General features: G+C 67.5%; 52 protein-coding genes and 1 riboswitch (2 of these 53 only partly in view). Of the genes, 28 read left to right on the top strand and 24 right to left on the bottom strand.

What is annotated here, in order from left to right; genetic code table 11:
- Both FHT98_RS15010 and FHT98_RS15005 read left to right on the top strand, forming a co-directional pair.
- On the top strand, positions 1–600 hold the 3' portion of the coding sequence (locus FHT98_RS15010; RefSeq protein WP_142114522.1) for an OB-fold-containig protein. Its footprint begins 51 nt before the window's first position; the window shows 600 of its 651 coding nt (coding positions 52–651); the start codon falls outside the window, past its left edge; the stop codon is at positions 598–600.
- Between the two features lie 3 nt (positions 601–603).
- Positions 604–2,298: a flotillin family protein gene (locus FHT98_RS15005; protein ID WP_142114521.1), complete on the top strand. Its 1,695-nt coding sequence runs from the start codon at positions 604–606 to the stop codon at positions 2,296–2,298.
- A gap of 75 nt (positions 2,299–2,373) precedes the next feature.
- Here the strand turns inward: FHT98_RS15005 and FHT98_RS15000 are convergent, their stop codons facing one another.
- The 7 genes from FHT98_RS15000 to FHT98_RS14970 all read right to left on the bottom strand — a co-directional run bounded on the left by FHT98_RS15000 (position 2,374) and on the right by FHT98_RS14970 (position 10,361).
- On the bottom strand, positions 2,374–3,189 hold the full coding sequence (locus FHT98_RS15000; RefSeq protein WP_142114520.1) for an ABC transporter permease: 816 nt from the start codon (positions 3,187–3,189) through the stop codon (positions 2,374–2,376).
- Between the two features lies 1 nt (position 3,190).
- Positions 3,191–4,105 (bottom strand): ABC transporter permease, encoded by a 915-nt coding sequence (locus FHT98_RS14995; protein ID WP_248309230.1) that lies wholly within the window; start codon positions 4,103–4,105, stop codon positions 3,191–3,193.
- The gene (locus FHT98_RS14990) at positions 4,102–5,241 is read right to left on the bottom strand and encodes an ABC transporter ATP-binding protein (protein WP_142114519.1); all 1,140 of its coding nucleotides are present in this window, start codon (positions 5,239–5,241) and stop codon (positions 4,102–4,104) included. The genes FHT98_RS14995 and FHT98_RS14990 overlap by 4 nt, the downstream gene beginning before the upstream one ends.
- Entirely contained in the window at positions 5,238–6,299 is a 1,062-nt protein-coding gene (locus FHT98_RS14985; RefSeq protein WP_210244380.1) for an ABC transporter substrate-binding protein, read from the bottom strand. The genes FHT98_RS14990 and FHT98_RS14985 overlap by 4 nt, the downstream gene beginning before the upstream one ends.
- Positions 6,300–6,445: 146 nt before the next feature.
- Entirely contained in the window at positions 6,446–7,744 is a 1,299-nt protein-coding gene (locus tag FHT98_RS14980) for an NAD(P)/FAD-dependent oxidoreductase (protein WP_142114518.1), read from the bottom strand.
- A 20-nt stretch (positions 7,745–7,764) separates the two neighbouring features.
- Entirely contained in the window at positions 7,765–9,258 is a 1,494-nt protein-coding gene (locus FHT98_RS14975) for an aldehyde dehydrogenase family protein (RefSeq protein ID WP_210244379.1), read from the bottom strand.
- Positions 9,255–10,361 carry a mandelate racemase/muconate lactonizing enzyme family protein gene (locus FHT98_RS14970; RefSeq protein WP_142114517.1) on the bottom strand — a complete coding sequence of 369 codons (1,107 nt, stop codon included), beginning with the start codon at positions 10,359–10,361 and terminating at the stop codon, positions 9,255–9,257. The genes FHT98_RS14975 and FHT98_RS14970 overlap by 4 nt, the downstream gene beginning before the upstream one ends.
- A gap of 133 nt (positions 10,362–10,494) precedes the next feature.
- On the opposite strand from FHT98_RS14970, the gene pdxR reads away from it, so the two are divergent.
- From pdxR to FHT98_RS14945, 5 genes are all read left to right on the top strand, one after another.
- Positions 10,495–12,036: a MocR-like pyridoxine biosynthesis transcription factor PdxR gene (gene pdxR / locus FHT98_RS14965; protein WP_142114516.1), complete on the top strand. Its 1,542-nt coding sequence runs from the start codon at positions 10,495–10,497 to the stop codon at positions 12,034–12,036.
- Positions 12,037–12,068: 32 nt separating this feature from the next.
- The gene (locus tag FHT98_RS14960; RefSeq protein WP_142114515.1) at positions 12,069–13,679 is read left to right on the top strand and encodes a GMC family oxidoreductase; all 1,611 of its coding nucleotides are present in this window, start codon (positions 12,069–12,071) and stop codon (positions 13,677–13,679) included.
- Positions 13,680–13,779: 100 nt separating this feature from the next.
- Positions 13,780–15,147, top strand: coding sequence for a glutamine synthetase family protein (locus tag FHT98_RS14955; RefSeq protein ID WP_142114514.1), 1,368 nt, complete (start codon positions 13,780–13,782; stop codon positions 15,145–15,147).
- Positions 15,148–15,193: 46 nt separating this feature from the next.
- Positions 15,194–16,576, top strand: a complete 1,383-nt coding sequence (locus FHT98_RS14950) for an aldehyde dehydrogenase family protein (protein ID WP_142114513.1) — start codon at positions 15,194–15,196, stop codon at positions 16,574–16,576.
- Positions 16,576–17,721, top strand: coding sequence for an iron-containing alcohol dehydrogenase (locus FHT98_RS14945; protein WP_142114512.1), 1,146 nt, complete (start codon positions 16,576–16,578; stop codon positions 17,719–17,721). Before FHT98_RS14950 ends, FHT98_RS14945 begins: the two co-directional genes overlap by 1 nt.
- 15 nt (positions 17,722–17,736) lie before the next feature.
- Here the strand turns inward: FHT98_RS14945 and FHT98_RS14940 are convergent, their stop codons facing one another.
- From FHT98_RS14940 to FHT98_RS14900, 9 genes are all read right to left on the bottom strand, one after another.
- Complete coding sequence (locus FHT98_RS14940; protein ID WP_142114511.1) at positions 17,737–18,378, bottom strand: CDP-alcohol phosphatidyltransferase family protein; 642 nt, start codon at positions 18,376–18,378, stop codon at positions 17,737–17,739.
- Positions 18,379–18,381: 3 nt separating this feature from the next.
- On the bottom strand, positions 18,382–18,771 hold the full coding sequence (locus FHT98_RS14935) for a hypothetical protein (RefSeq protein ID WP_142114510.1): 390 nt from the start codon (positions 18,769–18,771) through the stop codon (positions 18,382–18,384).
- Positions 18,768–19,718, bottom strand: coding sequence for a phosphatidate cytidylyltransferase (locus FHT98_RS14930; protein WP_142114509.1), 951 nt, complete (start codon positions 19,716–19,718; stop codon positions 18,768–18,770). Before FHT98_RS14930 ends, FHT98_RS14935 begins: the two co-directional genes overlap by 4 nt.
- Complete coding sequence (locus FHT98_RS14925; protein WP_142114508.1) at positions 19,715–20,359, bottom strand: lysophospholipid acyltransferase family protein; 645 nt, start codon at positions 20,357–20,359, stop codon at positions 19,715–19,717. Before FHT98_RS14925 ends, FHT98_RS14930 begins: the two co-directional genes overlap by 4 nt.
- A 73-nt stretch (positions 20,360–20,432) precedes the next feature.
- Positions 20,433–21,221: an ABC transporter ATP-binding protein gene (locus FHT98_RS14920; RefSeq protein WP_142114507.1), complete on the bottom strand. Its 789-nt coding sequence runs from the start codon at positions 21,219–21,221 to the stop codon at positions 20,433–20,435.
- The gene (locus FHT98_RS14915) at positions 21,221–22,234 is read right to left on the bottom strand and encodes a FecCD family ABC transporter permease (RefSeq protein WP_142114506.1); all 1,014 of its coding nucleotides are present in this window, start codon (positions 22,232–22,234) and stop codon (positions 21,221–21,223) included. Before FHT98_RS14915 ends, FHT98_RS14920 begins: the two co-directional genes overlap by 1 nt.
- Positions 22,231–23,088, bottom strand: coding sequence for an ABC transporter substrate-binding protein (locus tag FHT98_RS14910; RefSeq protein ID WP_142114505.1), 858 nt, complete (start codon positions 23,086–23,088; stop codon positions 22,231–22,233). The genes FHT98_RS14915 and FHT98_RS14910 overlap by 4 nt, the downstream gene beginning before the upstream one ends.
- Positions 23,085–25,031, bottom strand: coding sequence for a TonB-dependent receptor plug domain-containing protein (locus FHT98_RS14905; RefSeq protein WP_248309229.1), 1,947 nt, complete (start codon positions 25,029–25,031; stop codon positions 23,085–23,087). Before FHT98_RS14905 ends, FHT98_RS14910 begins: the two co-directional genes overlap by 4 nt.
- 122 nt (positions 25,032–25,153) lie before the next feature.
- Positions 25,154–25,352, bottom strand: a riboswitch (cobalamin riboswitch).
- Positions 25,348–26,085: a 5-formyltetrahydrofolate cyclo-ligase gene (locus FHT98_RS14900; RefSeq protein WP_142114503.1), complete on the bottom strand. Its 738-nt coding sequence runs from the start codon at positions 26,083–26,085 to the stop codon at positions 25,348–25,350. It overlaps the preceding riboswitch by 5 nt.
- A gap of 263 nt (positions 26,086–26,348) precedes the next feature.
- On the opposite strand from FHT98_RS14900, the gene FHT98_RS14895 reads away from it, so the two are divergent.
- The gene (locus FHT98_RS14895; RefSeq protein WP_142114502.1) at positions 26,349–27,065 is read left to right on the top strand and encodes a GntR family transcriptional regulator; all 717 of its coding nucleotides are present in this window, start codon (positions 26,349–26,351) and stop codon (positions 27,063–27,065) included.
- Here FHT98_RS14895 and FHT98_RS14890 read toward each other — a convergent pair.
- From FHT98_RS14890 to FHT98_RS14870, 5 genes are all read right to left on the bottom strand, one after another.
- Positions 27,062–28,591, bottom strand: a complete 1,530-nt coding sequence (locus FHT98_RS14890; RefSeq protein ID WP_142114501.1) for a tripartite tricarboxylate transporter permease — start codon at positions 28,589–28,591, stop codon at positions 27,062–27,064. The genes FHT98_RS14895 and FHT98_RS14890 overlap by 4 nt on opposite strands.
- A 3-nt stretch (positions 28,592–28,594) precedes the next feature.
- On the bottom strand, positions 28,595–29,080 hold the full coding sequence (locus tag FHT98_RS14885; RefSeq protein WP_248309228.1) for a tripartite tricarboxylate transporter TctB family protein: 486 nt from the start codon (positions 29,078–29,080) through the stop codon (positions 28,595–28,597).
- An 81-nt stretch (positions 29,081–29,161) separates the two neighbouring features.
- On the bottom strand, positions 29,162–30,112 hold the full coding sequence (locus tag FHT98_RS14880) for a Bug family tripartite tricarboxylate transporter substrate binding protein (RefSeq protein ID WP_061966426.1): 951 nt from the start codon (positions 30,110–30,112) through the stop codon (positions 29,162–29,164).
- 104 nt (positions 30,113–30,216) lie between these two features.
- Positions 30,217–31,149 carry a methylisocitrate lyase gene (prpB, locus tag FHT98_RS14875; RefSeq protein ID WP_142114499.1) on the bottom strand — a complete coding sequence of 311 codons (933 nt, stop codon included), beginning with the start codon at positions 31,147–31,149 and terminating at the stop codon, positions 30,217–30,219.
- Positions 31,150–31,155: 6 nt separating this feature from the next.
- The gene (locus FHT98_RS14870; protein WP_142114498.1) at positions 31,156–32,607 is read right to left on the bottom strand and encodes a bifunctional 2-methylcitrate dehydratase/aconitate hydratase; all 1,452 of its coding nucleotides are present in this window, start codon (positions 32,605–32,607) and stop codon (positions 31,156–31,158) included.
- A 209-nt stretch (positions 32,608–32,816) separates the two neighbouring features.
- Between FHT98_RS14870 and FHT98_RS14865 the strand changes: the two genes are divergently transcribed.
- The 3 genes from FHT98_RS14865 to FHT98_RS14855 are packed head-to-tail and all read left to right on the top strand — an operon-like array spanning position 32,817 to position 35,775.
- Positions 32,817–33,788 carry a Bug family tripartite tricarboxylate transporter substrate binding protein gene (locus tag FHT98_RS14865; RefSeq protein ID WP_142114497.1) on the top strand — a complete coding sequence of 324 codons (972 nt, stop codon included), beginning with the start codon at positions 32,817–32,819 and terminating at the stop codon, positions 33,786–33,788.
- 42 nt (positions 33,789–33,830) lie between these two features.
- Positions 33,831–34,256, top strand: coding sequence for a tripartite tricarboxylate transporter TctB family protein (locus FHT98_RS14860; RefSeq protein ID WP_091862117.1), 426 nt, complete (start codon positions 33,831–33,833; stop codon positions 34,254–34,256).
- A 1-nt stretch (position 34,257) separates the two neighbouring features.
- A complete protein-coding gene (locus FHT98_RS14855; protein WP_142114496.1) occupies positions 34,258–35,775 on the top strand; it encodes a tripartite tricarboxylate transporter permease in 1,518 nt (505 codons plus the stop codon).
- Between the two features lie 20 nt (positions 35,776–35,795).
- On the opposite strand, the gene FHT98_RS14850 is transcribed toward FHT98_RS14855, so the two are convergent.
- Entirely contained in the window at positions 35,796–36,500 is a 705-nt protein-coding gene (locus tag FHT98_RS14850) for an SDR family oxidoreductase (protein ID WP_091862111.1), read from the bottom strand.
- A gap of 182 nt (positions 36,501–36,682) precedes the next feature.
- On the opposite strand from FHT98_RS14850, the gene FHT98_RS14845 reads away from it, so the two are divergent.
- Positions 36,683–37,846 carry a M20 aminoacylase family protein gene (locus FHT98_RS14845; protein ID WP_142114495.1) on the top strand — a complete coding sequence of 388 codons (1,164 nt, stop codon included), beginning with the start codon at positions 36,683–36,685 and terminating at the stop codon, positions 37,844–37,846.
- A 143-nt stretch (positions 37,847–37,989) separates the two neighbouring features.
- Here the strand turns inward: FHT98_RS14845 and FHT98_RS14840 are convergent, their stop codons facing one another.
- Positions 37,990–38,628, bottom strand: a complete 639-nt coding sequence (locus tag FHT98_RS14840; RefSeq protein ID WP_142114494.1) for a Vgb family protein — start codon at positions 38,626–38,628, stop codon at positions 37,990–37,992.
- Between the two features lie 34 nt (positions 38,629–38,662).
- Entirely contained in the window at positions 38,663–39,883 is a 1,221-nt protein-coding gene (locus FHT98_RS14835) for a helix-turn-helix domain-containing protein (RefSeq protein WP_142114493.1), read from the bottom strand.
- A 116-nt stretch (positions 39,884–39,999) separates the two neighbouring features.
- On the opposite strand from FHT98_RS14835, the gene FHT98_RS14830 reads away from it, so the two are divergent.
- The 16 genes from FHT98_RS14830 to FHT98_RS14755 form a co-directional block, all read left to right on the top strand.
- Positions 40,000–40,779 carry a DUF899 domain-containing protein gene (locus FHT98_RS14830; protein ID WP_142114492.1) on the top strand — a complete coding sequence of 260 codons (780 nt, stop codon included), beginning with the start codon at positions 40,000–40,002 and terminating at the stop codon, positions 40,777–40,779.
- Entirely contained in the window at positions 40,776–41,603 is an 828-nt protein-coding gene (locus FHT98_RS14825; RefSeq protein WP_142114491.1) for a DUF2182 domain-containing protein, read from the top strand. Before FHT98_RS14830 ends, FHT98_RS14825 begins: the two co-directional genes overlap by 4 nt.
- 124 nt (positions 41,604–41,727) lie before the next feature.
- A complete protein-coding gene (locus tag FHT98_RS14820) occupies positions 41,728–42,207 on the top strand; it encodes a hypothetical protein (RefSeq protein WP_142114490.1) in 480 nt (159 codons plus the stop codon).
- Positions 42,204–42,785, top strand: coding sequence for a peroxidase-related enzyme (locus FHT98_RS14815; RefSeq protein ID WP_142114489.1), 582 nt, complete (start codon positions 42,204–42,206; stop codon positions 42,783–42,785). Before FHT98_RS14820 ends, FHT98_RS14815 begins: the two co-directional genes overlap by 4 nt.
- A gap of 1 nt (position 42,786) precedes the next feature.
- A complete protein-coding gene (locus tag FHT98_RS14810; RefSeq protein WP_142114488.1) occupies positions 42,787–43,719 on the top strand; it encodes a LysR family transcriptional regulator in 933 nt (310 codons plus the stop codon).
- 19 nt (positions 43,720–43,738) lie between these two features.
- Positions 43,739–45,193, top strand: a complete 1,455-nt coding sequence (locus FHT98_RS14805) for a SidA/IucD/PvdA family monooxygenase (RefSeq protein ID WP_142114487.1) — start codon at positions 43,739–43,741, stop codon at positions 45,191–45,193.
- The gene (locus tag FHT98_RS14800; protein ID WP_142115771.1) at positions 45,193–46,167 is read left to right on the top strand and encodes an ABC transporter permease; all 975 of its coding nucleotides are present in this window, start codon (positions 45,193–45,195) and stop codon (positions 46,165–46,167) included. The genes FHT98_RS14805 and FHT98_RS14800 overlap by 1 nt, the downstream gene beginning before the upstream one ends.
- Complete coding sequence (locus tag FHT98_RS14795; RefSeq protein ID WP_082617301.1) at positions 46,164–47,066, top strand: ABC transporter permease; 903 nt, start codon at positions 46,164–46,166, stop codon at positions 47,064–47,066. Before FHT98_RS14800 ends, FHT98_RS14795 begins: the two co-directional genes overlap by 4 nt.
- Positions 47,063–48,052 (top strand): ABC transporter ATP-binding protein, encoded by a 990-nt coding sequence (locus FHT98_RS14790; RefSeq protein ID WP_142114486.1) that lies wholly within the window; start codon positions 47,063–47,065, stop codon positions 48,050–48,052. The genes FHT98_RS14795 and FHT98_RS14790 overlap by 4 nt, the downstream gene beginning before the upstream one ends.
- A complete protein-coding gene (locus FHT98_RS14785; RefSeq protein ID WP_142114485.1) occupies positions 48,049–49,071 on the top strand; it encodes an ABC transporter ATP-binding protein in 1,023 nt (340 codons plus the stop codon). Before FHT98_RS14790 ends, FHT98_RS14785 begins: the two co-directional genes overlap by 4 nt.
- Positions 49,068–50,639: an ABC transporter substrate-binding protein gene (locus tag FHT98_RS14780; RefSeq protein WP_142114484.1), complete on the top strand. Its 1,572-nt coding sequence runs from the start codon at positions 49,068–49,070 to the stop codon at positions 50,637–50,639. The genes FHT98_RS14785 and FHT98_RS14780 overlap by 4 nt, the downstream gene beginning before the upstream one ends.
- Before the next feature lie 22 nt (positions 50,640–50,661).
- Entirely contained in the window at positions 50,662–51,948 is a 1,287-nt protein-coding gene (locus FHT98_RS14775) for an acyl-CoA thioester hydrolase/BAAT C-terminal domain-containing protein (protein ID WP_142114483.1), read from the top strand.
- Positions 51,949–52,103: 155 nt separating this feature from the next.
- Entirely contained in the window at positions 52,104–53,141 is a 1,038-nt protein-coding gene (locus tag FHT98_RS14770) for an ABC transporter ATP-binding protein (RefSeq protein ID WP_061966406.1), read from the top strand.
- A 53-nt stretch (positions 53,142–53,194) separates the two neighbouring features.
- A complete protein-coding gene (locus tag FHT98_RS14765) occupies positions 53,195–54,484 on the top strand; it encodes an ABC transporter substrate-binding protein (protein WP_061966405.1) in 1,290 nt (429 codons plus the stop codon).
- Positions 54,485–54,494: 10 nt separating this feature from the next.
- Positions 54,495–55,373 (top strand): carbohydrate ABC transporter permease, encoded by an 879-nt coding sequence (locus tag FHT98_RS14760; protein WP_061966404.1) that lies wholly within the window; start codon positions 54,495–54,497, stop codon positions 55,371–55,373.
- Positions 55,370–55,960, top strand: partial view of a carbohydrate ABC transporter permease gene (locus FHT98_RS14755; RefSeq protein WP_091862062.1) — the 5' portion only. It continues 273 nt past the right edge of the window; 591 of the gene's 864 nt are visible here — the first part of the coding sequence; the start codon lies at positions 55,370–55,372; its stop codon lies beyond the right edge, outside the window. Before FHT98_RS14760 ends, FHT98_RS14755 begins: the two co-directional genes overlap by 4 nt.

Below are 55,960 nucleotides of genomic sequence, written 5' to 3'. Positions count from 1 at the left end.
GTCGTGGCCGGGCTCGGCCTGATCGAACTGGTCTCGGTCCTGATCGGCGCCTCGGCCTCTGGCCTGCTCGATGACGGGCTCGGCCATCACGGGCCGGGCGACCACGAGGCCGGCCTGCTCGGGGGCTGGATGTCCTGGCTCAATGCCGGCGGCGTGCCGATCCTCGTGCTGGCGGTGATCCTGCTCACCGCCTTCGCGGTTTTCGGCGTCGCGCTGCAAAGCCTGGCCGCGCAGATCCTGCGGCCGCTGCCGCTCCTGATCGCCGTGCCAGCCGCCGCGCTGGCGGCCGTGCCGGCGACGCGCTGGGCGAGCCGTGGCATCGCCCGCATCATCCCGCGCGACGAGACCAATGCGCTGAGCCAGGCCGAGTTCATCGGCCTGATCGGCACCGTCACGATCGGCCCGCTCGACCAGGGCCATCCCGGCTCGGTTCGCGTGAAGGACCGGTACGACAATGTTCACATCCTGCGCGCCAGGGCGGCGCCGGGACATCTGATGGCAACGGGCACGCTGGTGCTGATCGTCGATGGAGCGGATGGCCTGTTCGAGGCCATTCCCGCTCCGGACAGCGTCGCAAACAGCGCCTCAACGGGGGTCTGAGACATGGATTTCTTCTCGCTCGGCATCATCGCCGCCAGCATTCTCGTCGCCATCGTGGTGATCGGCATCATCATGACGTCGCTCTACACGCGGGCGACGCGCGACAAGGCCTATGTCCGCACCGGCCTCGGCGGCAAGAAGGTCGTGCTCGACGGCGGCTCGGTCATCCTGCCGATCTTCCACTCCTATTCCTGGGTCTCGCTCAGCACGCTGCGCCTCGAAGTGAAGCGCGCCGAGAACGAGTCCCTGATCACCAAGGACCGGATGCGGGCGGATATCACGGCCGAGTTCTATGTCCGGGTGAAGCCGGATGCCGAGAACATCGCGCTCGCCGCGCAGACGCTGGGCGACCGCACCAACGATGCCGACGCGCTCAAGGCACTCGTCGAGGCGAAGTTCGTCGACGGCCTGCGCTCGGTCGCCGCCACCATGTCGCTGCGCGATCTGCAGGAGCAACGCGCCGAATTCGTGAAATCGGTGCAGGCGGCGGTCGCGCATGACCTGCAATCGAACGGCCTCGAGCTGGAATCGGTCTCGCTGACGCGGCTCGACCAGACCGACATCAAGCATTTCAACCCGAACAACACCTTCGACGCCGAAGGCCTGACGGCGCTCACCAAGATCACCGAGGAGCGCAAGCGCGAGCGCAACCAGATCGTCCGCGACAACGAGGTCGAGATCGCGACCAAGGACCGCGAGGCCTCGCTGCGCCGCCTGACGATCGAGCGCGAGCAGCGCGACGCCGAGCTCAGCCAGGAACGCGACATCGCCAACAAGACGGCCGAAACCCGCGCAGAGGCGGCCAAGGCCGAGCAGCTCGCCCGTCTCAACGAGGAGACGGCGCGGCTCGAAGCCGAGCGCGGCATCGCCGAACGCGATTCCGAGACGCGCCAGGCCCGTGAATCCGCCCGCATCGCCGCCGAGCGCGGCATTGCCGAGCGTGAGGCGGAAGCCCGCAAGATCACCGAGACCGCGCGTATCGAGGCGGCGATCGCCGTTGCCCAGAAGACCGAGGAGGAGCAGGCCGCCCGCGCCCGCGCCGACGAGGCCAAGGCTTCCGCCATCACCGCCGAAGAGCAGGTGACGACGGCCCGCGAGGTCGAGATCGCCGAACGTGCCAAGCGCATCGCCGTGCTCGATGCGCGCCGCATCGCCGAGCAGGAGGCCACAGCGGTCACCGTCAAGGCCGAGGCCGAGCGTCAGGCTGCGGAGAACCTCGCTGCTGCGACCAAGATCGAAGCGGAGGCGGAAGCCGCCGCGGCCAAGATCCGCGCCGCCGGCGTGATCGAGCTCGGCGAGGCGCAGGCGCGTGCCGAGCGGGCCAAGAACGAGGCCCGCAACGCGCTCTCGCCGGCGATCATCGAATTCGAGCTCAACAAGGCCCGCGTCGACATCGTGCCGGCGGCCTTGGCACAGGCGATGAAGCCGATCGAGAAGATCTCCGACATCCGCATCTTCAGTGCCGGCAATCTCGTCGGCGCGATGAATGGCGGTGCGAGCGGCGAGCAGGCGGGCGCGGTCCGCGATCTGTCGAGCCAGTTGCTCAGCTTCACCGCGCAGAAGCCGATCCTCGACGAGATCCTGAAGCAGGCCGGATTCGAGGGCGCCGATCCGACGCAGGCGCTATTGGCCGCGTCCGTGGGCGGGGCGAGCAAGGCGCCCGCGCAGCCGGCGCCTGCGGCCGAGCCGAAGACGTAAGCCCAGGCTTCCCGCAGACCATCCACGACGCCGGCCGCTCCCACGGCCGGCGTCTTGTTGATGGCCTGTGACCCCTCAGGTCTCGCTTTTGCCGAAGAGCTGCGACACCGCCAGCAGCAGCGACGTCATCACGATCATGATCGTCGAGATCGCGGCGATGGTGGGATCGATCTGGTCGCGCAGCGCCAGGAACATCATCCGCGTCAGGGTCGCATTATCGCCGCCGGAGACGAAAAGCGCGATCACGACCTCGTCGAAGGAGGTCAGAAAGGACAGCACCGCCGAGGTGACGAGCGCGAAGCCGATCTGTGGCGCCGTCACCTGCAGGAAGGCCTGCGTTCGCGTCGCGCCGAGGCTGCGCGCCACCCGCTCCTGATCGAGGTCGAAGCTCTTCAGGGCCGAGCCGACGATCATCATCACGATCGGCACGGCCAGCATCGTATGCGCCAGCACGATGCCGAGGAAGGAATTGACCATCTTGAGCTGCACATAGGCGTAGAACAGCGCGATGCCGACGAGGATGACCGGCACGATCGTCGGCGTCAGCAAAGCGAGGATCGCAAGCCCCGCGAAACGCAGGCGGGCGGCATGCAGGCCATAGGCCGCGAGCGTGCCCATCGGCGTCGCCAGCAGCGCCGTGCAGAAGCCGGCCTTGAACGAGGTCGCGGTCGCCGCCATCCAGCTCGACGAGGAGAAATAGGCCTCGTACCAGCGCAGCGACCATTCCCGCGGCGGAAATTCCAGATATTGCGACTGGGAGAAGGACATCGGAATGACGATGAGCGTGGGTATGGCCAGAAAGGCCAGCACCAGCGCGCCGACCGCATAGAGCCAGAGCCGGGCGCCGTGGCTGATCTGCGTGTCGCTCGCGGGACGGTCGAGCCAGCTCATCTCAATGCCCCGCCCCGAACAGGCCGGCGCCGCGCGACAACCGCGCCGCCAGCACGAGCACGACGAGCGTGATCACCAGCAGCACGACGCCGAGCGCGCTCGCCGCGCCCCAGTTGAAGAACAATTCGATATCGTTGGCGATGCGGTTCGAGACCATCGTCACCTTGCCGCCGCCGAGCATGGCGGGCGTCACATAGAAGCCAAGGCAAAGCACGAAAACGAGCGCGGCGCCGGCCGCGAGGCCGGGCAGCGAGAGCGGGAAGAACACGGTCCAGAAGCCGTGGACCGGCGTCGAGCCGAGGCTGGCGGCGGCGCGCAGCAGGTTGCGGTCGATCGCGCGCATCGTGCCGTAGAGCGGCAGCACCATGAAGGGCAGCATGATATGGACCATGCCGATCAGCGTGCCGCCCATGTTGTGCACGAGCTGCAAGGGCTCGCTCCACAGGCCGAGCTTCATGCCCCATGTGTTGATGAGGCCGCTGCGCTGGAGCAGCACGAGCCAGGCATAGGTGCGCACCAGCAAAGAGGTCCAGAACGGCAAGAGCACCGCGATCATGCAGAGATTGGCGGCCCGGCGCGGCAGTTGCGACAGGAAATAGGCCAGGGGATAGCCGAGCAGGATGCAGATCAGCGTGGTGACGAAGCTGATCTCGAAAGTGGTGCGGAAGGTCCGGCCATAGGAAGGTTCTGCCAGCATGCGCCGGTAATGCTCGAGACTCAGCGCACCGTTGTCGTCGAGGAAGGACAGGCCGAAGAGCCAGCCGACCGGAACCAGCATGGTGACGGTGACGAGCAGGAGCGCCGGCGCCGCGAGGCTGGCCAGCCCCATGCGCTCGCGCCACTGGTCGCGCCGCAGGCCGGCGGCGTGGTCATCCCCGGCCGGACCGGCTGCATCGAAGGCGCTCGCGGCCGTCACGGCGCGCCTCGCGCCTCGTCGGGCAGCAGCACGGTATCGGAGACCACGATGCCGATGCGGACCGGTGTTCCGGGCGCAGGCGGCGGGCCTTCGCCGCCACGCGTCGTCAGGCGCAATGCGACCGGGCTGCCGCCGTTCAGGACCGTCTGCAGCAGCAGCGTGTCGCCTTGGTAGACCGCGCCCGTCACGCGACCTTCGAAACAGTTCATGCCCTCGCCCTCGCCCGGCCCGAGCAGATGCAACCGCTCCGGCCGCAGCACCATCGTGCAGCGGCCCTGCTGTGTCGGCAGATTGCTGGCGTGGATGGTCGCGCCAGCGGCACGAGCGATGCCATTCGCGACCGTCACGTCGAGGAAGGAGGATTCTCCGATGAATTCGGCGACGAAGCGGCTGCCGGGATCGTCATAGATCGCGCGCGGCGTATCGATGCGGGCGATACGGCCGCGATCGAGGATGGCGACGCGATCCGACATGGTCAGCGCCTCGCGCTGGTCATGCGTGACATAGACGGTGGTGGTGCCCAGACGCTCATGGAGCTGGCGCAACTCGATCTGCATGCGCTCGCGCAGTTGCTTGTCTAGCGCCGAGAGCGGCTCGTCCATCAGGATGATGCGCGGCTCGAAGACGATGGCGCGGGCGAGCGCGACGCGCTGGCGCTGACCGCCGGAGAGCTGGTCGATGCGGCGACTGCCGAAGCCGCCGAGCTGGAACATCTCCAGCGCAGCCTCGACGCGCCGGGCGGTCTCGGCCGCCGACACGCGCCGCAACCGCAAGGGAAAGCCGACATTGCGTGCGACATCCATATGCGGGAACAGCGCATAGTTCTGGAAGACCATACCGATCTCGCGCTTATGCGGCGCGAGGCGGACGACCTCGCGCTCGCCGAAGCGGATCGAGCCCTTGTCGGGCCGCAGGAAGCCGGCGATCGCCATCAGCAGCGTGGTCTTGCCCGAGCCGGAGGGGCCGAGCAGGGTCAGGAACTCGCCCGGCCGGACATCGAGATCGATCTCGTCCAGCACAGGCACCGCGCCATAGACCTTGCTCAGCCGCCGGACCGCGATGGGCAGGGCCGTCGCAGAGCCCGAGGCGAAAGCGGCCGCATCGCGCGGCCGCCCGTGATCGCCGGCCAGTCTCATTCGGTCAGCATGTTCTGGTAGGCGGAAGAGGCCTGGGCCTCGAACTTGATGTACCAGTCCAGGTCGATCGTGAGCTGCTTGGCGGCATTGTCGGGATGCGACGGCAGGGTCTTGGCGAAGGCTGCATCGATCGCACCGCCCTCATAGGCCTTCTTGTTGGTCGGGCCGTAGGTGATGTATTTCGTGAATTCGGCCTGGTATTGCGGCTTGCTGACCTCGGCGAGGAACTTCATCGCCAGATCCTTGTTGGGCGCGCCCTTGGCGATCGCGAAGCAATCATAGTCGAGCAGGCCCTGGTTGAAGGTATAGGCGACCTTGGCGCCGTCCTTGGCGGCGACATCGAAGCGGCCGTTCCAGCCGGTAATCATGTCGACCTCGCCGTCCTTCATCAGCTGGGCATGCTGCGCGCCCGAGCTCCACCAGACCGCGATATGCGGCTTCAATTCGCGGATTTTCTTGATCGCGCGCTCGATACCGCCGGGCTGGGAGAGAACCTCGTAGACCTTGTCGGCGGGAACGCCATCCGCCATCAGCGCCGGCTCCAGCGCGCCGGCCACGCCCTTGCGATAGGAGCGCTTGCCGGGGAATTTCTTCACGTCCCAGAAATCGGCCCAGCTCTGCGGACCGTTCTGGCCATAGGTCTTGGTGTTCCAGGCGAGCACGGTCGAGAACACGTCGCCGCCGACACAGTAGTCCTGCGCGGTGCCGGGCAGGAAGTTCGAGGTGTCGATGACCTTGTAGTCGAGCTTCTCGAGGATGCCCTCGGCACCGGCGCGGGCAGCGCTGCCTGAGCCGCTGGCGACCACGTCCCAGGTCACGGCGCCGGCCTTCACTTTGAGGCGCAGGTCCGCGATGCTGGTATAGGTCTCCTCCTTGATCTTGATGCCCAGCGCCTTGGCGGCAGGCTGGAAGAGCGCCTTGCTCTGTCCCTCCTGATAGGAGCCGCCGAATGAGACGACGGTCAGTTCCTGCGCCAGGGCGGGCGCAGCGCTCAACAGGCCAAGGCCCATGACGAGGGCAAGGGCCGTTCTCGTCGGCATCATCGGCTGGCGCGGCATGTGTCTGTTCTCCCGTTTGAACGATGCGTTCCCCAAAGATGAGCGCGCGGTTGGCCGATCAACGGCGTCCGCACGTCTCGTCTCATGCAGGGTCCGGCGAAATTGGTCTGGCCATAAGGTCCACTCTGAGAATTCGGGGCGACCACTCAGCGGGCAAGACGATCGCGCCAGCTGTAGTAGAGAACCGACGGCGCGAGGAACCAGGGATTGCCGCTGTAGAAGGGCCGCGTCTGGAAGGGCAGGCCGTCGAAGGCGGTCCTGCCCTCGGCGAGGCCGAGCACCTGCTGGCCGAGCCGCATGCCGAGATAGCTCGCCATGCCGACGCCCGAGCCGCAATAGCCCATGGCGTAATGCATCCCCTCGTGCCGGCCGATATGCATCAGCTCGTCGAAGCTGTAGGCCACGAAGCCGCACCAGGAATGGCTGATCTTGCGATTGGCGAGCTCCGGGAAAATCCGGCTCATCGCGCCATGCAGCAGCGGCCCGCTGCGGCGCGGATCGGTCTCGCTCAGCGAGACGCGGCCGCCGAACAGGATACGTCGCCGGTCCGGCGAGGCGCGGTAGTAGTAGACCACCTTGCGGGTGTCGCTGACGATGCGGTTCTTCGGGATCAGCCTCTCGAGCAGCGCCGGCTCCAATTCCTCGGTCGCGATCACATAGCTGCCGATCGGGATGACGCGACGGCGCAGCCAGCCGGTCAGCGGGCCGGTATAGCCGTTGGTGGCGATGACGGCCTCGCGGGTGCGGATCGTGCCGCGCGGCGTCTGGACGAGGAAATCCTGCCCGATGCGCTCGATCCCCGTCGCCGGACAATGCGGCACGAGTTCGGCGCCGGCCGCGACAACGCGCTGCAACAGGCCCTGATGGTAGCGGGCCGGGTTGATCGAGGCATGGCTCTCGTAGACGACGCCGCCATGGTAGAGATCGGAGCCGATCTCGCTGCGCTGTTCGGAACGCGGCACGACATGGCAGGCGACTTCCAGCCCCTTCGGCTGGGTTCCGACGCTGCGGGCCAGCTCCTCGTATCTGCCGGGTGCGTGGGCCGCATGGAAGCGGCCGACGGCGCCGAAATCGCAATCGATTCCCTCGTCGCGGACGAAATCGCCGATATAGCGAAGGGAGTTCCGGCCCTCCTGCATGATCGCGAAGGCGCGCTCCCGGCCGTGGCGGCGGCTGAGCTCGTCGAAGCCCGGCTTCACGCTGGTCGAGATCTGGCCGCCATTGCGGGTGCTGCAGCCAAACCCCGCCGCCTCGGCATCGAGGACGACGGTGTGGCGCCCGCCCCGCGCTGTCTGGAGCGCCGCCTGCAGGCCGGTGTAGCCGGAACCGACGATGACGACCTCGGCCTGACCAGGCGGATCGTTGCGCGGCAGGTCCGGCCGGGGCACCTCGTCCCACCAATAGGGCGCGGCCTTGAAATCACTGGCGAACAGATCGATCGGCATCGTCTCGTCATCCCCCCGGATCAGATCCGCGCCACCACACTCTTGAGCTTGCAGTAGGAGCGCAAGCCCGCCATGCCCTTGGCGCGGCCGAAGCCGGATTTGCGGTTGCCGCCGAAGGGCATCGCGATGCCGCCGGCAAAGAACTCGTTGATATAGACCTGCCCCGCATCGACCGCCCGAGCGAAGCGCCAGGCCTTGGCGTGATCGCGGGTGTAGATGCCGGCGACCAGCGCATAGGAGGTGGCGTTCGCCGCTGCGATGGCCGCCTCGAAATCGGGGACGACCTGCACCGTCAGCACCGGCCCGAAGATTTCCTCCTGCACCAGCGGGTCGTCCGGGCCATCAGCCAGCACGACGGTCGGCTGGTAGAACCAGCCGCCGTTGCACTCCTCTGGCGGCACGACGGCACCACCGGTCAGGATGCGATTGCCGGCGGCGCGGGCGCGCTCGACATGGCCGGCGACGCGAGCGAGTTGCGACGGCGAGTTGATCGGCCCGATCCCGGCATCGCCGAGGCCATGGCCCGGCCGCAAGGCTTTCGCGCTCGCGACGAGGCGTTCGAGCAAGGGCTCGGCGATCGCCTCCTCGACGATCAGGCGCGAGCCGGCCGAGCAGATCTGCCCGGCATTCTCGAAGATCGCTTCCATAATGCCGGCGATGGCCGCGTCGAGATCGCAATCGGCCAGCATGACGAGGGGAGACTTGCCGCCGAGCTCAAGCACGAGCCGGGTGACATGCTCGGCCGCGGCCCGCATCACGCGCTGCCCGGTCGCGACCGAGCCGGTGAAGGTGATGTGGTCGATGCCGGGATGGGCGACCAGCGCCGCCCCCGCATCAGAGCCGGTGCCGGCGACGACGTTGAGCACGCCTGCGGGCAGGCCGGCTTCGTGCAACAGTTCCGCCAGCATCAGCGTCGTGAAGGGCGTCTGTTCGGCCGGCTTCACGACGAGCGCGCAGCCAGCCGCGAGCGCGGGGGCGATGCCGCGCGCCGCCGTCGAGAGCGGGTAGTTCCACGGCACGATCTGGGCGGCGACGCCGACCGGCTCCTCGATCGTCAGCCCGATATGATCCGGGCCGAGCGGCATGCTGTCGCCATGCAGCTTGTCGGCCGCGCCGGCATAATAGGCGAAGGCCTTCACGACGCCGCCGACATCGCCTTCGGCTTCCGCGAGTCGCTTGCCGGAATCGAGGGTCTCGACCACGGCGAAGCGGGCCGCGCGCTCGGCGATCAAGCGGCTCGTGCGCATCAGGATGTCGCCGCGGGCAGCAGGGCTCAGACGTGACCATGGGCCGGTCAGGGCCGCACGGGCCGCCGCGACAGCGCGGTCGATGTCCTGGCCATCACCGGCTGCGACGGTCGCGAAAGCCTTGCCCCGACCGGGATCGAAGCTCACCATCCGCCGCCCGGATGCAGACTCGACGAAGCGTCCGTCGATGAAATGTCCGCCCGGTAGGCCGGCGAGCGTTCCGGTCCTGATGGCTTCGGCGACGAGTTCGGCGCGGTCCAGGATCACGCGCCGATCTCCGTGACCTGATAGGCGGCCTTGTCGAGCCAGGACGACTCGATCTCGACGCCCCAGCCCGGCCCGTCAGGGATCGCGACCATGCCGTCGCGCGCCTGCGGCGGGTTGCGCAGTAGGCCCTGTTCCCAGGGGTAGTAATCCGGCCCCTCGATCGAGAATTCGACATAGGGGCCGGCATTGGCGAGCGCCCCCATGATGTGCAGCGTGAACACTGTCACCAGCGACTGGTTGGCCGAGTGCGGCGTCACCGGCAGGCCGGCGGCCTCGGCCCAGCGGGCGACTTTCAGCATGCGCCCGACGCCACCGATATAGCAGACATCCGGCTGCACGACGTCAACCACGCGGCCATCGATCATGGCGCGCCAGACGGCGAGGTCGCAGTCCTGTTCACCGCCGGTCACGTCGAGATCGAGGGCGTCGCGGACCTCGCGGGTCCAGGCATGTTCCCAATAGGGACAGGGCTCCTCGAAATGGACGATGCCGTGATCCTGCAACATCTTGCCGACCGCGATCGCCTTGGCCGGAGAATAGGCGCTGTTGCCATCGACGAGCAGCGTCGCCTCGGGCCCGAGCGCCCGCCTGATCTGCGGCACGATCGCGTCCGTCCGGCCCGGCCATTCGTCGATGTCGCGGCCGCATTCGCGCCCGACCCGGAACTTGAAAGCGCGGTAGCCATGGGCATCGCGCAGGCGCAGGAAACGCTCGGCCTCCGCCTCCGGCGTGATCTCGCCGCGCTTCATGCTGGAGGCGTAGACCGGAAAGGGACGCGGCGTGCCGCCGAGCAGTTCGCAGACGCTCTTTCGCTCGATCCGGCCGCGCAGGTCCCAAAGCGCGGTATCGAGCCCGGTCATGGCGCGGTAGAGATAGGAGCCGGGAAACTTGTGCTCGCGCTCGCCGATGGTCGCGATCAATTCGTCGATGTCGAAGGCATTCTCACTGAGCGCCCAGCGCGCGACCTGCCGGTGGAAGACGGTCGCGGTGATGTCGGCATTATAGGGCGAGAACTGGCCCCACCCCTGGCTGCCATCCTCGCATGTGGCGCGGACGAAGCCGACGTCCTGCGTCGAGAAGCTTTCGAGCCGGGTGATCTTCATCGCTGCCGCTATCCGTTCCGGGAGCGCCACCCGGCGGGACCGCGGGCAGCTTCGGCGCAAGAAGGGGCTTGAATTGGCCTGATCCCAAGGTCCATTCTCGCCAAATCGACAGTCCACTCCTACTCAAGGCATCATGGTCAAACGCGAGGAAGGCGCCCTGCTCCAGTCGATCGTGCTGGACCGTGAGGGCGAGCATGGGCTCAGCGTCCAGATCTGCGCGGGCCTGCGCGAATTGATCCTCGGCGGCACGCTCAAGGTCGGCGAGCGCCTGCCGGCGACGCGGACGCTGGCGCAGGAATTCCGGGTCGCCCGCACGACCATCGTCGAAAGCTTCGAGCGGCTTGCGGCGGAAGGGCTGATCGAGACACGGGTCGGCTCCGGCACCTATGTCAGCCAGGCACTGGCGAACGAACGGCCGGCGCCAGCCGCTGCGGCGACCGCCGCACCGACGGCGCGGGTCAAGCTCGCGCAGGCGATGAACACGGCGTCAAAACTGTTCGGCACGCGCCTCCCGCATCAGCCCCGCGCCTTCACCACGGCGATGCCGGCCTTCGACGCCTTCCCGATGGCACAGTGGGCCAGACTTTCCGGCAAGCACTGGCGCAAGCCGCGCCATCAGGTGCTCGGCTATCCCGATCCGCATGGCGAACGGGGCCTGCGCCAGGCCATCGCCGCGCATCTCAGGCTCAATCGCGGCATCGCCTGCGAATGGCAGCAGGTCTTCGTCGTGGCCGGCGCGCAGCAGGCCTTCCAGCTCATCGCAGCGACGCTGCTCGACCCCGGCGACAAGGTCTGGTTCGAGGACCCCGGCGCGATCGGCGCGCGCAACAGCATGATCCAGTCCGGCGTCGACATCGTGCCGGTCCCGGTCGACGAGGTCGGGCTCGTGGTCGAGGAGGGCCTGCGCCGGGCGCCCGAGTTCCGGCTCGCCTTCGTGACGCCAGCGCATCAGCAACCGCTCGGCGCCAAGATGAGCCTGGAGCGGCGTCTCGCCCTGCTGGAGGCGGCCGAAGCCAGCGGTGCCTGGATCATCGAGGACGACTGGGACGGCGAGTTCTGCTTCCAGGGCGCGCCGATGGCGACCTTGACCAGCATCGATCGCAGCGGTCGGGTCATCTATGTCGGGACCTTCTCGAAGACGCTGTTCCCGTCGCTGCGGCTCGGCTTCCTCGTCGCGCCGCCGCATCTCGTCGAGCAGATCGGCATCTGCCTCGAAGCCTTCTCGCCGGGCGTGCCGACGGCCCTACAGGGCATCGTCGCCGATTTCATCGTCGAGGGGCATTTCGCGACGCATGTCCGCCGCATGCGCAAGCTCTATCAGGAGCGCTATCAGGCACTGGAGGACGCGGCACGGGAGCATCTGGCGCCCGATCTGGAAGTGGTTCCGACCCAGACCGGCATGCACACCATCGCCTATCTCCGCGACGGGCTCGATGCGGTTACGCTGACGCAGGCCGCGGCCCGGCGCGGCGTCACAGTCGCGCCGATCAGCCGCTTCTGCCTCGAACCGATCGCGCGGGACGGGCTCGTGCTTGGCTTCAGCGGCTTCACGCCGGCTGAGATCAAGACCGGCGTGCTCGATCTGCGCCGCGCCATCGACGACCTGATGGCGGGCGGCGAATGGACTGGCGCTTCGGCGGGAATGGCCCTTAGCGGGAAGCCCAATTCTTCCTAGAACTCGTGATGGGCATGCTGGGCTAGAGCATCTTGAGCGAATGGGACGTGATCATCGTCGGCGCGGGTTCGGCCGGCTGCGTGCTGGCCGGGCGGCTTGCCGAAGCCGGCCAAGGCTCGATCCTGGTGATCGAAGCCGGGCCGCGCGATATCAGCCCCTGGGTCCATCTGCCGATCGGCTACGGCAAGACCTTCTACCATCGCCGCATGAACTGGATGTACCGGACCACGCCGCAAGCCGAGCTGGACGGGCGGGAGATCTACCAGCCGCGCGGCAAGGTCGTCGGCGGCTCCAGCGCGATCAACGCAATGGTCTATGCCCGCGGCCAGGCCGAGGATTTCGACGAGTGGCAGCGGCTCGGCAATCCCGGTTGGGGCTGGGCCGAGGTGCTCGCCGCCTACAGGCGCATGGAGGACCACGCGCTGGGCGCGTCCCTCTGGCATGGCGCTGGGGGGCCTCTCCATGTCGAGAACGTCGCCGCTGAAGTCCACCCGCTGACCCCGCTTTTCGTCAGGGCGGCCGGCGAAGCGGGCCTGCGCTTCAACCCGGACCTGAACGGCGCGACCAGCGAGGGCGCCGGATTCTACCAGATCACCACGCGCGGCGGGCGGCGAGAATCGGCGGCGCGGGCCTTCCTGCATCCGGCGCGGCGGCGCGGGCGCGTGAAGCTCGAAACCGACATGCAGGTCACGCGCATCCTGTTCGACGGGCGGCGCGCGATCGGCGTCGAGGCGAAGCGCGGCGGCGAGACCTTGCGTTTTCGCGCCCGGAGGGAGGTCGTCCTGTCCGGCGGGGCCTTCAACACACCGCAATTGCTCCAGCTCTCCGGCATCGGCCCGGCGGAGCTCCTGTCGAAGCACGGCATCGCGCCGCTGCTCGACCTCCCCGCCGTCGGGCAGAACCTGCAGGACCATCTCTGCTACGATCATGTCTATCGTTCGAAGCGGCCGAGCCTGAACGACGCGCTGCTGTCCTGGCCGGCCCGTATCGGCATGGCCGCGAATTATCTGATGCGCCGCCGCGGGCCGCTTGCGCTCAGCGTCAACCAGGGCGGCGGTTTCTACCGCACAAGGCCCGAACTGACGCGGCCGGATATGCAGCTCTATTTCTCGCCCTTGAGCTATGAACGCGCCGTGCCCGGCGTGCGCGCCCTGATGAAGCCCGATCCGTTCCCCGGCTTCAGCCTGAGCGTCTCGCCCTGCCGACCCTTGAGCCGCGGCCATGTCGCGATCCGCTCGCCCGATCCGCTTGTCGCGCCGGAGATCGCGCCGAACTACCTCTCAGAGCCCGAGGACCTCCGCATCCTGCTGGAGGGCGCGCGCTTCCTGCACCGCTTGGCCGCAACGCCGACGCTCTCCGCCGTGATCGATGCCGCAATCCGGCCGGGGCCGGAAGCCGTCAACGATGCGGCCAATGTCGCCGCCATCCGGGCAAATGCCTATTCCGTCTTCCACCCCTGCGGGACCTGCCGGATGGGGCCTGACGCCAGCGACGCCGTCGTCGACGCCACATTGCGGGTGCACGGGATCGAGCGCTTGCGCGTCGTCGATGCCTCGATCTTCCCGACGATACCCTCCGGCAACATCAACGCCCCGGCCATGATGGTCGGAGAGCGCGCCGCGGAATTGATGGCCGCCGGGTGAAGCCAAATCTCTTTGAATATTCAGGCGGCAGGATGCGAGCCGGCTATTCCGCCGGCCGCATTCCCGTGTGAAGATCGCGCATCGGGGATGGATGACCGGCATGACTCAAGCCTACACGCTCGACGCTCTGAAAGAGGATGTCGCCGCCGGCCGCATCGATACGGTGCTCGCCTGCCTCGTCGACATGCAGGGGCGCCTGATGGGCAAGCGCTTCCATGCCGCCTTCTTCCTCGAAAGCGGGCATCACGAGACACATAGCTGCAACTACCTGTTGGCCACCGACATGGAGATGGAAACCGTAGCCGGCTATGCGGCGACGAGCTGGGCGGCCGGCTATGGCGACTACACGATGAAGCCTGACCTCTCGACTTTGTGCCGGGTGCCATGGCTCGAAGGGACGGCGCTCGTCCTCTGCGACGTGCAGGACCATCACGGCCATGACATTCCGCATTCACCCCGGGCGGTGCTGAAGAAGCAGGTCAAACGGCTCGAGGCGATGGGGCTCAAGGCCTATATGGCGACCGAACTGGAATTCTTCCTGTTCGACCAGAGCTATGAAAACGCCTGCGCCAGCGGCTATCGCGACCTCAAGACCGCGAGCAGCTACAACGAGGACTACCACATCTTCCAGACGACCAAGGAAGAGGCGGTGATGCGCGCGATCCGCAACGGATTGCAGGGCGCCGGCATCCCGGTCGAGAACTCCAAGGGCGAGGCTTCGGCCGGGCAGGAAGAGATCAATGTCCGCTATGCCGACGCGCTGACCATGGCGGACCGGCACGCGATCATCAAGAACGCCTGCAAGGAGATCGCCTGGGCGCAGGGCAGGTCGATCACCTTCCTCGCCAAGTGGAGCAACGCGCATGCCGGCTCCTCCTCGCATATCCACCAGTCGCTCTGGAGCGCCGACGGCAAGACGCCGCATTTCCTCGACGCGCAGGCGAAACACGGCATGTCGCCACTGATGCGGAACTATGTGGCGGGGCTGCTCGCCCATGCCGCCGACATCACCGGTTTCCTCGCGCCCTATATCAACTCCTACAAGCGCTTCGTCGCCGGCACCTTCGCACCGACCAAGGCGATCTGGAGCGCCGACAACCGCACCGCCGGCTACCGGCTCTGCGGCGCCGGGACCAAGGGCATCCGCATCGAATGCCGAGTCGGGGGCTCGGACCTCAACCCCTATCTCGCCATGGCGGCGCTGCTCGCCGCCGGGATCGACGGCATCGAGAAGAAGATGGAGCTGGAAGAGGCCTTCGTCGGCGATGCCTATGGCGGCCGGGATATCCGCGAGATCCCGAAGACCCTGCGCGACGCGACCGTGGCGCTGAAGGGCTCGGCCATGCTGCGCAAGGCCTTCGGCGACGACGTCATCGACCACTACGTCCGCGCCGCCGAATGGGAGCAGGAGGAGTACGATCGCCGGATCACCGATTGGGAAGTGAAGCGCGGTTTTGAACGCGCCTGACCCGGCTCCCTCCCATCAACTTGTTTCAGCCAGACGGACAGTGACAATGACGATGATCCGATGCGTGTCGCCGGTGGACGGCTCGGTCTATGCCGAGCGGCCTGCCCTGAGCCTCGACGAGGCCAAGGCGGTGGTCGCCCGCGCCCGCAAGGCGCAGAAGACCTGGGCGAAGCGCCCGCTCGACGAGCGCATCGCGCTGGTGCTCAAGGGTGTCGCGCGGCTCAACGAGATGGGCCAGGAGGTGGTGAGCGAACTCGCCTGGCAGATGGGCCGGCCGATCAAGTATGGTGGCGAGTTCAAGGGCTTCAACGAGCGTTCGAACTACATGGCCTCGATCGCGAACGAGGCGCTGGCGCCGCTCGTCATCGAGGACAGCGCGGCGTTCAAGCGTTCCATCGCGCGCGAGCCGCATGGCGTCGTCTTCGTGATCGCGCCATGGAACTATCCCTACATGACCGCGATCAATTCGGTCGCGCCGGCGCTGATCGCCGGCAATGCGATCATCCTCAAGCATGCGAGCCAGACGCTGCTCACCGGCGAGCGATTGGCGCGCGCCTTCCACGAGGCGGGCGTGCCGGAGGATGTCTTCGCCAATGTCTTCCTCGACCATGAGACCTCGTCGCGCCTGATCGCCGACAGGCAGTTCGACTTCATCAACTTCACCGGCTCGGTCGCGGGCGGGCAGGCGATCGAGCGCGCCGCCGCCGGCACCTTCACCGGGATCGGGCTGGAGCTCGGCGGCAAGGACCCCGGCTATGTCATGGAGGACGCCGATCTCGACAAGGCGGTCGACACGCTGATGGACGGCGCGACCTTCAATTCAGGGCAATGCTGCTGCGGCATCGAGCGCATCTACGTCCATGAGAGCCTCTACGATGCCTTCGTCGAGAAATCGGTCGCCTGGGTCTCGAATTACCGCCTCGGCAACCCGCTCGATCCCGAGACTTCGCTCGGTCCGATGGCGCATAAGCGCTTCGCGCAGGTCGTCCGCGAGCAGATCGCGGAGGCGACCGCGAAGGGCGCGCGGGCGCTGGTCGATCCAAAACTCTTCCCGCAGGACGATGGCGGCGCCTATCTCGCGCCGCAGATCCTGGTCGATGTCGACCATTCCATGACGATCATGCGCGAGGAGACCTTCGGCCCGGCGGTCGGCATCATGAAAGTGCGCGACGATGCCGAGGCGGTCGCTCTGATGAACGATTCCAAATACGGCCTCACCGTCTCGCTCTGGACCGGCGATGCCGAGCGCGCCGCCCGGCTCGGGCAGGAGCTGGAAACCGGCACCGTCTTCATGAACCGCGCCGATTATCTCGACCCGGCCCTGTGCTGGACGGGCGTCAAGGAGACCGGGCGGGGCGGCTCGCTCTCGGTCATCGGCTTCCACAACCTCACCCGTCCGAAATCCTACCATCTGAAGAGAGCTGGCTGATGCCGATCACCGCGAACTGGAGCTATCCGACCGCCGTCAAGCTGGGCGCCGGGCGGATCAGGGAACTGGCCGATCACTGCAAGGCGCTCGGCATGAAGCGGCCGCTGCTGGTGACCGACCGTGGGCTCGCGAGCATGGCGATCACCGCCAACGCGCTCGACATTCTCGAAGCCGGCGGCCTCGGCCGGGCGATCTTCGCCGATGTCGACCCCAACCCGAACGAGCGCAATCTCGACGACGGCGTCCGCGCCTTCAAGGCCGGCGGGCATGATGGCGTCGTCGCCTTCGGCGGCGGCTCCGGCCTCGACCTCGGCAAATGCGTGGCCTTCATGGCCGGCCAGACGCGTCCGGTCTGGGATTTCGAGGATGTCGGCGACTGGTGGACGCGCGCCTCGGTCGAGGGCATTGCGCCGATCGTCGCCGTGCCGACCACGGCCGGGACCGGCTCCGAGGTCGGGCGCGCCTCGGTCATCACCAATTCGCAGACCCATACCAAGAAGATCATCTTCCATCCGAAATTCCTGCCGGGCGTGACGATCTGCGACCCCGAACTCACCGTCGGCATGCCCAAGGCGATCACCGCAGGCACCGGCATGGACGCCTTCGCGCATTGCCTGGAGGCCTATTCCTCGCCGTTCTTCCACCCGATGAGCCAGGGCATCGCGCTCGAAGGCATGCGCCTGGTGAAGACCTACCTGCCGCGTGCCTATGCCGATGGCGGGGATATCGAGGCGCGCACACAGATGATGGCTGCCGCCGCGATGGGTGCCGTCGCCTTCCAGAAGGGGCTGGGCGCGATCCACTCGCTCTCCCACCCGGTCGGCGCTGTCTATCATACCCATCACGGCACCACGAACGCGGTTGTGATGCCGCCGGTGCTGCGCTTCAACCGCCCGGCGATCGAGGAGAAGATCGCGGCCGCCGCCGCCTATCTCGACATTCCCGGCGGCTTCGACGGCTTCTATGATTTCGTGCTGAAGCTGCGGGCCGATCTCGGCATCCCCGACAAGCTCGGCGCGCTCGGCGTCGGCACCGACCGGATCGACGAACTGGCCGAGGCGGCCGTGGCGGACCCCTCGACCGGCGGCAACCCGGTGGAGCTCACGGTCGATGCGGCGCGCAAGCTGCTGATCGAGTCGATCTGAGATCGGCGGGATACGTCAGCCGGCGCGCAATTTGCGGACGCTGTTCGCGGCGCGCCGGATCGCGGTGATGGCAGCACCGATCGCGATCAGCCAGAGCGCTCCGCCGAGGATCTGGTTGTGGTCGCTCCAGAGCGGCTCGGCCAGCGACAGCGCGGCCGCCGCCGTGATCACCGCCATGCGATGCTGCTTGGCCATCGGCCCAGAGAAATCGGCCGGCAGGCCGCAATTGCGGCCGAGCTCGCGGGTATAGGCGGTCAGCACTGCAAAGGCTGCCGCCGCCCAGCCCAGCGTCGGAGCGCCTGCGCCGTAACCGACGCCGACGAAGATCAGGATATCGGCGACGCGATCCGGGAACTCGTTCCAGAATGGCCCGTCAGGCTCCTGCTTGCCGCCCTCGATCGCCACCATCCCGTCGAAGAGGTTGCAGAGCAATCGGAACTGGCAGAACAGCGCGGCTGCCAGCAACAGAGCGACGCGGGAACCGCCGCTAGCTGCGCCCGCCTGCCAGAAGGCGATGCCTGCGCCGGCCGCCATGACCATGCTCGCCATCGAGATCTGGTTCGGCGTCACCGAAGCCGTGCTCAGCTTGCGGGCGATCGTGCGGGCCCAGCCGGAATCGCGGCTGGCGAGCGGGCGGCGGTTCTCGTCCTGCGCCATGGTTCAGGCCTTCCGGATGCGCCAGAGCGAATAATTGTAGAGCGCGGCGTAGCTCGTCGCGACGGTCAGCGGCACGGCGATCGTCTTCGCGATCTCGGGCGTGCCACTGACCATGTGCAGGATCGTCAGCAGGCTGGCGGAGACGAGGCCGGCGATCACAGGTGGCGCCAGCAAGGCGGCGAGGCCCGAGAAGCGGCTGGCGAGATATTCGATCGCGCGTTTCAGGACCAGCGTGATCGTCGCCGAGATCGCGCCCTGCAGCAGCCCGGCCTGGAGCGGCGCCGGCATCGGATGGGCGCGGTTGGCGAAGGCGGCCCAGCCGCCCATGGCGAGGAAGGCGAAGCCGACATGGACGATGCTGCTCCGCATCAGGCGCGCGAGCGGTCCGCTCATACAGCCGACCAGCCGTAGCGGACGAGATGGAAGAAGATCGGCGCGGAAAACACGACCGAGTCGAGCCGGTCGATGAAGCCGCCATGGCCGGCGATCAGATGGCCCCAGTCCTTGACGCCGCGGTCGCGCTTGATCGCCGACATGACGAGCCCGCCAAAGAAGCCCAGCAGAACGATGACGAGCGAGAGGAAGGCGGCCTGCAGGGCTGTGAACGGCGTCATCCAGGACAGGCCGGCGCCGACCGCGGTCGCGCTGAGCGCCCCGCCGACGAAGCCTTCGACCGTCTTCGATGGCGAGAGCTTCGGCGCGATCTTGGTGCGGCCTAGAAGCTTGCCCCAGACATATTGCAGGACGTCGCTGATCTGCACGACGATGACGAGGAAGGCGATCAGCAAGACGTTGCGCCCCTCGTATCCAGCGATGTCGAGGCTGAGCAGCGCCGGCACATGCGAGGTGGCGAAGACGCAGATCATCAGCGCCCATTGCACCTCGGCAATGCGCACGAGGAAATGATCGGTATCGCCACGCGCCGCGGCGATGATCGGCATCAGCAGGAAGGCGTAGACAGGGATGAAGATCGAATAGAGCCCGTACCACTCGATCCAGATCAGGTAGTACTGCACCGGCAGCACGACGAAGAAAGCCGCGGCCAGCGCCCAATGATCGGCCCGGCGCGTATCGGTCAATGTGATGAATTCGCGCAAGGCCGCGAAGGAACAGAAGCCGAAGAGCAGGGTTACGCCGGTCTTGCCGCCGATCAGCGCGAGCCCCATCAGCACGACCATGATCCACCAGGCCCGGATGCGGTCGTTCAGATTCTCGACCACGGCATTGGAGCCATCGGGCGAGAGCTTGCGCTGCAGCACGAAGCCGATGGTGGAGGCGAGGACGAGGACGCCGAGGATGCCGGCGAGCACGGCCACCAGATCGGGATGCGGCATGGTCATGACGCGTTCGCCTTCGGGGACAGGGCGAGCAAAGCGGCTTCCGCCCGCGCCAGGAAATCCTGCTTGGTCTCGCCCTCAGTGAGGCGCAGCGGCGCGCCGAAGGTGACGGTGCAGATCAGCGGGATCGGCACGAATTCGCCCTTGGGCATGACGCGGTTGAGATTGTCGATCCAGGCCGGCACGAGCGCTACGTCCGGCCGCGCCTGCGCCAGATGGAACAGGCCGCTCTTGAACGGCAACAGGCGGGCATCGGTGGTGTTGCGCGTGCCTTCCGGGAAGACGATCAGCGAGGAGCCGGCGTCGAGCGCCTCGGTCATCTGCGCGACTGGGTCGCTCGTTCGGCTGCCGCGATCGCGATCGATCAGCACGGCATTGAAGACGTCGCACCCGATGAAGCGTCGCAACCTGCCTTTCAGCCAGTAGTCGCTCCCGGCGACCGGCCGGGTCGTGAAGCGCATGCGCCGCGGCAGCACGGTCCAGATCAGGACGAAATCGCCATGGCTGGCATGGTTGGCGAAGTAGATCCGCTGCTCGTCGGTGGGTTCGACGCCCGCCCAACGGCCGCGCACGGCCGTGATGAAGCGGGCGAAGAAGAGAATGAGCGCGCCAGCCAGTCCTGCCCCTGCCCCTGCCCCACGCATTCCCCGGTCCCGCCCCCGTTAGCCGTGCAGTGGAGGTAGCGCCTGTTTGGAGTCCTGTCGATATCGGCACCCTTCAAGGCGCATTTTCATTGTTGAGCGTCCGCCAGGGCAGCAGGAAGGACTCGCCGGCCTGGGAGCTGCGCAAGGCGTGAATGCCGAAGACCTGTGCGAGCCGATCATCGTCGAGGACGTCCGCCGGCGCTCCGTCGGCGACCCGGCGACCGTGATCGAGCAGCAGGAGCCGGTCGCAGAAGCGGCCCGCGAGCGTCAGATCGTGCAGCACGACGACCACTCCGCTGCCCTCACGGCTGATCCTGCGTAGCAGTTGCAAGGTGTCGAGCTGGTGCTGAGGGTCGAGCCCTGCCAGAGGCTCGTCCGCGAGGAGATAAGGCGCCTCCACCGCGAGCGCCCGCGCCAGCAGGACGCGACGACGCTCCCCGCCCGAGAGCGTGCCGACAGCGCGACCGGCAAAGCCGGTGACGTCGCAAAGCGCCAATGCCCGCGCGATCGCCTGTCGATCCGCATCCCCCGACTCGGCGAAGGGGCGGCGATGCGGCAAGCGGCCGAGCCCGACCAAAGCCTCGACGGAAAGCGCCCCCGGCGCCTCACCGCCTTGGGCCAGAAAAGCGATGCGCCGCGCCAGTGCCGCTCGCCCCAGCGCGCGCGCCGAGGCGCCGTCGTAATCGACGCCGCCACAGTCTGGCGTGAGCAGTGCGGCCAGCACCCGCAGCAAGGTCGTCTTGCCGGCGCCGTTGGGACCGATCAGACCGAGCACCTCGCCCGGCCGGACCTGGGCATCGACCTCGTGCAGGATCGGCTTGCCGCCGAGCGAAACCGTGATGCCGGACGCCGTGATCGCCATCACAAGGCCTCCCGGCGCAGGCGCTGCACCAGCGCGAAGAGGAAGGGCGCGCCGATCAGCGCGGTGACCACGCCGAGCTTGAGTTCCGGTCGGACCGGCATGAGCCGGACGCCGATATCGGCCGCCAGCACGAGGATGGCGCCGCCGAAGCCGCTCGCAACAAGCAACCGGCCCGGCCGATGACCGACCAGCGGGCGCAAGAGATGCGGCACGACGAGCCCGACGAAGCCGATCGCGCCGGTCACGGCAACCGCGCTGCCGACCGCGAGAGCCGCCCCACCAATCAACCGCGCCCGCAACCAGCCGAGATCGAAGCCGAGGCTGGCCGCCGTGTCCTCGCCGAGGCTCAGCGCATCGAGCGCCGGCGCCGTCGAGGCCAGCAAAACCCAGCCGATCAGCATCAATGGCAGCGCGAGCGCGACATGGTTCATGCTGCGGTCCGCCAGCGAGCCCATCAGCCAGAAGACGATTTCCAGCGCCGCATAAGGATTGGGCGCCAGGTTCAGGGCGAGCGCGGTCGCGGCGCCCGCGAAGCTGTTCAGCGCCACACCTGCGAGGATCAGCGTGGTCGTGCTGGCGCCACGGCCAAGCAGGATGAAGAGGGTCACGGTCGCTACGAGTGCTCCCGCGATGCCGCCGAGCGGCAGGGCGAGCGCAAGGCTGGCGGAGAGCCCGCTATAGAAGGTGAGGACGGCACCGAAGGCCGCCGCGCTGGAGATGCCGATCACGCCGGGCTCGGCCAGCGGGTTGCGCAGCAGCCCCTGCATCGCCGCGCCGGCCATGCCGAGGCTGAAACCGACGAGGGCGCCGAGCAGGGCGCGCGGCAGACGCAATTCATAAAGCACGAGCGCCGGCAGGCTCTTTTGCCCCGCGAGGAGGTCCGTCACCGCCGGGCCGAGCGCCAATGGTGCATAGCCGACGGCCATGGAGATCGCGGTCATCGCCAGAGTGGCGAGGGCAAGCAATCCCAGCAGCGGCGCCGGCCTGATGCCAGGCGAAGCGTCCGGCGTCATGGCTTCTCCTCCACGGCACGCACCAGCAATTCGATCGCGTCGAGCACGCTCGGGCCGGCGCAGGTCCAGAGCCGCGACGGCAGAGCGACGAGCTTCAGCCGGTCGCCAAGCCGATCGATCACCGGATGGTGCAGGATCTCGTGCGCCAGAGACGGCGGGCCGTCCGGCGTCTCGTTCAGGATCAGGATTTCGGCACCGCCGAGCGCCACGGTTTCGAGCGCGATCTGGCCATAGCTCTCGACGCCCAGCTCGGCCGCGATATTGACGAGGCCCGCGCGGGTCAGGATCTCGTCGACGAGCGAGCCGCGGCCGACCGTGAAGCCGCTGGGACGCAGCACGATCGCCCGCAACGGCCGCTCGACACGCCGAGCGGCCAGGGCCTGCAAGCGCCGCTCGATCCCCGCGAGCAAGGCCTGCCCGCGGGCGGGCTCACCGAGAACATCGGCCATCTCGGTGATCTGCGCCTTCATCTCCGCGAGATTGCGGGGAACGCCGAATTCCCTGACGCCGACGCCGACCCGCCCGAGCAGCGAAACCGTGGCGCGCGTCGTATAGGCGCCGGCGACGACGAGATCGGGGTGAAAGCCCAAGACTTCCTCGGCAAGCCCGTGATTGGCCGGTATCAGGCGGGCGGCGCCCGCCATGTTGGCGTTGCGCGGGTCCTGCGACAGCCATGTCACCGAAGCAATCCGCTCGGGATCGGCCAGGCGCAGGACGAGCTCGTCCGTGCACATGTTGAGCGAGACGATGCGGGCCGGGCGCTCGACCGCAGATGCGGCCGATGCCACCGCGCCCGAGAGCGCGATGGAGAGGCACACGCCGCATAGACGACGCAGGACGAGAGGCCGGTTCATCCGCCGATGGCCACCTTGATACCGCCGAAGACGCTGAGGCCCGGCACGAGGAAGCCGACCGGATTCTCCCAGCGCTTGTCGAAGAGGTTATCGACCCGCCCGAACACCGTCACCTTGTCGGTCGCCTTGTACTCAGCGGCGAGGTTGACCAGCGTCGCCCCCTTCCCGCGCATGCGCGGGACCGAGAAGTCGCGATTGCCGTCGACCCAGGAGCCGATATGGATCAGCGTCGCCGAGAGGCTGAGCCTGTCGGTTGGCGTCCAGGTCGCGGTCGCGCTCGCCTTGTGGCGCGGCCGACGCAGCAGTTCCTGCCGGGCGATCTCGTCCCTGGCGAGGGTGAAGGTATAGTCGGCGCGGATGCGGAACTGGGGCGAGATTTCCAGCGCGGCGAAGGCCTCGACGCCCTTCGTTCTGGCCTTGCCGATATTGGCGTAGGAATCGCGCGTGACATTGGTGACGATCAGGTTGTCGATGTCATTCTGGAACCAGGTCGCGCCGAATTGCAGGCGCTTGTCGAAGAGCGGCTGCTCGAAGCCGATATCCCAGCCGCGGCTTTCCTCCGGCTTCAGGTTCGGATTGCCGAAGAAGTTGTAGCCGGGGCGGTAATCGATGAAGAGCTCGCTCAGCGTCGGCGCCTTGAAGCCGGTGCCGTAGCTCGCCTTCAGCTTGGTTTCCGTGCCGGGAATGATGACGGCCGGCGCGATGCGGTACGTCGTATGGCCACCATAGCTGTCGTCATGGTCGCGGCGGATATTGGCCGCCAGGAAATAGCGATCCTCGATATTGCCCTGGTATTCGAGCCAGGCGGCCTTGTTGCCGTTCGAGGCGATGAGGTTCGTCGTGTCCAGACGCTCGCGCTCATATTGCAGGCCCATGATCAGGTTGTGGCCCTTGGTGATCTCGAGATTGCCGCGCCAGTCGAGCTTGGTGCGCTCGCCGAGGCTCTGATTGGGCAGGCCGAGCAGGCCGGTCGTGGCGGACGCCGTCCGCGTTCCCCTGTCCTGGCGCGAATAGGAGACGCCGAAGGTGTTGACGAAGCGCCCGGCGAGCGGGTCCCAGACTACCTCGCCACGGGTGAAGGCCTGCGCATAGTTCTGCAGGGAGCGATAGGGCGAGGGCTTGCTCGGGAAGCCAGTGTCGCCGGTATAGCGCAACTGGCCGTCCTGATAGCGACCGACCCAGTTCAGCGTCAGCGTGTCGGTGAGCGCAAAGCCGAGGCGTCCTGAATAACTGTAATTGTCGAAGATGTTCGGGTTGATCCGGCGGCCGGGTGGCACGAGGTTCGGCGGCGTCACCTCGGTTCCGTCGGCGCGGAAATGGCTGGCGTTGAAGGCGTAGTTGAAGCGCGCATCGCCGCCGCTGAAGCCGAGGGACTGGTTGAAGCTGCCGTGCGACCCGCCTTCGACGCGCGCCGTCATCTTCGGTGGTCCCTCGCCGCGCTTCGTGGTCACGGAGATCACGCCGCCCAGCGCATTCGCGCCATAGAGGCCGCTCTGGGGACCGCGCAAAACCTCGATGCGCTCGATATCCTCGGTCAGCATCGAGCCGAAATCGAAGGAGCGGTTCGGGGCTGAAGGATCGTTGGCCTCGATGCCGTCGATCAGCACCTTGACGTGGTTCGAGTTGGTGCCGCGCATGAAAACCGAGGTCAGGCCGCCCGGCCCACCGGTCTGCACGATGTTGAGACCGGGCACGGCGGCGAGTGCCTGCGGCAAGGTGCGGCGCTGCTGCTGTTCGATATTCCTGGCGGTGATGACGGTGACGGCGCTCGCGACTTCGCGGGCAGGCGTCGGCGTTCCCGTGGCGCTGACGACGATCTCGTCGAGCGCCATCGTGGCGGGAGCGTTCTGGGCGAAAGCCGGGGCTGCAGCGCCGGCAATGGTCAGACAGGACACGGAGAGCAGCAGGCGGCCGCGTCCGGCGGCCGGAAGGAAGACGTTCACGATGGAGACCTCGGGCGTTGACGTCAGTGGCACGTCACCGCGAACGCGATCTCCCATCAGCCGTACGATAGACGGCGAACGGTCGAATCAGCGATCGGCGCACCCCGGCCGAACGTGTCCGCGTGTGACCACGGCTGACGGCAGGTCTCCTGGCTCGCGGGTCGTTGCCTTTCGCCGCCTTCCCAGGTCCGAGGCCCCAGTGGCGTATGGCGAAAGGCTCGCCGCTTACAGTTGCGGGGGCAGCCGCGGCATGGGGTGGCTCGCCACCCGCACCGCGTTCCCTTTTGATCCCGTGAGGGAACCGTCGCGCTCAGGCTTATGGGGAGATCGGGCCGGCGTCAAACGGAGGCTCTCGATCCCGCTTTCCGCCGTGGGACCTGATGCCGTTTTCCGTCACGATATGGCGCATCGGGATGTCGAAGCCATGCGGGTGGATCGTCGGCATCTCCGCCATCTCGTAGCCGACCCCGACCGCGATCGTGGCGGACGGCAGGGCGGCAAGCGTGCGGTCGAAGAAGCCGCCGCCATAGCCCAGCCGGTAGCCCTGCGCGTCGAAGCCGACCAGGGGCGCGATGACGATCCGCGGGAAGACCGGTTCGCCCGCGGCCGGCCCGGGGATGTTCCAGACGCCGCGCTCCAGACGCTCGCCCTTGCGCCAGAGCCGGAACAGCAGGGGCTTGCCGCGCTCGACTACGACCGGCAAGGCAGCCAGACCGCGGCGCTCGCGCAGATCGCGGAACCAGTCGCGCAGGTCCGGCTCGCCGCGGAACGGCCAGTAGCCGCTGACGAGGACGCCGGCGGGATCGCCGATCAGGGCGTCGAGATGACCGGCGATCCGACGCGCAAGCGCGTTTCGCGTGCGCGCCGACATCGCCAGGCGGGCTGCGATCAAGCGCGCTCGCTCGGACCGCCGCCATTCCATCAGGCTCGGCTCGGGCAGGTTCTCCCCGACATTTCGCGACGGCGGCGTCAACCCGGAATAGGCCGGATCGACCTCATGCAGCAGGCAGGCCGGCGAGGCATAATCATTCAGATCGTCGTCGCCCTTGCCCATCGGTTTCCGGCCTCCGTCGCCACAACGCGCCAGCCACCCTCGGCGCGAGCGAGGCGGCGCGCGAAGGTCCGGACATCGGAGCCGCGGCGCATGAGCATTCTGCGCAGACAGGTCATGCAATCAACCGAATTCAGGGTTGATCGAATATGGCAACCTTCGATGAAGGCCACTCAGAAACACCGAATTCGCCGGCACCTCCGGTACCCATCGGAAACGGAAATGCTCTATGCTGCCGGGATCAGAAGCAGATAGGCACCCGCTCGATGCTGGCCGAGACACCGCCCCCCGCGAGCGTGGGCGTCACCGTAAAACTCTACGACGATCTCTCCTCGGCCATCATTTCCGGGGAGATCGCGCCCGGCGAGAAACTGAGCGAACCGGCCATCGCCCGCCGCTTCGGTGTCAGCCGCGCACCGGTCCGCGAAGCCATCCGGCGGCTGCAGGAACGCGGGCTCGTCACCTATGTCGCCAACCAGGGCGCGCGCGTCGCCGAGCCGAGCGCCGCCGAGTTCCTCGCCCTGCTCGACGTGCGCGAGGCGACAGAGGGCATGGCCGCCCGCCTCGCGGCCGAGAGCATGAGCGAAACCGAGATCGCGGCGCTCGATGCCCTGGTCCGGGGGCATCGCGACGGTATCGAGCGCAACCCGATGGGCGCCTATCTTCAGGACGAGCCGGAGGCCGATTTCCACCGCCGGATCGCGAAGGGCAGCGGCAACCCGATCCTGGCCGAACTGCTCTGCGAGCAGTTCTACCCGCGCCTGCGCCTGTGCCGGCGCCTGCATTCGACCGTGCCGGGCCGCGGCCGCGAGGCCTGGCGCGAGCATATGCGGATCACCGAGGCGATCAGCCATCGCGACGGCGAGCTCGCGGAAATCCTGATGCGGCGCCATATCCGTGCCGCCCGCATGGCGCTGCAAGCCGCGCTGGCCGCGAATGTCGGTACCAAGCCAGGCAAGCGCCGGACCGGAGCGAAGCGCTAACCTGCTCGGCCCGCAGAGGTCGCCGGCTCTTCTTCGGCACTGGCGCGTCGGCGCAGGCGCGCGAGCACGGGCGGTACGATCAGCACCAGCGCCGCGACCGCAAGCAGTGTCGCCGCGATCGGCGTGCCGACCAGGACGCTCCAGTCGTTCTGGCTGACGGCGAGCGCACGCCGGAGCTGGATTTCCGCCTGCGGGCCGAGGATCAGCCCGATCAGGGCCGGCGCGATCGGGAAATCATGGACGCGCGCGACATAGCCGACGAGGCCAAGCCCGCACATCAACGCCAGGTCCATCCAGGAGGTCGACAGGCCCCAGACGCCGACCATCGCGAAGACGACGATGCCGCCATAAATGTATTGCCGCGGGATCAGCAGCAGCCGGACCCAGATGCCGACCAGCGGCAGGTTCAGGATCAGCAGGATGACGTTGCCGATATAGAGCGAGGCGATCAGGCCCCAGAGCAGGTCCGGGTTGGTGGCGAACAGCAGCGGGCCGGGCTGAAGCCCGTAGTTCTGGAAGGCAGCGAGCAGCACGGCCGCCGTCGCGGTGGAGGGCAGGCCGAGCGTCAGGAGCGGCACGAGGATGCCGGCCGCGGCCGCATTATTGGCGGCCTCCGGCCCGGCGACGCCTTCGATCGCGCCCTGACCGAACTCCTCCGGATGCGGGGTCAGGCGGCGCTCCAGCGCATAGGAGAGGAAGGTCGGGATTTCCGTCCCGCCCGCCGGCAGCGCACCGATCGGAAAGCCGATGACGCTGCCGCGCAGCCAGGGCTTCCAGGAGCGCTTCCAGTCCTGCTTCGTCATCCAGCTGCCGCCGGAGAGCGGGTTGATCGCGGCCGGTGCAGCGCCGCTGCGGCTCGCGACATAGAGCGTCTCGCCGATCGCGAAGAGCGAGACCAGCACGACGGTGAAGGGGATGCCGTCGAGCAGCTCGAGCGTGCCGAAGACCATGCGGGTCTGGCCGGTCTGGGTGTCGATGCCGATCGTCCCGAGCGCGAGCCCGAAGAACAGCGCGGCGAAACCCCGCACCATCGAACGCCCCATCACCACGGCGACCGAGGTGAAGGACAGTATCATCAGGGCGAAGTAATCCTCCGGCCCGAAGACGAAGGCGAGCTCGGCGATGGCCGGCGCGAGGAAGGTGAGCGCCAGCGTGCCGATCGTCCCCGCGACGAAGGAGCCGATCGCCGCCGTCGCCAGTGCCGCCGCGCCACGGCCGCGCCTTGCCATGCGGTTGCCTTCGAGCGCCGTCATCACCGAGCCGCTCTCGCCCGGCGTGTTCAGCAGGATCGAGGTGGTCGAGCCGCCATAGAGCGCGCCGTAGAGAATGCCGGCGAACATGATGAAGGCGGAGGCCGGATTGACCTGCGCGGTAACCGGCAGGAGCAGCGCGATGGTCAGCGCCGGGCCGATGCCCGGCAGGACGCCGACCGCCGTGCCGAGCCCGCAGCCGACGAAGGCCCAGAACAGGTTCATCGGCTGCAAGGCAACCGCGAACCCGCCGAGCAACTGGTTCAGGATATCCATGGCTCAGCCCAAGAGCGGAAAGAACGGGCCAAGGCTGATGCCGAGGCGGGAGAAGCCGAGCCAGGCCAGACTGGCGATCAGCGCGCCGATGCCGAGATCGAGCAAGGTGCGGCGCGAGCCGAAGGCATGGGTCACCAGCGTGAAGGCCAGCATCGCGCTGAACGGGAAGCCGAGCCAGCGGATCGTCAGCAGCGGCACGCCGACGCCGGCCAGCGCCATCAGGAAGGCGGGGCGCGAGAACGGCGCCTCCTCCTCGTCCTCGCTGGGCGGCGCCAACGGTCCTTTCAGCGCCTGCACGATCAGCAGGAAGCCGAGCAGGACGAGGCCGAGCCCGACCGCGAGCACGATCGCGGACGGGCCGAGGCCGACATAGTTGGTCGTCGAGGCGATGCTGCGCGCACCGTTGAGCCAAACCGCGCCCATCACGAGGATGGCGAGCCCCAGCCACCAGGGCCGCCCGCCGCCGGCCGTAGCCGAACCGTTCTTCATCGACGACATTTGCCTTGCCCTGCCCTTTCGCGATGGACCGCGGGCGGCGCGCTCATGCACGCCGCCTGGCTTCGTCGAAGGCTATTTCAGGATACCGACTTCCTTGAGCGCGCTCGTCCAGTTGGCGTCCTCGCTCTTGAGGAAGGCGTCGAAAGCGTCGCCCGGCAGATAGGCGTCCTCCCAGCCCTGGGTCTTGAGCGTCTCCTTCCACTCCTTGGTGGCGTGGAGCTTGGCGAAACGGTCGAGCCAGGTCTTCTTGGCGGCGTCGCTCATGCCGGGCGCGCCGACGAAGCCGCGCCAGTTGCCGACCTCGACCGGGATACCGGCTTCCTTCAGCGTCGGGGCGTTGAGGCCTTCGACCCGCGTCGGGCCGGAGGTCGCGATGATGCGGATGCGGCCGGATTCGGCGAAGGCGCGGAACTCCGAGGCGCCCGAGATCGCGGCCTTGATCTTGCCGCCGCCGAGCGCAGCCAGGATCTCGCCGCCGGAGAAGGCGACGAAGTTGATCTTGCCGACAGGCGCGCCGGCATGTTTGGCGAGCAGCGCCAGCATGACGTGATCGGCACCGCCGGCCGAGCCGCCGCCGACGGAGAGCGCGCCGGGATCGGCCTTGAGCGCGGCGATGAAGTCCGCCGGGGTCTTGATCGGCGAGTTCGCGGGCACGGCGATGGCGTTGTACTCGTTGGTCAGGCGCAAGAGCGGCGTCGTGTCCTTGAGCGAGACCGGCGTCTGGTTGGTGATGACGCCGCCGACCATGATGACGCCGGTGACCAGCAGGGCGTTGTCATCGCCCTTCGCGGTGCGGACGAATTCGGCGAGGCCGATCGTGCCGGCAGCACCGCCTTTGTTGGTGAAGGATGCGCCGTCCGTGAAGACCTTGGACTGGGCAAAGGCCGCCATGGTGTGGCGCCCGGCCCCGTCCCAGCCGCCGCCGGGATTGGCGGGGATCATCACCTTCGCCGGTTCGGCCAGGGCCGTACCAGCGCCGAGTCCCAAAGCCAGAACGCCGGCCATCGTCAAACGCTTCAGCATTTCCATTTCCTCCCGTGGTCGTTACGCCGCCTGTTTCGGCTGGTCGTTCTTTTGCCGCGTCATCCGCGGTTCGGACGCCGGATTGGTCCGGCGCCCTGGTATCCTCATGCGCTGCGCTCGCGCTGCGGCATGCCTTCCGGCGCGATCGTCGCGACGATCGAAGCGTCGAGCGCTTCGTAATCGGCGAGGCCAATCGTCTTGTAGAGCTCGACCCGCGTCTGCATCTGCTCGACCATGGCATGAGTGCTGCCGTCGCGGGCAAGCGCGGCGTAGAGTTTCTCCTGCGCCTTGTTGGCGACGCGCAGCGAGGAAACCGGCCAGATCACCATGCGATAGCCCATCGCCTCGAACTCCGAAGCGGTGAAGAAGGGCGTGCGGCCGAACTCGGTCATGTTGGCGAGCAGCGGCACACCGGGCACGCGGCTGGCGAACTCGCGGAACATCTCGGCCGTTGTCAGCGCCTCCGGGAAGATCGCGTCAGCACCGGCCTCGAGATAGAGCTTCGCACGGGCGACCGCGCCGTCGATGCCCTCGCTCGCCGCGGCATCGGTGCGCGCGATGACGTAGAGATGGCGGCGCGCCTTCACGGCGGCAGCGACCTTTGCCGCCATGTCATGGGCGTCGGCGAGCTTCTTGTCGTTGAGATGGCCGCATTTCTTCGGCAGGAGCTGGTCCTCGATATGGACCGCGCCGGCGCCCGCATCCTCGAAGACGCGGACCATGTGCATCACGTTGAGCGCCTCGCCATAGCCGGTATCACCATCGACCAGCAGCGGCAGGCCGGAGGCCCGCGCGATCTGGCGGATGAAGAAGGCGACCTCGTCGACGGTGATCATGCCGAGATCGGGGATGCCCATCGAGGCAGTCATCGCCGCACCCGACAGATACAAGCCCTCGAAGCCGGCGTTCCTGGCCTGAATCGCGGCCATGCCGTTATGGGCGCCGGGGAGGCGCGCGATGCCGCCGCGCTCGACCAGTGCCCGGAAGCGCTGGCCGGCCGGCTCGGACGGAAGATCGGAGGCGACGAGATAGGGCATGGGCACTCAGCTGCAGTAGAGATCGACGTAATCGTTGACCGAGATCGCTTCGAGCCTGGCCTGATCCAGGGAGACGTCGAGGATCTGGCGCTGGCGCTTCTCGACGAAACGACGAGCGAGATTGGTGCGGAACTTGGCTTCCAGCAGCGGGATGCCGTCGGCGCGGCGGCGCTTGTGGCCGATCGGGTATTCCACGACGAGCTCAGGCAGCACCGTGCCGTCCTTCAGCGTCACCGTCATGCCGTTGGCGATCGAGCGCTTCTCGGGGTCGTGATAGTCCCTGGTGAAGGCGGCGTCCTCGACGCATTCGATCTTGTCGCGCAGCGCATCGATGCGCGGATCGGCGGCGATATCGTCCTCGTAATCGGCGGCGGTGAGGCGCCCGAAGATGAAGGGCACGGCGACCATGTACTGGATGGTGTGGTCGCGATCGGCCGGGTTATGCAGGGGCCCACGCTTGTCGATGATGCGGATGCAGGCTTCGTGCGTCCGGATACGGATCGAGGCGATGTCGTCGCTGCTGCGACCCATCGCCTTGAGCTGATCGTGCAGCGTCATCGCGGCCTCGACCGCGGTCTGCGAGTGGAACTCGGCCGGGTAGGAAATCTTGAACAGCACATGCTCCATCACATAGGAGCCGTACGGACGCTGGAACTTGAAGCTCTGGCCGCGGAACGAAGCATCGTAGAAGCCCCAGGTCTTCGCGGTGAGCGCTGACGGATACCCCATCTCGCCGGTACGGGCGATCAGGGCGAGCCTGACGGCGCGGCTGGTGGCGTCGCCCGCCGCCCAGCTCTTGCGCGAGCCGGCATTGGGGGCATGGCGATAGGTGCGCAGCGCCTGGCCATCGACGAAAGCGAGCGAGAGCGCATTGACGATCTCGTCACGGTCGAGCCCGAGCATGCCGGCGACCACCGCGGTCGAGGCCACCTTGACCAGGATGACATGGTCGATGCCGACCTTGTTGAAGGCGTTCTCCAGCGCCAGACAGCCCTGGATCTCGTGCGCCTTGATCATCGCGGTGAGAACGTCGCGCATGGTCAGCGGCGCCTTGCCGGCCGCGACCGCGGTCCGCGACAGCCAGTCGGCGACGGCGAGGATGCCGCCGAGATTGTCGGATGGATGGCCCCATTCGGCCGCGAGCCAGCAATCGTTGAAGTCGAGCCAGCGGATCATCGTGCCGAAATTGAACGCCGCCTGGATCGGATCGAGCTGGTAGGGCGTGCCGGGCACGCGGGCACCGTTCGGCACGACCGTGCCCGGCACGACGGGGCCGAGCAGCTTGGTGCAGGCGGGGTACTCGAGCGCCTCCATGCCGCAGCCCATCGTGTCGATCAGGCAGTTGCGGGCGGTCTCGTAGGCGAGGCTGCTCTCGACGCGATAGTTCAGCACATAGTCGGCGATATCGACCAGCACGCCGTCCGGAGCCGGACGCTCATTGTTGTTGAATGTCGCCATTTTCGGCCGTTCCTCGCATCGATCGCCCGCCTTTTCGTTCTGGCCAGCGTTTATTGTCGACACAAATTACATCGACCCGCCCGTTTGACAAGCGGTTCCGGTTCGCTAATCTAAAAATTGTCGACAATCGAACAGGGCCGGCAAGAGCCCGGATAGCGACGCCAACCCGCCACCGCAGGCGGAAACGACAAGAATTTGGGAGGAACGCCATGAGAACAACGATCGCCACCTGCTGCGCGCTGCTGCTCTCGGCAACCGTCCACGCGCAGGACTTCCAGCCGCAGAACCCGGAATGCATCGCCCCTGCCGCGCCCGGCGGCGGCTTCGACCTGACCTGCCGTTTGACCAGCCGCGTGCTCAACGAGACCGGGCTGGTCGGCCCGTCGATCCGCACCACCAACATGCCGGGCGGCATCGGCGCCGTGGCCTACAACAACATCCAGGCGCAGCGCGCCGCCGATCCCAATGTCATCGTCGCGGTCTCGACCGGCTCATGGGTCAACCTCGCCCAGGGCAAGTTCGGCCGCTTCAGCGAATCCGATGTGCGCTGGCTCGGCGCGATCGGCGCCGACTATGGCGTGCTCGCCGTGCGCAAGGACAGCCGCTTCAAGACGCTGGCCGACGTGGTCGAGGCCCTGAAGAAGGACCCGACCTCGGTCAAGGTCGGTGCTGGCGGCACCGTCGGCAGCCAGGACTGGATGAAGCCGGCGCTCGTCCTGAAGGCGGCCGGCGTCGATCCGCGCAAGATGCGCTATCTCGCCTATGAAGGTGGCGGCGAGGCGATCGGTGCCCTGATCGGCGGCCATATCGACCTCTTCCCCGGCGACGCCTCCGAGGTGCGCGGCCAGCTCGAGGCCGGCGAGATTCGGCTGCTCGCGACCTTCTCGGAGAAGCGACTGCCCGGCGCCTTCGCGCAGGTGCCGACGGCCAAGGAGCAGGGCTACGACGTGCAATGGCCGATCGTGCGCGGCTTCTATGCGCCGCCGAAGGCACCGGAAGCGTCCTATGCCTACTGGACCGGCATTCTGACCAAGCTCAACGCCGATCCGCGCTGGCAGAAGGCGCGCGGCGAGCAGGGGCTGTTCGAGTTCAGCATGGTCGGCGCTGATTTCGACACCTTCGCCAAGAAGCGGACCGCCGATTTCCGGACGCTGGCGGCCGAGGTCGGCCTCGCCAAGTAGCGGCAGAGGCCTTTCGCCAAGGTAACAGGACGGGAGGAGATCATGATCGATCGCCTGGTCGGGTTGATCTGTGCGTTGCTCGGCGCGGGCGCGATCTGGCACGCGCAGACCCTGCATGTGCCCTTCGCGGCCGACCCGGTCGGGCCGCGCATGTTCCCGACGATCACCGGCGCCGTCCTGATCCTGGGCGGAGCCATCCTGTTGCTGCGTCCCGGAACGGTCGCGCTGGAGTTCGGGACATGGCCGCGCGCGCTCGCCGTGCTCGTGGCCAGCCTGATCTACCCGCTGCTCCTGCTGCCGATCGGCTTCATCGCGGCCACGGCTCTGCTCTGCTTCGTGGCCGCGCTGGCCTTCCACGCGCGGCCATTGCCGGCGGCGGCCTCGGCCGTCGCCACCGCGATCGTCTTCTTCGTGCTGCTCGACAAGGTGCTCGACCTGCCATTGCCGCGCGGGCCGCTGGGAATCTGAGATGGACGCATTCGCCGCCCTCATCACCGGCTTCGAGGTCGCGCTCACCCCGCTCAACCTTGCCGTCGCCTTTGCCGGCGTGGCGCTCGGCACCGCAATCGGCGCACTGCCCGGCATCGGTCCGATCAATGCCGTCGCCCTGCTGCTGCCGCTCTGCTTCGCGCTGAAGTTGCCGCCGGAGACGGCATTGATCCTGCTCGCCGGGCTCTATTACGGCAGCGGTTATGGCGGCCGCATCTCCTCGATCCTGCTCAACATACCCGGCGATCCCGGCCTGGTGATGACGACGCTCGACGGCTATCCGCTGGCCAAATCCGGGCGCGGTGCGGCGGCGCTCGCAATCAGCGGCATCGGCAGCTTCGTCGGCGGCACCAGCGCCGTCGTCCTGATGACCTTCCTGGCCGTGCCGCTGGCGCGGCTCGCGTTGTCCTTCGGCCCGGCCGACTATGTCGCGCTGATGGTCCTGTCCTTCGCGCTGCTCGGCACGATGAGCGAGGGCAAGGCGGTGAAGACCTGGATCGCCGTCGCGCTCGGGCTCCTGCTCGCCATGGTCGGCATCGATGGCGGCACCGGCGTCGAACGTTTCACCTTCGGCTCGCTCGAGCTCCTGGGCGGCATCGACTTCACCAGCCTGACCATCGGCCTCTTCGCGGTCGCCGAAATCCTGATGCTGGCGGAGGGGATGATCAGCGGCACCGTCTCGCGCACCGGAGACGGCGCGCGCCTGACTTTCCGTGAAATCCTGTTCTGCACGCCGGCGATGCTGCGCGCGACCGGCATCGGCTTCTTCCTCGGCGTGCTGCCCGGCACCGGCGCCTCGGTCGCCTCCGCCATGGCCTATACCGCGGAGAAGCGCGTCTCCGACAAGGGCAGCTTCGGCAAGGGCGACATGCGCGGCCTGGCAGCGCCCGAAACCGCGGATAACGCGGCGCAGACCGCCTCGATGGTGCCGATGCTGGCGCTCGGCATTCCAGGCTCGGGCACGACTGCGGTGATGCTCGGCGCCTTCATGATGTATTCGATCACGCCCGGCCCGCTGCTCTTCACCCAGCGGCCTGAGGTCGCCTGGGGCCTGATCGCCTCGATGTATATCGGCAATCTGATGCTGCTGGTGCTCAACCTGCCGCTGGTCGGGCTGTTCGCGCGATTGCTGCTGGTGCCGGCCTGGATCCTCTATCCCGGCATCCTCGCCCTGTCCTATGCCGGGGTCTATGCCGTCTCGAATTCCGCTTTCGAGCTGCTCATCACCACCGGGATCGGCATCCTCGCCTATGCCTTGCGCAAGGTCGGCATTCCGCTGATCCCGCTGATGCTGGCCTTCGTGCTGGCGCGATTGCTGGAGGACAATTTCCGCCGGGCGCTGTCCCTGTCAGATGGCGGCTACGAGATTCTGTTCTCGACACCGACCAGCATCATTCTCTGGCTGCTGGCGATCGTTGCGATCGGCCTGCCATTGATCCGCAAGCCGAAGCTTCACCCGGCGGTGCCGGTGGTCGAGGCCGGAAAGCCGGGCGCCTGAACGGCGCCCGGAAATAAGGTTTAGATCGAGCGGGTGACGCCGCCGTCGACGCGCAGGTTCTGGCCGGTGATGTAGGCGGCGTCCTTCGAGGCCAAGAAGGCAATGGTGCCGGCGATCTCGGCGCTGGTGCCGTAACGCTGCATCGGCACGCCCTGCCGCCGCTCCTCGGTCGCCGGCAGGCTGTCGATCCAGCCAGGCAGCACGTTGTTCATGCGGATATTGTCGGCCGCATAGGCATCGACGAAGATCTTGGTGAAGGAGGCCAACCCCGCCCGGAACACCGCCGAGGTCGGGAACATCGCGCTCGGCTCGAAGGCCCAGGCTGTCGAGATATTGACGATCGAGCCGGCCTTCTGGCGCTGCATGATCGGCGTCACCAGCCGGACCGGCCGGATGACGTTGAGCAGATAGGTATCCATGCCGCGGTGCCAGTCCTCGTCGGTGATGTCGAGGATCGGCGCACGCGGCCCGTGGCCGGCGCTGTTGACGAGGACGTCGACGCGCCCCCAGCGCTCCATGGCGAGGTCGACGAGGCGCTTCAGGTCGTCGTTCGACTGGTTGGAGCCGGTGACGCCGATGCCGCCGAGCTCTGCCGCCAATGCCTCGCCCTTGCCGGAGGAGGAGAGGATGGCGACGGCGAAACCGTCCTCCGCCAGGCGCCTTGCCGCCGCAGCGCCCATGCCGCTGCCGCCCGCCGTGATCAGGGCTACTTTGTCCACTGCCATTCCATCCTCCTGCATCGACCGACTCGAAATCCTGCGACGTTCCTAGCATTCCGGCCAGGTCGTGACGAACGCGTCTCCTGCCACTCGGTGAAAGAAATTTGCATCCGGCCGACAGGATTGCAGCGCTTCTTTCGGCCCATCTGCATTATCCCTTCGCATCCCTGTGAAGCGAGGCTGCTCCGATGCCCAAGCTTGATCTCGACGATCTCCAGTCGCAGATGACAGCGTGGCGCCGCCACCTGCATACCCATCCCGAATTTGGCTTCGAGGAGAAGCGGACAGCCGCCTTCGTCGCCGCGAAGCTGCGTGAATTCGGCCTGGACGAGGTCGTCGAGGGCGTCGGCGGCACCGGCGTCGTCGGGACGCTGAAGCGTGGCAGCGGCAACCGCGCCATCGCCTTGCGCGCCGACATGGATGCATTGCGGATCACCGAACAGGGCGGACGGCCCTATCGCTCGCAGACACCCGGCGTGATGCATGCCTGCGGCCATGACGGCCATACAGCGATGCTGCTCGGCGCGGCCAGGCTGCTGGCGGAGGAAGGCGGCTTCGACGGCACCGTGCGCTTCCTGTTCCAGCCGGCCGAGGAATGGGGCCGCGGAGCGCTCGCCATGCTCGACGACGGGCTGATGGAGCGTTTCCCCTTCGAGGAAATCTACGGCCTGCACAACATGCCCGGCCTCGCCGTCGGGCAGTTCCAGACGCGCGCTGGCTCCTTCATGTCGGCCGAGGATAATTTCGAGATCGTGCTGAAGGGCGTCGGCGGCCATGCGGCAAAGCCCCATGCCGGCAGCGAGGTGCTGGTCGCCGCCTGCGCGCTCGTAATGCAGCTCCAGACCATCGTCTCGCGCCGGCTGAGCCCGGCCGATATCGCGGTGGTCTCGGTGACCGAATTGCTGAGCGACGGCACCCGCAATGTGCTGCCGGGGACCGCACGTATCCTCGGCGACGCCCGCAGCTTCCGCCCCGAGGTCAGCGCCGCGATCGAGCGCCAGATGGGCATCATCGCGCGCGGCACCGCCGAGAGCTATAACCTGACCTGCGAGCTGACCTATACGCGCGAATTCGTGCCGCTGGTGAATGACGAAGCGCTCTCGCAGGAAGCGCTGGCCGCCGCCCGGACCGTGCTCGGCGAAACCAATGTCGCGACGGCGTCGGAACCGATGACGGGCTCGGAGGATTTCGCCCGCTTCCTCGACCATGTGCCCGGCTGTTTCGCCTATGTCGGCAATGGCGAGGCTTCGGCGCCGCTGCACAACCCGTCCTATGATTTCGACGATCGCGGCCTGATCCACGGCGCGCGGTTCCATGCCGGGATCATCAGGCACAGGCTGCCTGAGGGCTGAGCTTCGGCTGCACAAGGAGAAATCTTTTCCGCGGCCGCACTCCCGGGGAAGAGCCTTGCAAACATCCCCTGATCTATGGAGCCAAACCCTATCCCCGCCGGCGTAGACATGAGCCTGTGTCAAACAGGCTCATGTCCCAATACTCAGGTGCGCTTCGGCCGCCGTACGGCCCGCAGCGTGCTCTTGTCGCCGTCGCCGCAATAGAACAGCCCGGCGCCATCCGATTCCAGCCCGGAGAGGCCGCCCCCGGGCGGCATGGCGAGCGCGTCAAGGACCTTGCCGGTCGCGGGGTCGATCCGGCGCAATTCGCTTTCACCCTCTTCCCAGGTGCCGTGCCACAACTCCCCGTCGACCCAGGTCACGCCAGTGACGAAGCGGTTGGTCTCGATGCTGCGCAGCACCTTGCCCGTGGCCGGGTCGATCTGGTGGATCTTCCGCTCGCGGTAATGGCCGACCCAGAGCGAGCCTTCGGCCCAGGCGAGCCCGGAATCCCCGCCCTTGCCCGGCGCTGGGATCGTGCCCAGCACGGAGCCCGTCTGCGGATCGATCTTCTGGATACGGTCCTCGGCGATCTGAAAGAGATGCGTGCCGTCGAAGGCCGTGCCGGCATGGGCGGGCACGTCGATGGTGCGAATGATCTCACCCTTGACGGTATCGAGCGCATTCAGCCGGTCGCCGGAGGCGAACCAGACATTGGCGCCGTCGAAACTGACGCCATGAACCTTCTCGACTCCCGGAAACGGGCCGTACGTACGGGTGATATCGGCGTTTGTGATCGTCATAGCCTGGCTCCTGCGTCTGTTGCGATGCTGGACCCTAGCCAGCCGGCCAGGACGCTGTGAGTAACAAACTCGTCGCGAAACCCGGCATCGGCGGCATCGCCCAGCGGCGCGCCCGTGCCTGCCCGAAAGATTGGACCTTGCCGGCCTCGGCGAGGGCATCGAGCGCGCGCTGGACGCTGCGCTGGCTCGATCCAAGCGCCAGCGCCAGGGCAGAGCTCGACCATGCCTCGCCGTCAGTCATGAGGGCGAGCACCGTGGCATGCTTCTCCTCGACCGGGCGCGCCAGCACCACGATCCCGACCGCGCGACGCGGCGCTATGACGAAGCCGGCTTCCGTCGCGCTGATCCGCGCCAGCGGCCGCAACGCCGCGCGCAGGCGGCCAATCTCGACGCGCAGCCTTGCCCGGTGCGATTCATCGGTGAAGCGCGAGCCGAAGGCGCCGGCAATCAGCACGTCGCGCGGCGCATCCTTTGGCCAGGCCCCGGCCAGCGTCCGCAACAGGGCGAAGAGCACGGGGCGCGTCGCCAGCGACACGAAGCTGGCCCGGTCGCGCGCGCCATGGCGGCAGGCATCGACGATCAGCGCCTGCGACGCCTGCAAATCCTCGACCTCGTCGAGCAGCAAGGAGCGCTCGACACCATCCGCGATCAGGCGCGCGGCCGGCTCTTCGAGCAGGCGGCTTGCAGTTTCGACTTCGGCGATCAGCGCCGGGATTCCGGCGCGACCGGCGGCCTCGCGCGCTTCCACCAGCGCGGCCCGTGCGTTTCGCGCTTCCATCCGGCGCAAAGCGATGCCGGCGCTTGCCAATCCGTGGACAGCCCGCAACGGTGCCGGCAACTGCGCGGGATCGATACCGGCGAGCCGTTCGCCCGCATGGTCAAGCCGGCCGATCAGCAGGAGCCGGCGGATGTCGAGCAGGCGTGCATGGGCGGCGTTCGCGCGATCGCCATGGGCTTCGAGCACCGCACCGGCTTCATCGAGCCTGCCCGGAGCCCAGCCGAGATCGCGCGCCGCGAGGGCGACCTCCGCCTCGGCGACCGTGCAACGAGCGCGAGCGACCGCTTCCTTCGCCCCGAAGGCGCGGCCGGCACGGCGCAGCAAAAGCTTGGCGCGGGCGAAATCGCCAAGCTGCGCCATCGCGATGCCGCGCAGCGCCAGCGCAGGCGCGTCATCCCGCAAGGCGACGCGGTTCAGCGCCCCCAGCGGGTCGCCCTTCGCCAGGGCCTGCGCCGCCGCCGTGATCAGCGAGTCCATCGGAATCCCGCCAAACTTGTCACTCCCACCGTCTGTCGCCCCCGCCTTACCACCGATCGTGACGCCGCATCGAGTGTCGAGACGGCGCGAACATCTGGCGACAGGAGTGAGACATCATGACCAGTCATGCGATCGGAACGCGCGAAGAATGGCTTGCCGCAAGGCTCGAACTGCTCGAGGCCGAGAAGGCGTATACGCGGCAGGGCGATGCGCTCGCCGAGCGGCGGCAGGCGCTGCCCTGGGTCAAGGTCGAGAAAGACTACGTCTTCCAGACCGAGCAGGGCGACGCCTCGCTGGCCGAGCTCTTCCAGGGGCGCTCGCAGCTCCTCGTCTACCATTTCATGTTCGGACCGGACTACAAGGCCGGCTGCCCGTCCTGCTCGGCGATCGCCGACGGGTTCAACGGCTCGGCGACGCATCTCGCCCATCACGACGTGATGCTCTGGGCGATCTCGCGGGCACCGATCGACAAGCTCCTCGCCTTCCGCGAGCGCATGGGCTGGAGCTTCCCCTGGGCCTCGTCCGGCGAGAGCGACTTCAATTTCGACTACAACGTCTCCTTCACCGAGATGCAGGAGCGGACGCAAGGGGTCGACTACAATTTCCGCCACCAGCCGAAATTCGAGTGGCGGACCGACGGCAACGCGATCGAGCGCTCGCTTGCCGGGATGTCCGGGGTCGACGTCCCCACCTATCACCGCGACCGGCCGGGCCTGAGCGCCTTCATCCGCGAGGACGGCGCGATCTACCACACCTATTCCAGCTATTCGCGCGGCGTGGACGGAGTCTGGGGCATGTATGCCTGGCTCGATCGGGCGCCGAAGGGCCGCAACGAGGCGGAAGGCCCGTGGTGGCTCCATCGCGACCGCTACGCGGCCCGCCAAGCCGTGTCGTGAGCGCGACCCGGACAGATTGCGAGACGAGCCCCGCGTCCGGTCGAGAGGCCGGGCGCGGGGCTCCGCTCGTCTTCGTTGGAAGCGCAGCTCTGCTCTTCGCCGCTGCGCTCGTCGCCACAGCTCTGTCCTGCGCAGCGATGGAGACAATGGGCGCGGTGCCGATGGCCGGCGGCTGGCTGCTCTCGGGAATCTGGCTGCCGCTCTGCGGCCAGTCCTGGTTTGAGACCGCCGCCTGCTTCCTCGGCATGTGGCTCGTGATGACGATCGCGATGATGCTGCCGTCGCTGACACCAGTGCTGTGGCGCTATCGGAAGGCGATGCTCGCGGCTGGAGCTACCCGGCCCGGCGGGCTCGCCGCGCTGATCGGCGCCAGCTATTTCGCTGTCTGGATCGGCTTCGGCCTGCTCTCCTTCCTGCTCGGCGCGAGCCTGGCCCAGGCAGCGCTCCAATTTCCCTCGCTCGGGCGCCTCGGCCCGCCAGCGGGTGCCATGGTGATCCTGATCGCCGGGCTTGCGCAAGCCTCGCGCTGGAAGGCCCGGTTTCTGGCTGATTGCCATGGGGCCACCCGCGCATCGCGGACCCATCCCAACCCGATGGCGGCCGTAGAGGCCGGCGCCATTCTCGGCCTGCGCTGCTGCCTGTCCTGTCTCGGCCCGATGGCGGCGCTGACTGCGGGCGGCCTCATGGATCTGCGCCTGATGGCCGGCGTGACGATCGCCGTCACGGCCGAGCGTCTCTTGCCGGTGAAAACACGGATCGCGGACGCCATCGGCGTCATCATGAGCGGCGCCGGACTGCTTCTGCTCGTGCAGGTGCTCGGATGAACGGCTCGCCGCAAACCGGGCCAGTTTAGCATGGCGCCGGCAAAGCTCATTGACGGGGCGCAAATTCGCTGCTTCATTCGCAGAAAGCATCAAGCAGTGAAGTTGATGCATGAAAGGGATTGCCATGGTTCAACCCGTCAACCCTGAGGCCTCTCCCTGGATCGGCGCCGCCGCATCGGCCGCCGCGCAATCGCGCAGCGCCATTTTCGAGATGAGCCGGCACGCCGAAAGCGCCGTCATCGATCCGCGTGATGCCGGCGGCTTTCCCTCCGGCTGGCGCCGCGCCGTCGCCGCCCGGATCGCGACCCTGAACGCGCTGCCGGAGCTGGCCGCGCATTATCTCGGCAGCGTGACCGATCCGGCCTTGCGTGGTCTCGCCGACCCCGCTGAGACCGGGCGCGAGCCCCGTGAGCGCTGCGTCATCAGCTTCATGGACCGGGTCGCGACCCAGCCGCGCGCCGTGCAGGCCGAAGAGATCGAGGAGCTCAAGGCGGCCGGCGTGGCCGAGGCCGATATCGTGCGGCTCTGCGAACTCAACGCCTTCATGAGCTATCAGTGTCGCGTCCTCGCCGGGCTCGCCGTTCTCAAGGGAGCCTCCGCATGAGCCGGGTCGTGCATCGCTTCACCCGCAATGTGCCGGACTGGCAGCCGCGGGTGACACCTGTCGACCTCGCCAAGGCGAGCCCCGAACAGCTCGACGCGCTGAAGGTCACGCCGTCCAACACCAAGGTCTCGGATTACGTGCTGGTGCTGGCGCATGATCCGGAGACGCTCAACGTGCGCTCGCCGCTGTTCAACGGCATCATGTATGATCCGGGCGGCCTGAGCCGGGCCGAGCGCGAGCTTGGTGCAATCGGCGCCTCGGTGGTCAACCGCTGCATCTACTGCGCCGCCGTGCATGCCGCGCGCCATGCGCAGCTCAGCAAGGACACCGCCGTCACCGATGAACTCTTCGCCAATGGCGAGAAGGCCAAGCTCGGCCCGCGCGACCAGGCGATCTTCGACTATTCGGTGAAGCTCTCGCAATCGCCGCCGGCCGTGACCGAGGCCGACACCGCCCGCCTGCGCAAAGCGGGGCTGGACGAGGCCGAGATCGTCGATCTCATCCTGTCGACGGCGCTGTTCGGCTGGGCCAACCGGCTGATGCACATCCTCGGCGACCCCGTCCGCAAAGACGGGTGAGATGAGCCGCCTCAAGATCCTCGAGGCCTATCTGCAGGTCGCCTCGCTCGGCAGCGTCACGGCTGCCGCGAAGCATCTGGGCGTGTCCCAGCCTTCGGTCAGCCGCATGATCCAGGAACTGGAGCGCGATCTCGGCCAGCCGCTGTTCGAGCGTGTCGGCCAGCGGCTGGTGCTGACGCAGAAGGGCATGGTGCTGCGCGACGATGTCGAGCGGGCGCTGGCCGGCTTCGTCAACCTGTGGGAGCGTGCCCGCGAGGTGATCGGCGAGGCCGAGCCACCGATCCGGATATCGGCGGTCTCATCGCTCGCCTTCGGCCTGCTCACCGATGCCTGGAACGGGGCGGATGCGCCAAGGCTTGCCATCGAGGTCGAGAACCCCGACCGTGTGCAGAACGCCGTGATCTCCGGCAATGCGCAGCTCGGCGCCACCAGCGCGCCGCTGCTGCATCGCGACCTCTCGCTGGAATGGCTGGGCACGGCGCCTTGCGTGCTCGCCGTGCCGGAGACCGACCCGCTCGCCCAGATCGAAGGGCCGATCGATCTTCATGCCCTCGCCGGACGCGACCTTGTCGGGATGTCGCTGCGCCGCGGCTTTCCGGCGCGCATCCGCGCGGCGCTCCACGCGGCTGGCGTTGATGTCCGGGTGAGAATCCGCACGACCTCGACCATGAACGTGCTGTCCTTCATCCGGGCCGGTGCCGGCATCGCCATCGTCGAGCCGCTGACGCTGACCGGCAATCCGACGCCCGGCATCCGCGTCCTGCCGCTGGCGACTTCGATCCCCTATTGCTTCGGCGTCGTCACCGCGCGCGGCGTCACCCTCTCCGACAAGGCCCGCGACCTGATCGCCGCGCTCAAGACGAGCGCGCAGAAGCGGATTGCCGATTTCGCCCTGATCCCCCCGAAGAGCATCAGGCGCTGCTCGCCTCGCTGACCAAACAGGAGACGCGGCTGTGACGACAAACCAGGCCGCTGCACCTGAAGGGCTGGAAGCGCTGAACCGCCGCGTCGCCCGCGAGCTCGAACTGCTGACCCTGCCGGCTGCCCCTTGGGTGCCGGAACGCAGCGTCGATGGCGAGCCTGTGCTCGATGTCGCGATCATCGGCGCCGGCATGGCCGGGCTCGCCGCGGCCGCGGCGTTCCGGAATATCGGCCTGCGTGCCGTCAATTTCGACCGCCGGCCGCAGGGCTTCGAGGGCCCTTGGGCGACGACGGCGCGGATGGAGACATTGCGCTCGCCGAAAACCCTGACGGGACCGGCGCTGGGCATCCCCTCGCTGACCTTCCGCGCCTGGTTCGAGGCGCAGTTCGATGCCTCCGACTGGGAGGCACTCGACAAGATCCCGCGCCTGATGTGGATGGACTATCTGCGCTGGTTCCGCGAGGTTCTCGCTCTCGATGTCCGCAACGGCCATGAGATCGCGATGATCCATCCCGGCCCCGAGCATGCGACGCTGGAGATCGACGCCGCTGGCACCCGCCTGCGCGTGCTCGCCCGCCATGTCGTGCTCGCGACCGGTCGCGACGGGCTCGGCGGCCCGGCCGTGCCGGAGATTGCCGAGAGCCTGCCGCGCGCACGCTGGGCGCATTCCTCGGATGAGAACGACTATGCGCAGCTCCGCGGCAAGCGGGTCGCGGTCATCGGCGCCGGCGCCTCGGCGATGGACAGCGCCGGCACGGCGCTCGAAGCCGGCGCGGCCAGCGTCGACCTCCTGATCCGCCGCCGCGACATCCCGCGCATCAACCGCGGCAAGGGCATGGGCCATCCCGGCTCGACCGCCGGCTATCGCCACCTGCCCGATGCCTGGAAATGGCGGATCAACAGCTATGTCGCCCGCGAGCAGGTGCCGCCGCCGCGCGCCAGCGTGCTACGCGTCTCGCGCCATCCCAACGCGTTCTTCCGGCAGGGCACGGCATTGATCTCCGCCCGGATGGAGGGCGACGAGATCGTCGTCGAGACCAGCGCCGGCACGATGCGCTTCGACTTCATGATCTTCTCGACAGGCTTCAAGGTCGACTGGGGCAGCCGGCCCTTCCTCAGGGAGATCGCGGCCAACGCCCGCAACTGGATCGACCGCGGCATGCCGGATGATGCCGAGCCAAGCCTCGGCGCCATGCCCGACCTCGGCCCTGCCTTCGAATTCCAGCCGAAAGTACCCGGCACCTGCCCCGGACTCGAGCGCATCCACTGCTTCTGCTACCCGGCGATGATGTCTCACGGCACGGTCTCCGGCGACATCCCGGCGATCAGCGACGGTGCCGAGCGATTGTCGCAGGCGATCGCGTCGAGCCTGTTCCGCGAGGATATCGAGGTGCATTTCCAGCGCGGCCAGGCGTATTCTGAGCCGGAGATCTTCGGCGACGAATGGGTACCGATCCTGCCCGAACCGGCGAAGGTATCGGCCTGATGCTCGGGTGGCTGCTCCAGCGCGTCGCGCAGGCGCTTCTCGTGATCTTCGCGATGTCGCTCGTGGTCTTCCTCGGGCTGCATGCCGTCGGCAACCCCGCCGACCTCCTGCTGGCACCGGACGCCACGCAGATCGACCGGGCGGAACTCGTGGCGCGGCTCGGCCTCGACCGGCCACTCTGGCAGCAGTACCTCAACTTTGCGGGCAGCGCCCTGCAGGGCGATCTCGGCCGCAGCTTCGTCTACAACGTGCCGGCGGTGACGCTGATCCTGCAGCGCCTGCCGGCGACGCTGGAACTCGCCTTCGCGGCGATGGTCTTCGCGGTCATCATCGGCGTGCCGCTCGGGCTCTATGCCGGGCTCTACCCCGAGCGCCTGCTGTCGAAGCTGATCCAGACCGGCAGCATCCTCGGCTTCTCGCTGCCGACCTTCTGGGTCGGGCTCCTGCTGATCATGACCTTCAGCGTCTCGCTCGGCTGGCTGCCGGCGAGCGGGCGCGGCGAGACCGTGCGCGTCTTCGGCGTCGAATGGTCGTTCCTGACTCTGAATGGCTGGCGCCACCTGCTGCTGCCGGCAATCAACCTGTCGCTGTTCAAGGTCTCGCTGGTGATCCGCCTGACGCGGGCCGGCGTGCGCGAGGTGCTGCCGCTCGACTATGTCCGCTTCGCACGGGCCAAGGGCCTGCGCCGCGGCCGGATCGTGATGATGCATATCCTGCGCAACATCATGATCCCGCTGGTGACGGTGCTCGGGCTGGAGCTCGGCTCGACCATCGCTTTTGCGGTGGTGACCGAGAGCATCTTCGCCTGGCCGGGCTCGGGCAAGCTCATCCTCGACAGCATCAACGCGCTCGATCGGCCGGTGGTGATGGCCTATCTGCTGGTCGTGGTGACGCTCTTCGTCATCATCAACCTCGTCGTCGACATCCTCTACCGCTTCCTCGATCCGCGCGTCCGCGAGGAGGCCTCGGCATGACCACGGTTCCAGCCGCCGCTTCCGCCCGTCGCCCGTCGAGCAGCGCGCTCCGCCGCTTCCTGCGCGCGCCCTCCGCCTGGATCGGGCTCGGCCTGATGACGCTGCTCGTCATCGGTGCGGTGTTCGCGCCGCAGATCGCGCCGCAAAACCCGTTCGACCTCGCGGCCATCGACGTGCTCGACGCCCGGATGACGCCAGGCTCCGTCTCGTCGACCGGCGACATCACCTATCTGCTCGGCACCGACGGCCAGGGCCGCGACCTGTTCTCGGCGATCCTCTACGGGCTCCGGACGAGCCTGACCGTCGGCGTCGGCTCGGCCGTGCTCGCCGGCATCATCGGCATCCTGCTCGGATTGATCGCGGCCTGGAGCGGCGGCTTCATCGATGCGCTGATCATGCGGCTCGTCGACCTCCTGATGTCGCTGCCCTCGATCCTGATCGCGCTCCTGATGCTGGCGCTGCTCGGCAAGGGCATCGGCAATGTCGTGCTGACCCTGGTGCTGCTGGAATGGGCCTATTATGCCCGCACCGCCCGCGCCCAGGCGCTGGTCGAGCGCAAGCGCGATTATTTCGAGGCCGCCCGCGGCCTCGGCCTGCCGACCTCGCGCATCCTCTTGCGCCATGTCCTGCCGAATTGTCTGCCGCCACTGCTCGTCATCGGAGCGCTTCAGGTCGCGCGCGCCATCACGCTGGAGGCGACGCTGTCCTTCCTCGGGCTCGGCGCGCCGGTGACGCAGCCCTCGCTCGGCCTGCTGATCGCCAACGGCTTCCAGTTCATGCTCTCCGGCGAATACTGGATCAGCTTCTTCCCCGGCCTGACGCTGCTGACGGCCATCGTCGCGATCAACCTCGTCGGCGACCGCCTGCGCGAAGTGCTCGATCCGAGGGCGCTGAAATGACCGCGCCGCTGCTCGAACTCCGCAACCTGCGCACCCGCTTCCGCACCGATCGCGGCGATCTCGACGCGGTGCGCGACGTCTCCTTCACCCTACGGGCCGGCGAGACGCTCGGCCTCGTCGGCGAGAGCGGCTCGGGCAAATCGGTCACCGGCTTCTCGATCATGGGGCTGATCGACCCGCCCGGCCAGGTCGTCGGCGGCGAGATCCTGTTCCGCGGACAGGATCTGACCAGGCTCGACGAGGAGGCTATGCGTTGCCTGCGCGGCAACCGCATCGCCATGGTCTTCCAGGACCCGATGATGACGCTGAACCCGGTGCTCCGGATCAGCACGCAGATGATCGAGACGATCCGGGCACATGAGACGATCGACGACGCTTCGGCGCGCATCCGTGCCCGCGACCTGCTCGGCACCATGGGCATCCCGAGCCCGGAGGCACGGCTCGACGCCTATCCGCACCAGCTCTCCGGCGGCATGCGGCAGCGCGTCGCCATCGCCATCGCGCTGATCAACAAGCCCGACCTGATCATCGCGGACGAACCGACCACCGCGCTCGACGTCTCCATCCAGGCGCAGATCCTGGCCGAGGTGCAGCAGCTCACCCGCGAAAGCGGCACAGCCCTGCTCTGGATCACCCATGACCTCTCGGTGATCGCCGGCATCGCCGACGAGATCGCGGTGATGTATGCCGGGCGCATCGTCGAGCATGGCGGAATCGATGCCGTGCTAGACCGGCCGAGCCATCCCTATACGGCCGGGCTGATCGGCAGCCTGCCGGGGGCAAGCGCGCCGGGCTCGATGCTGGTGCAGATTCCCGGCACGACACCGGACATGGTCGACCCGCCCCAGGGCTGCGCCTTCGGTCCGCGCTGCTCGCGCCGCGACGACGCCTGCGAGCGTCAGCCAACCTTCACCGAAGGCGCGCATCGCCTGCGCTGCTTCCATCCTCTGTCCGGCCCCGCTTCATCGGCCGAGGTGGCGGCATGACGACGAAACCCGCCTCCGTTCCGGCGTTGGAGACGCACGATCTGAGCCGCCGCTTCGGCCGTGCGGACGGGCTCGCGGTCAAGCTGCATCTCGCCAGGCGGCAGCCCGTTATCCACGCGCTCGACGGCATAGACCTGACCATCCCGACCGGCGAATTCGTCGGGCTCGTCGGCGAATCCGGCTCCGGCAAGTCGACACTCGGGCGCATTGCCGCAGGCCTGCTGCCGCCGAGCAGCGGCACGGTCGAGGTCTTCGGGCGCGACCCGCAGGGCGACCGTTCGGTCCATCGCGACGTGCAGCTGATCTTCCAGGACCCGCAAGCGAGCCTCAACCCGCGCATGCGCGTCGCGGAAGCGATCGGCGAGGCGCCACTGGTCCATGGCATCGCCTCGCGGTCCGAGATCGACGAGTATGTCTGCGCGCAGATGCGTCGGGCCGGGCTCGACCCGGCCTATCGCCAACGCTTCCCGCACCAGTTCTCCGGCGGCCAGCGCCAGCGCATCTCGATCGCGCGGGCACTGGCGCTCCAGCCGCGCTTCCTAGTCTGCGACGAGTCCGTCGCCTCGCTCGACGTCTCGATCCAGGCGCAGATCCTCAACCTCTTCATGGAGCTGCGCCGCGATCTCGACCTGACCTATCTGTTCATCAGCCACGACCTGCGCGTCGTGCAGCACATCGCCGACCGCGTCGTGATCATGTATCTCGGCCGCATCGTCGAGGATGCGCCGGCCGCCCGGTTCTTCGCCCATCCGAACCACCCCTATACGCAGGGCCTGCTGGCGGAGATTCCCGACCTGAAGCAGCGGCGGCGCGTCTATGCACCGGTGAAGGGCGAGATCCCGAGCCCGGCCGCCCCGCCGCCCGGCTGCCATTTCCACCCGCGCTGCCCGGCCGCCTTCGACCGCTGCCGCGTCGAAAGACCCGCCCTGCGCGAGATCGTGCCGGGCCACCGTTCTGCCTGCCACCTCAACGACGTCGCAGCGGCCCCGGCCCGCGCGCAAACAGGAGAGATCGCATGACGACCAGACTGAGCACCTTCGCGCTTTCGGCGGCACTGATCGCCGCCGCGAGCGCCGCCAACGCGGAAGACCTGCGCATCGCCTTCGGCGACCCGGTCTCGGCGATCGACCCGCAGCTCAACAACCATGCCGGCGACCATTCGGTCTCGCAGCATTTCTGGTCGCGCCTCGTCGCGCAGAAGACCGAGGGCGGCGTGGTCCCCGACCTCGCGGCCTCCTGGAAGAACCTCGCGCCCAATACCTGGGAGTTCAAGCTGCGCGAGAACGCGGTCTGGACCGACGGCAAGCCGGTCACGGCCGAGGACGTCGCCTTCTCCTATGAGCGCGCCCAGGCCGTGCCGGGCAGCGTGGCGAGCTACAAGGGCTTCCTGCGCAATGTCGCCAAGGTCGAGATCAAGGACCCGCACACGCTGGTGATCACCAGCCGCGCGCCCGATCCGCTGCTGCCGATCAACATCTCCAGCATCTATGTCGTCAGCAAGCATGTCGGCCAGACCGCGACGACGGACGACTACAACAGCGGCAAGGCGATGGTGACCGACGGCCCCTATGCCTTCGTCAGCTACACGCCGGGCGACCGCATCGAGATGAAGCGCAATGACAGCTTCTGGGGGCCCAAGCCCGAGTGGGAGAAGGTCAACTACCGCTATATCGCCAATCCGGCAGCGCGCACGGCCGCCCTGCTCTCGGGCGATGTCGACGTCATCGACAAGGTCTCGTTCTCCGACATCGAGAAGCTCGAGAAGAACCCCAAGGTCAAGGTCTGGTCCTATCCGGGCCTGCGCGCCCTGATCATGCAGCCGAGCTTCAACCCGAACCCGTCGAAATTCATCACCGACAAGGCCGGCAAGCCGCTCGACAAGAACCCGCTGCTCGATGTCCGTGTCCGCAAGGCGCTCACCATCGCGATCAACCGCGACGCGATCGCGGATCGCGTCGCCCGCGGCGGCGTGACCGTGGCATCGCAGTGGATGCCGGCCGGGAGCTTCGGCTACGATCCGGACCGCGCCAAGATCGATCTCGACCCCAACAAGGCCAAGGCCCTGCTCACCGAGGCCGGCTATCCCGATGGCTTCAAGCTGACCATGCATGTGCCGGGCGAGCGCTATCCGCTGGCGCCCGAGACCGCGCAGGCGATCGCGCAGTTCTGGACCCGCATCGGCGTCGAGACGCAGGTCGAGGTCGTGCCCTTCTCGGTCTATTCCGGCGCAGCCAACAAGAACGAATATGCGATGAGCATGATCGGCTGGGGCAACGGCACCGGCGAAGGCACCTATGCGATGACCGCGATCCTCGCGACCGCCAACGCCTCGAAGGGCCTCGGTGCCTCGAACTGGGGTCGTTACAGCAACCCGAAGCTGGACGAGGCCCTCGCCAAGGCCAGCGCGGAATTCGACGACGCCAAGCGCGAGGCGATCATCAAGGACGCGGTCAAGGTCGTGATGGACGATGTCGGGATCATGCCGCTCTATCACTACAAGAACATCTGGGCGAGCCGGCCGGACCTGAAGGTCGTGCCCTGGCACAGCGACCGCACCGTCGCGATGCAGGTCAGCAAGGCCAAGTAGAGCCAGATTTAAGGACGCCGCCATGGCTGCCGCCTTCTCGATCAGCCCGACCGTCGACCTGATCGATGTACCCCGCCGGATTGCCCTGACAGGGCTGCCGGCGGGCGCAGAGGTGACCATTGCCGCGGAAACCCCACGCGACGGTCATCTCTGGCGGGCTCAGGCGGTGTTCAAGGTCGGGGCCGACGGCAGCATCGACCTCGAACGCGATGCGCCCCTGCGCGGCGACTACGCGGGCGTCGCGGCGATGGGGCTGGTCTGGGCGCAGACCGGCCAAGGCGAGCTGTTCCCGGCCGACCTGTCCCGCCCGCTCGAAACCACGCTCACCGCCCATGTCGGCGGTGAGCCCATCGCTTCCGGAGGCTTCAGCCAGATCCTGATGGCAGAGGGTGTGACGCGGCATCCCCTCGCCGAGGATGGGCTCGTCGGAACGCTGTTCCTGCCGGCCGGCGAAGGCCCGCACCCGGCGATCATGATCCTGAACGGCTCGGGCGGCGGCATCAACGAGCCACGCGCAGCGCTCTGGGCCTCGCGCGGTGTGGCTGCGCTGGCGCTCGGCTATTTCGGCGCGCCCGGCCTGTCGAAATACATCTCGAACACGCCGCTTGAATATTTCGCCCGTGGCCTCGACTGGCTGCGTGCCCGCGTTCGCCCGAAGAACGATTTCGTCGCCGTCGCCGGGCAATCGCGCGGCGGCGAACTGGCGCTCCTGCTCGGCGCAACCTTCCCCGACAAGGTCTCGGCCGTGCTGGGCTATGTGCCGAGCGCCTTCGTTCATGGCGGACAGGCCGCCGCCGATCCGGCTCCGGGCCTCGGCCGTGATGGTCCCTGCTGGACATTGGACGGCAAGCCGCTCGTCCATCAATGGCAGGACAACGCCAGCGCGAGCTGGAAGCCCTATGACGAGGCGACCGAAATGCGCCGCAATGCCGATGCGATGCGGACCGCGCTCAGTGATCCCGCCGCAATGGCCCGCGCCCGCATCCCGGTGGAGCGGATCGCCGGGCCGGTGCTGCTCATATCGGGCGGCGATGACGGGGCGTGGCCTTCCGATCTCTATTCGCTGATCGTGCAGTCGAGCCTGCTCGCGGCCGGGCATCCGCATGAGGTTCTCTGGAAGAATTGGCCGGCGGCCGGCCATTCCATCCTGTTTCCTCATGTGCCCGCGACGCGCATCGCCCATCGTCACCCGGTCAGCGGCATCGCGACCACGATGGGCGGCACGCCGGCGGCGAATGCCGCGGCTAATGCCGGTGCCTGGGAGGCAGCGCTTGCCTTCCTCAGGCGCCATGGCGGGCAAGCCGGCTGACAGTCCCCGCACGGCACGAGCGAACCTGTGCACCACCCCATCGGCGGGCCACGACCTCTTGTGCGGGGAAGCATTTTCACGTCATCTCCGCTGACGCCATGCCGGCGCAGCGCTGCTGTGCCGGCTCAACATGACCTCGGCTCACCGGATCACGAATGGTTTCTGTAGCGCTGAAGACGGTTTCGAAGAGCTGGGGTGGTGCTGCCGCCGTCGATGCCATCAGCTTCACCGTCGAGGGCGGCAATCTCGTCGCATTGCTCGGCCCGTCCGGCTGCGGAAAGTCGACCACGCTCAGGCTGATCGCCGGGCTCGAGGAGACCAGCAGCGGCACGATCGCGATCGGCGGGCGCGACGTCACCCATGCCTCGCCCTCGCAGCGCGGCATCGCCATGGTCTTCCAGAACTACGCGCTGTTCCCGCATCTGAGCGTCGCGGAGAACATCATGTTCGGCCTCAAGGTCCGCAAGGTCGGGCGCGCCGAGCGCGATGAACGCCTCGCCCGCGCCGCCTCGATCCTAGGGCTCTCCGCCCTGCTGGAGCGCAAGCCCTCGCAGCTCTCCGGCGGCCAGCAGCAGCGCGTCGCGCTCGGCCGCGCCATCGTCGCCGAGGCGCCGGTCTGTCTGATGGACGAGCCGCTCTCCAATCTCGACGCCCAGTTGCGCGTCGAGATGCGCCGCGAGATCCGCGAATTGCAGCAGCGGCTCGGCATGACCATGGTCTATGTCACTCACGATCAGGTCGAGGCGATGACCATGGCCGACCAGGTCGTGCTGATGCGCAACGGCCGGATCGAGCAGGATGCCCCGCCGGACGTGCTCTACGAGAACCCGGCGACGATCTTCGCGGCCCGCTTCGTCGGCACGCCGCCGATGAACGTGCTGCCGCTTGCGACGGTGCAGGCGCGCGGCGGCGCGATCACCGCTCCCGATGGTCTCGATCCCGCCAGCCTCGCCGTCGGCATCCGCCCCGAGATGGTGGAGATCACCGCAAGCGGCGTCGCCGCCGATGTCGTCGCGGTCGAATATCTCGGCTCCGATACGCTGCTGGAAACCCGCATCGACGGCCATTCCTTCATCGTTAAGCGGCCCGGCAAGGTCCGGATCACAGCCGGCGAACAGATCTACATCACGTTGTCACAATCGGCGCTGCACTGGTTCGACCTGGCGTCGGAACGGAAGGTGGTTCGCAACTGAACCGGCCGGAGCGTCGGACGAGCGGACCATCCCAACAAGGGAGAGAGGACATCATGGACAGGCGTGAATTTCTTGGCGGCACCGCCGCACTTACGGGCGCGACTGCGCTACCCGGCATCGCCCGGGCGCAGAGCACCGAGCTCTCGTTCTTCTATCCGGTCGCCGTCGGCGGCCCGATCACCAAGCTGATCGACACCTACGCCGCCGACTTCGAGAAGGACAACCCGTCCATCAAGCTGAAGCCGATCTATGCCGGCACCTATCAGGAAACCATCGTCAAGGCGCTGACCGCGCATAAGAGCGGCACGCCGCCGGTGCTCTCGGTCCTGCTCTCGACCGACATGTTCACGCTGATCGACGAAGAGGCGATCGTGCCCTTCGACGATTTCATCAAGACCGACGAGGACAAGAAGTGGCTTGCCGGCTTCTACCCCGGCTTCATGGAGAACAGCCAGACCGGCGGCAAGACCTGGGGCATCCCGTTCCAGCGCTCCACGGTGGTGCTGTACTGGAACAAGGAACTGTTCAAGGAAGCGGGCCTCGATCCCGAGAAGCCGCCGAAGACCTGGGCCGAACAGCTCGAATTCGCGCAGAAACTGACCAAGCGCGACGCCTCCGGCAACACCACGCAATGGGGCATCCAGATCCCCTCCTCCGGCTTCCCCTACTGGCTGTTCCAGGGCCTCACGACCCAGGCCGGCGCGATCCTCGCCAACAGCGCGGGCGACAAGACCGATTACGCCAATCCGGGTGTGGTCGAGGCCCTGCAGTACTGGGTCGACCTCGCGCAGAAGCACAAGGTCCATCCGCCCGGCATCGTCGAATGGGGCACCACGCCGCGCGACTTCTTCGAGAAGAAGGTCGCGATGATGTGGACCACCACCGGCAACCTCACCAATGTCCGCGCCAACGCCAAGTTCCCCTTCGGCGTCGCGGTTCTCCCGGCCGGCAAGAAGCCGGGCAGCCCCACCGGCGGCGGCAATTTCTATCTCTCGAAGAAGGCGACCAAGGCCGAGCAAGAAGCCGCCTTCAAGTTCGTGCGCTGGATCACCACGCCCGAACGCGCGGCGCAGTGGAGCATCAATACCGGCTATGTCGGCGTCACGCCGGCCGCCTACGAGACCGAGGCGATGAAGAAATACGTCGCCGATTTCCCGCCGGCGCTGGTCGCACGCGATCAGCTGTCGAGCGCGGTGGCCGAACTCTCAACCCATGAGAACCAGCGCGTCACCAAGGCGCTGAACGACGGGTTGCAGGCGGCACTGACCGGCACCAAGGCGCCGCAGAAGGCAATGGAGGAGGCGCAGGCCGAGGCCGAGCGCATTCTCAAAGCCTATCGCTGATCCCGCCCAGATGACGAACCGCGCGACCGCGACGCTCCATGGCTGGCTGCTCCTGCTGCCGGCCATGGCGTGCCTGGCCCTGTTCACGCATTGGCCCGCGGTCGCGAGCTTCATCGAGAGCTTCCATTCGACACCGAAGGCGCGCCGCCCGGCGCGCTTCATCGGGCTCGATAACTACCAGCAGATGCTCGCCGACCCGATCTTCTGGAAGGCGATGAGCAACAATCTCTGGTTCGCGCTCGGCACGATCCCGACATCGATCGCGCTGGCGCTCTTGATGGCGGTCTGGGTCAACGACAGGATCGCGGGGCGCACGCTCGTCCGCATGGCCTTCTTCACACCGACGATCCTGCCGATGATCGCGGTCGCCAATATCTGGCTGTTCTTCTACACGCCGCAATACGGGCTGCTGGAGCAGATCACCGGCCTGTTCGGCGCGCGTTCGACCAACTGGCTGGGCTCGCAGGACACCGCGCTCTACGCCATCACCATCGTCGCGATCTGGAAGGAAGCCGGCTTCTTCATGATCTTCTATCTCGCGGCGCTGCAGGCGATTCCGCCCAGCCTCGGCGAGGCGGCGGCGATCGAGGGCGCCTCGCGCTGGACCTTCTTCCGGCGCATCCAGTTCCCGCTCCTGATGCCGACGACGCTGTTCGTGCTGATCAATGCCGTGATCAACGCCTTCCGCATGGTCGACCATATCTTCGTGATGACGCGCGGCGGCCCGGACAACGCGACGACACTGCTGCTGTTCTACATCTACCAGGTTGGCTTCGGCTTCTGGGACACGGCCTATGCGGCGACGCTGACCTGCGTGCTGCTGGCTCTGCTCGCGCTCGTCGCCTTCGTCCAGTACGGCTGGCTCGAACGCAGGACGCACTACCAATGAGCGCTGCGACGCAACCCGCCCCGGCCGCGACGCGGACTGACCCCTATGCGCCCAAGGGCCTCGCGCTCACGCTGGAATCGACCGGGGCGATCCTGCTCGCCCTGCTCTGGGTGCTGCCGCTCGCCTATGCCGTCTGGGCGGCGTTCCACCCGGCCGAATACACCACCCGCTTCGTGCTGACCGCGCCGCTGACGCTGGACAATTTCACCCGCGCCTGGGCAGCCGCGCCCTTCGCCCGCTATTTCCTCAACACCTTCATCCTGGTCACCCTGATCCTCGTTTTCCAGATCGTGCTGGGCACGCTCGCCGCCTATGCGCTGGCACGGCAGGATTTCTGGGGCCGCGACATCGCCTTCGTGCTGATCCTGGCGCAGCTGATGATCATGCCGGACGCGCTGATCGTCGAGAACTACCGCACGCTCGCCAAGCTCAACCTGATCGACACGATTCCGGCGATCGCCCTGCCCTATATCGCCTCGGCCTTCGGCATCTTCCTGCTGCGCCAGACCTTCAAGACCGTGCCGAAGGAACTCGACGACGCCGCGCGCGTCGAGGGCGCGAGCCCGCTGCAGGTGCTGATGCGGGTC

Origin of the sequence: Allobosea sp. AK1, assembly GCF_006714945.1 — a bacterium.
Lineage (GTDB): Bacteria > Pseudomonadota > Alphaproteobacteria > Rhizobiales > Beijerinckiaceae > Allobosea > Allobosea robiniae.
This window is presented reverse-complemented; position numbering and strand designations above follow the sequence as displayed.

Excerpts from the sequence above, each read along its gene's own strand:
- FHT98_RS15005 (WP_142114521.1), top strand. The coding sequence starts at position 604 with ATGGATTTCTTCTCGCTCGGCATCATCGCCGCCAGCATTCTCGTCGCC.
- FHT98_RS15000 (WP_142114520.1), bottom strand. The coding sequence starts at position 3,189 with ATGAGCTGGCTCGACCGTCCCGCGAGCGACACGCAGATCAGCCACGGC.
- FHT98_RS14990 (WP_142114519.1), bottom strand. The coding sequence starts at position 5,241 with ATGAGACTGGCCGGCGATCACGGGCGGCCGCGCGATGCGGCCGCTTTC.
- FHT98_RS14985 (WP_210244380.1), bottom strand. The coding sequence starts at position 6,299 with ATGCCGCGCCAGCCGATGATGCCGACGAGAACGGCCCTTGCCCTCGTC.
- FHT98_RS14980 (WP_142114518.1), bottom strand. The coding sequence starts at position 7,744 with ATGCCGATCGATCTGTTCGCCAGTGATTTCAAGGCCGCGCCCTATTGG.
- FHT98_RS14970 (WP_142114517.1), bottom strand. The coding sequence starts at position 10,361 with ATGAAGATCACCCGGCTCGAAAGCTTCTCGACGCAGGACGTCGGCTTC.
- pdxR (WP_142114516.1), top strand. The coding sequence starts at position 10,495 with ATGGTCAAACGCGAGGAAGGCGCCCTGCTCCAGTCGATCGTGCTGGAC.
- FHT98_RS14955 (WP_142114514.1), top strand. The coding sequence starts at position 13,780 with ATGACTCAAGCCTACACGCTCGACGCTCTGAAAGAGGATGTCGCCGCC.
- FHT98_RS14950 (WP_142114513.1), top strand. The coding sequence starts at position 15,194 with ATGACGATGATCCGATGCGTGTCGCCGGTGGACGGCTCGGTCTATGCC.
- FHT98_RS14945 (WP_142114512.1), top strand. The coding sequence starts at position 16,576 with ATGCCGATCACCGCGAACTGGAGCTATCCGACCGCCGTCAAGCTGGGC.
- FHT98_RS14940 (WP_142114511.1), bottom strand. The coding sequence starts at position 18,378 with ATGGCGCAGGACGAGAACCGCCGCCCGCTCGCCAGCCGCGATTCCGGC.
- FHT98_RS14935 (WP_142114510.1), bottom strand. The coding sequence starts at position 18,771 with ATGAGCGGACCGCTCGCGCGCCTGATGCGGAGCAGCATCGTCCATGTC.
- FHT98_RS14930 (WP_142114509.1), bottom strand. The coding sequence starts at position 19,718 with ATGACCATGCCGCATCCCGATCTGGTGGCCGTGCTCGCCGGCATCCTC.
- FHT98_RS14925 (WP_142114508.1), bottom strand. The coding sequence starts at position 20,359 with ATGCGTGGGGCAGGGGCAGGGGCAGGACTGGCTGGCGCGCTCATTCTC.
- FHT98_RS14920 (WP_142114507.1), bottom strand. The coding sequence starts at position 21,221 with ATGGCGATCACGGCGTCCGGCATCACGGTTTCGCTCGGCGGCAAGCCG.
- FHT98_RS14915 (WP_142114506.1), bottom strand. The coding sequence starts at position 22,234 with ATGACGCCGGACGCTTCGCCTGGCATCAGGCCGGCGCCGCTGCTGGGA.
- FHT98_RS14910 (WP_142114505.1), bottom strand. The coding sequence starts at position 23,088 with ATGAACCGGCCTCTCGTCCTGCGTCGTCTATGCGGCGTGTGCCTCTCC.
- FHT98_RS14900 (WP_142114503.1), bottom strand. The coding sequence starts at position 26,085 with ATGGGCAAGGGCGACGACGATCTGAATGATTATGCCTCGCCGGCCTGC.
- FHT98_RS14895 (WP_142114502.1), top strand. The coding sequence starts at position 26,349 with ATGCTGGCCGAGACACCGCCCCCCGCGAGCGTGGGCGTCACCGTAAAA.
- FHT98_RS14890 (WP_142114501.1), bottom strand. The coding sequence starts at position 28,591 with ATGGATATCCTGAACCAGTTGCTCGGCGGGTTCGCGGTTGCCTTGCAG.
- FHT98_RS14885 (WP_248309228.1), bottom strand. The coding sequence starts at position 29,080 with ATGAAGAACGGTTCGGCTACGGCCGGCGGCGGGCGGCCCTGGTGGCTG.
- FHT98_RS14880 (WP_061966426.1), bottom strand. The coding sequence starts at position 30,112 with ATGCTGAAGCGTTTGACGATGGCCGGCGTTCTGGCTTTGGGACTCGGC.
- prpB (WP_142114499.1), bottom strand. The coding sequence starts at position 31,149 with ATGCCCTATCTCGTCGCCTCCGATCTTCCGTCCGAGCCGGCCGGCCAG.
- FHT98_RS14870 (WP_142114498.1), bottom strand. The coding sequence starts at position 32,607 with ATGGCGACATTCAACAACAATGAGCGTCCGGCTCCGGACGGCGTGCTG.
- FHT98_RS14865 (WP_142114497.1), top strand. The coding sequence starts at position 32,817 with ATGAGAACAACGATCGCCACCTGCTGCGCGCTGCTGCTCTCGGCAACC.
- FHT98_RS14860 (WP_091862117.1), top strand. The coding sequence starts at position 33,831 with ATGATCGATCGCCTGGTCGGGTTGATCTGTGCGTTGCTCGGCGCGGGC.
- FHT98_RS14855 (WP_142114496.1), top strand. The coding sequence starts at position 34,258 with ATGGACGCATTCGCCGCCCTCATCACCGGCTTCGAGGTCGCGCTCACC.
- FHT98_RS14850 (WP_091862111.1), bottom strand. The coding sequence starts at position 36,500 with ATGGCAGTGGACAAAGTAGCCCTGATCACGGCGGGCGGCAGCGGCATG.
- FHT98_RS14845 (WP_142114495.1), top strand. The coding sequence starts at position 36,683 with ATGCCCAAGCTTGATCTCGACGATCTCCAGTCGCAGATGACAGCGTGG.
- FHT98_RS14840 (WP_142114494.1), bottom strand. The coding sequence starts at position 38,628 with ATGACGATCACAAACGCCGATATCACCCGTACGTACGGCCCGTTTCCG.
- FHT98_RS14835 (WP_142114493.1), bottom strand. The coding sequence starts at position 39,883 with ATGGACTCGCTGATCACGGCGGCGGCGCAGGCCCTGGCGAAGGGCGAC.
- FHT98_RS14830 (WP_142114492.1), top strand. The coding sequence starts at position 40,000 with ATGACCAGTCATGCGATCGGAACGCGCGAAGAATGGCTTGCCGCAAGG.
- FHT98_RS14820 (WP_142114490.1), top strand. The coding sequence starts at position 41,728 with ATGGTTCAACCCGTCAACCCTGAGGCCTCTCCCTGGATCGGCGCCGCC.
- FHT98_RS14815 (WP_142114489.1), top strand. The coding sequence starts at position 42,204 with ATGAGCCGGGTCGTGCATCGCTTCACCCGCAATGTGCCGGACTGGCAG.
- FHT98_RS14810 (WP_142114488.1), top strand. The coding sequence starts at position 42,787 with ATGAGCCGCCTCAAGATCCTCGAGGCCTATCTGCAGGTCGCCTCGCTC.
- FHT98_RS14800 (WP_142115771.1), top strand. The coding sequence starts at position 45,193 with ATGCTCGGGTGGCTGCTCCAGCGCGTCGCGCAGGCGCTTCTCGTGATC.
- FHT98_RS14795 (WP_082617301.1), top strand. The coding sequence starts at position 46,164 with ATGACCACGGTTCCAGCCGCCGCTTCCGCCCGTCGCCCGTCGAGCAGC.
- FHT98_RS14790 (WP_142114486.1), top strand. The coding sequence starts at position 47,063 with ATGACCGCGCCGCTGCTCGAACTCCGCAACCTGCGCACCCGCTTCCGC.
- FHT98_RS14785 (WP_142114485.1), top strand. The coding sequence starts at position 48,049 with ATGACGACGAAACCCGCCTCCGTTCCGGCGTTGGAGACGCACGATCTG.
- FHT98_RS14780 (WP_142114484.1), top strand. The coding sequence starts at position 49,068 with ATGACGACCAGACTGAGCACCTTCGCGCTTTCGGCGGCACTGATCGCC.
- FHT98_RS14775 (WP_142114483.1), top strand. The coding sequence starts at position 50,662 with ATGGCTGCCGCCTTCTCGATCAGCCCGACCGTCGACCTGATCGATGTA.
- FHT98_RS14770 (WP_061966406.1), top strand. The coding sequence starts at position 52,104 with ATGGTTTCTGTAGCGCTGAAGACGGTTTCGAAGAGCTGGGGTGGTGCT.
- FHT98_RS14765 (WP_061966405.1), top strand. The coding sequence starts at position 53,195 with ATGGACAGGCGTGAATTTCTTGGCGGCACCGCCGCACTTACGGGCGCG.
- FHT98_RS14760 (WP_061966404.1), top strand. The coding sequence starts at position 54,495 with ATGACGAACCGCGCGACCGCGACGCTCCATGGCTGGCTGCTCCTGCTG.